The organism is Rhizobium sp. C1 (assembly GCF_021026335.1).
In the GTDB taxonomy this organism is placed as follows: Bacteria; Pseudomonadota; Alphaproteobacteria; order Rhizobiales; family Rhizobiaceae; genus Ensifer_A.
Genome location: NZ_JAJNCY010000009.1, coordinates 112608 through 169029, shown reverse-complemented (window position 1 = coordinate 169029; position 56422 = coordinate 112608). Strand labels below are relative to the sequence as shown.

General features: G+C 62.1%; 54 protein-coding genes (2 of these 54 only partly in view). 31 read left to right on the top strand and 23 right to left on the bottom strand.

What is annotated here, in order from left to right; all coding sequences use genetic code 11:
- The 7 genes from LQK83_RS18025 to LQK83_RS17995 all read left to right on the top strand — a co-directional run.
- A protein-coding gene (locus LQK83_RS18025) for a potassium transporter Kup (protein WP_230838779.1) crosses the window boundary here: on the top strand, positions 1-1532 show its 3' portion. It extends 370 nt beyond the left edge of the window; only the last 1532 of its 1902 coding nucleotides appear in the window; the start codon falls outside the window, past its left edge; its stop codon occupies positions 1530-1532.
- Positions 1533-1650: 118 nt separating this feature from the next.
- A complete protein-coding gene (locus LQK83_RS18020) occupies positions 1651-2826 on the top strand; it encodes a cell wall hydrolase (protein WP_442966793.1) in 1176 nt (391 codons plus the stop codon).
- Positions 2827-3083: 257 nt separating this feature from the next.
- Positions 3084-3416, top strand: a complete 333-nt coding sequence (locus LQK83_RS18015) for an AtpZ/AtpI family protein (protein WP_230838778.1) — start codon at positions 3084-3086, stop codon at positions 3414-3416.
- 82 nt (positions 3417-3498) lie between these two features.
- Positions 3499-4260, top strand: a complete 762-nt coding sequence (locus LQK83_RS18010; RefSeq protein ID WP_230838777.1) for a F0F1 ATP synthase subunit A — start codon at positions 3499-3501, stop codon at positions 4258-4260.
- An 81-nt stretch (positions 4261-4341) separates the two neighbouring features.
- Complete coding sequence (locus LQK83_RS18005) at positions 4342-4566, top strand: F0F1 ATP synthase subunit C (protein ID WP_109855594.1); 225 nt, start codon at positions 4342-4344, stop codon at positions 4564-4566.
- 88 nt (positions 4567-4654) lie between these two features.
- Positions 4655-5227 carry a F0F1 ATP synthase subunit B gene (locus LQK83_RS18000; RefSeq protein ID WP_230838776.1) on the top strand — a complete coding sequence of 191 codons (573 nt, stop codon included), beginning with the start codon at positions 4655-4657 and terminating at the stop codon, positions 5225-5227.
- Positions 5228-5240: 13 nt separating this feature from the next.
- Complete coding sequence (locus LQK83_RS17995) at positions 5241-5732, top strand: F0F1 ATP synthase subunit B (protein ID WP_230838775.1); 492 nt, start codon at positions 5241-5243, stop codon at positions 5730-5732.
- Between the two features lie 120 nt (positions 5733-5852).
- Here LQK83_RS17995 and LQK83_RS17990 read toward each other — a convergent pair whose 3' ends face one another.
- Both LQK83_RS17990 and LQK83_RS17985 read right to left on the bottom strand, forming a co-directional pair.
- The gene (locus LQK83_RS17990; RefSeq protein WP_230838802.1) at positions 5853-6533 is read right to left on the bottom strand and encodes a ribonuclease HII; all 681 of its coding nucleotides are present in this window, start codon (positions 6531-6533) and stop codon (positions 5853-5855) included.
- Positions 6534-6807: 274 nt separating this feature from the next.
- On the bottom strand, positions 6808-7965 hold the full coding sequence (locus tag LQK83_RS17985; RefSeq protein WP_230838774.1) for a PA0069 family radical SAM protein: 1158 nt from the start codon (positions 7963-7965) through the stop codon (positions 6808-6810).
- A 203-nt stretch (positions 7966-8168) separates the two neighbouring features.
- Here LQK83_RS17985 and LQK83_RS17980 point away from each other — a divergent pair, with 203 nt between their 5' ends.
- A complete protein-coding gene (locus LQK83_RS17980) occupies positions 8169-8687 on the top strand; it encodes a glycosyl transferase (protein ID WP_230838773.1) in 519 nt (172 codons plus the stop codon).
- 33 nt (positions 8688-8720) lie between these two features.
- On the opposite strand, the gene moaB is transcribed toward LQK83_RS17980, so the two are convergent.
- From moaB to LQK83_RS17960, 4 genes are all read right to left on the bottom strand, one after another.
- Positions 8721-9275 (bottom strand): molybdenum cofactor biosynthesis protein B, encoded by a 555-nt coding sequence (gene moaB, locus LQK83_RS17975; protein WP_230838772.1) that lies wholly within the window; start codon positions 9273-9275, stop codon positions 8721-8723.
- Positions 9276-9279: 4 nt separating this feature from the next.
- A complete protein-coding gene (locus LQK83_RS17970; protein WP_230838771.1) occupies positions 9280-10167 on the bottom strand; it encodes a 4-(cytidine 5'-diphospho)-2-C-methyl-D-erythritol kinase in 888 nt (295 codons plus the stop codon).
- Positions 10168-10194: 27 nt separating this feature from the next.
- A complete protein-coding gene (locus LQK83_RS17965; RefSeq protein ID WP_230838770.1) occupies positions 10195-12048 on the bottom strand; it encodes a tetratricopeptide repeat protein in 1854 nt (617 codons plus the stop codon).
- Between the two features lie 163 nt (positions 12049-12211).
- Positions 12212-13228 carry a polyprenyl synthetase family protein gene (locus LQK83_RS17960; RefSeq protein WP_230838769.1) on the bottom strand — a complete coding sequence of 339 codons (1017 nt, stop codon included), beginning with the start codon at positions 13226-13228 and terminating at the stop codon, positions 12212-12214.
- A 104-nt stretch (positions 13229-13332) separates the two neighbouring features.
- Here LQK83_RS17960 and LQK83_RS17955 point away from each other — a divergent pair, with 104 nt between their 5' ends.
- From LQK83_RS17955 to LQK83_RS17935, 5 genes are all read left to right on the top strand, one after another.
- Positions 13333-13566, top strand: a complete 234-nt coding sequence (locus LQK83_RS17955) for a putative signal transducing protein (protein WP_230838768.1) — start codon at positions 13333-13335, stop codon at positions 13564-13566.
- Complete coding sequence (locus tag LQK83_RS17950; protein WP_230838767.1) at positions 13563-14351, top strand: tRNA1(Val) (adenine(37)-N6)-methyltransferase; 789 nt, start codon at positions 13563-13565, stop codon at positions 14349-14351. Before LQK83_RS17955 ends, LQK83_RS17950 begins: the two co-directional genes overlap by 4 nt.
- Positions 14348-14569 (top strand): hypothetical protein, encoded by a 222-nt coding sequence (locus tag LQK83_RS17945; protein ID WP_230838766.1) that lies wholly within the window; start codon positions 14348-14350, stop codon positions 14567-14569. Before LQK83_RS17950 ends, LQK83_RS17945 begins: the two co-directional genes overlap by 4 nt.
- A gap of 190 nt (positions 14570-14759) precedes the next feature.
- The gene (locus LQK83_RS17940) at positions 14760-15626 is read left to right on the top strand and encodes a S49 family peptidase (protein ID WP_230838765.1); all 867 of its coding nucleotides are present in this window, start codon (positions 14760-14762) and stop codon (positions 15624-15626) included.
- Between the two features lie 21 nt (positions 15627-15647).
- Positions 15648-15839, top strand: coding sequence for a hypothetical protein (locus tag LQK83_RS17935; protein ID WP_230838764.1), 192 nt, complete (start codon positions 15648-15650; stop codon positions 15837-15839).
- A 13-nt stretch (positions 15840-15852) separates the two neighbouring features.
- Here LQK83_RS17935 and LQK83_RS17930 read toward each other — a convergent pair whose 3' ends face one another.
- Both LQK83_RS17930 and LQK83_RS17925 read right to left on the bottom strand, forming a co-directional pair.
- Positions 15853-17034: an MFS transporter gene (locus tag LQK83_RS17930; RefSeq protein ID WP_230838801.1), complete on the bottom strand. Its 1182-nt coding sequence runs from the start codon at positions 17032-17034 to the stop codon at positions 15853-15855.
- Between the two features lie 233 nt (positions 17035-17267).
- Positions 17268-17900 carry a hypothetical protein gene (locus tag LQK83_RS17925; protein WP_230838763.1) on the bottom strand — a complete coding sequence of 211 codons (633 nt, stop codon included), beginning with the start codon at positions 17898-17900 and terminating at the stop codon, positions 17268-17270.
- A 196-nt stretch (positions 17901-18096) separates the two neighbouring features.
- On the opposite strand from LQK83_RS17925, the gene LQK83_RS17920 reads away from it, so the two are divergent.
- The 4 genes from LQK83_RS17920 (at position 18097) to LQK83_RS17905 (ending at position 22926) form a co-directional block, all read left to right on the top strand.
- Entirely contained in the window at positions 18097-19029 is a 933-nt protein-coding gene (locus LQK83_RS17920) for a glycine--tRNA ligase subunit alpha (protein ID WP_230838800.1), read from the top strand.
- 98 nt (positions 19030-19127) lie between these two features.
- Complete coding sequence (locus LQK83_RS17915; RefSeq protein ID WP_230838762.1) at positions 19128-19676, top strand: LemA family protein; 549 nt, start codon at positions 19128-19130, stop codon at positions 19674-19676.
- A gap of 42 nt (positions 19677-19718) precedes the next feature.
- Positions 19719-20981, top strand: a complete 1263-nt coding sequence (locus LQK83_RS17910) for a 3-phosphoshikimate 1-carboxyvinyltransferase (RefSeq protein ID WP_230838761.1) — start codon at positions 19719-19721, stop codon at positions 20979-20981.
- A gap of 31 nt (positions 20982-21012) precedes the next feature.
- Positions 21013-22926 carry a DUF2207 domain-containing protein gene (locus tag LQK83_RS17905; protein ID WP_230838799.1) on the top strand — a complete coding sequence of 638 codons (1914 nt, stop codon included), beginning with the start codon at positions 21013-21015 and terminating at the stop codon, positions 22924-22926.
- A 245-nt stretch (positions 22927-23171) separates the two neighbouring features.
- Here LQK83_RS17905 and LQK83_RS17900 read toward each other — a convergent pair whose 3' ends face one another.
- Positions 23172-23819, bottom strand: a complete 648-nt coding sequence (locus tag LQK83_RS17900; protein ID WP_230838760.1) for a hypothetical protein — start codon at positions 23817-23819, stop codon at positions 23172-23174.
- Positions 23820-24044: 225 nt separating this feature from the next.
- Between LQK83_RS17900 and glyS the strand changes: the two genes are divergently transcribed.
- On the top strand, positions 24045-26159 hold the full coding sequence (glyS, locus tag LQK83_RS17895) for a glycine--tRNA ligase subunit beta (RefSeq protein ID WP_230838759.1): 2115 nt from the start codon (positions 24045-24047) through the stop codon (positions 26157-26159).
- Between the two features lie 220 nt (positions 26160-26379).
- Positions 26380-26865 carry a DUF523 domain-containing protein gene (locus LQK83_RS17890; RefSeq protein WP_230838758.1) on the top strand — a complete coding sequence of 162 codons (486 nt, stop codon included), beginning with the start codon at positions 26380-26382 and terminating at the stop codon, positions 26863-26865.
- A gap of 4 nt (positions 26866-26869) precedes the next feature.
- Here the strand turns inward: LQK83_RS17890 and LQK83_RS17885 are convergent, their stop codons facing one another.
- From LQK83_RS17885 to purD, 3 genes are all read right to left on the bottom strand, one after another.
- Positions 26870-28249 carry an MATE family efflux transporter gene (locus LQK83_RS17885; protein WP_230838757.1) on the bottom strand — a complete coding sequence of 460 codons (1380 nt, stop codon included), beginning with the start codon at positions 28247-28249 and terminating at the stop codon, positions 26870-26872.
- Positions 28250-28467: 218 nt separating this feature from the next.
- Positions 28468-28983 (bottom strand): plant virulence effector HPE1-like domain-containing protein, encoded by a 516-nt coding sequence (locus LQK83_RS17880; protein ID WP_230838756.1) that lies wholly within the window; start codon positions 28981-28983, stop codon positions 28468-28470.
- 181 nt (positions 28984-29164) lie between these two features.
- Entirely contained in the window at positions 29165-30445 is a 1281-nt protein-coding gene (purD, locus tag LQK83_RS17875) for a phosphoribosylamine--glycine ligase (protein WP_230838755.1), read from the bottom strand.
- A gap of 151 nt (positions 30446-30596) precedes the next feature.
- On the opposite strand from purD, the gene ubiA reads away from it, so the two are divergent.
- Positions 30597-31550 carry a 4-hydroxybenzoate octaprenyltransferase gene (gene ubiA / locus LQK83_RS17870; protein WP_230838754.1) on the top strand — a complete coding sequence of 318 codons (954 nt, stop codon included), beginning with the start codon at positions 30597-30599 and terminating at the stop codon, positions 31548-31550.
- Positions 31551-31654: 104 nt separating this feature from the next.
- Here the strand turns inward: ubiA and LQK83_RS17865 are convergent, their stop codons facing one another.
- Entirely contained in the window at positions 31655-32227 is a 573-nt protein-coding gene (locus tag LQK83_RS17865; RefSeq protein WP_442966792.1) for a DUF6101 family protein, read from the bottom strand.
- A 266-nt stretch (positions 32228-32493) separates the two neighbouring features.
- On the opposite strand from LQK83_RS17865, the gene LQK83_RS17860 reads away from it, so the two are divergent.
- From LQK83_RS17860 to modC, 4 genes are all read left to right on the top strand, one after another.
- On the top strand, positions 32494-34698 hold the full coding sequence (locus tag LQK83_RS17860) for a DUF1217 domain-containing protein (protein ID WP_230838753.1): 2205 nt from the start codon (positions 32494-32496) through the stop codon (positions 34696-34698).
- Positions 34699-34777: 79 nt separating this feature from the next.
- Positions 34778-35560: a molybdate ABC transporter substrate-binding protein gene (gene modA, locus LQK83_RS17855; protein WP_442966791.1), complete on the top strand. Its 783-nt coding sequence runs from the start codon at positions 34778-34780 to the stop codon at positions 35558-35560.
- Positions 35561-35581: 21 nt separating this feature from the next.
- Positions 35582-36280, top strand: a complete 699-nt coding sequence (gene modB / locus LQK83_RS17850; RefSeq protein ID WP_230838752.1) for a molybdate ABC transporter permease subunit — start codon at positions 35582-35584, stop codon at positions 36278-36280.
- Positions 36273-37367, top strand: coding sequence for a molybdenum ABC transporter ATP-binding protein (gene modC / locus LQK83_RS17845; RefSeq protein ID WP_230838751.1), 1095 nt, complete (start codon positions 36273-36275; stop codon positions 37365-37367). Before modB ends, modC begins: the two co-directional genes overlap by 8 nt.
- Here the strand turns inward: modC and LQK83_RS17840 are convergent.
- The 5 genes from LQK83_RS17840 to LQK83_RS17820 all read right to left on the bottom strand — a co-directional run bounded on the left by LQK83_RS17840 (position 37349) and on the right by LQK83_RS17820 (position 42119).
- Positions 37349-38521, bottom strand: coding sequence for a YbfB/YjiJ family MFS transporter (locus LQK83_RS17840; protein WP_230838750.1), 1173 nt, complete (start codon positions 38519-38521; stop codon positions 37349-37351). The two genes, modC and LQK83_RS17840, sit on opposite strands and share 19 nt — an antisense overlap.
- Positions 38522-38656: 135 nt before the next feature.
- A complete protein-coding gene (locus tag LQK83_RS17835) occupies positions 38657-39031 on the bottom strand; it encodes a winged helix-turn-helix domain-containing protein (RefSeq protein WP_230838749.1) in 375 nt (124 codons plus the stop codon).
- Complete coding sequence (locus LQK83_RS17830; RefSeq protein ID WP_230838748.1) at positions 39028-40443, bottom strand: FAD-binding oxidoreductase; 1416 nt, start codon at positions 40441-40443, stop codon at positions 39028-39030. The genes LQK83_RS17835 and LQK83_RS17830 overlap by 4 nt, the downstream gene beginning before the upstream one ends.
- A gap of 2 nt (positions 40444-40445) precedes the next feature.
- On the bottom strand, positions 40446-41423 hold the full coding sequence (locus tag LQK83_RS17825; RefSeq protein ID WP_230838747.1) for an L-threonylcarbamoyladenylate synthase: 978 nt from the start codon (positions 41421-41423) through the stop codon (positions 40446-40448).
- Between the two features lie 84 nt (positions 41424-41507).
- A complete protein-coding gene (locus tag LQK83_RS17820) occupies positions 41508-42119 on the bottom strand; it encodes a DUF6656 family protein (RefSeq protein WP_230838746.1) in 612 nt (203 codons plus the stop codon).
- A 242-nt stretch (positions 42120-42361) separates the two neighbouring features.
- Here LQK83_RS17820 and LQK83_RS17815 point away from each other — a divergent pair, with 242 nt between their 5' ends.
- Together LQK83_RS17815 and LQK83_RS17810 are read left to right on the top strand one after the other, a co-directional pair.
- Entirely contained in the window at positions 42362-44149 is a 1788-nt protein-coding gene (locus tag LQK83_RS17815; protein ID WP_230838745.1) for an acyl-CoA dehydrogenase, read from the top strand.
- A 22-nt stretch (positions 44150-44171) separates the two neighbouring features.
- Complete coding sequence (locus LQK83_RS17810) at positions 44172-44930, top strand: crotonase/enoyl-CoA hydratase family protein (RefSeq protein WP_230838744.1); 759 nt, start codon at positions 44172-44174, stop codon at positions 44928-44930.
- Positions 44931-44981: 51 nt separating this feature from the next.
- Here LQK83_RS17810 and LQK83_RS17805 read toward each other — a convergent pair whose 3' ends face one another.
- The 3 genes from LQK83_RS17805 to LQK83_RS17795 form a co-directional block, all read right to left on the bottom strand.
- A complete protein-coding gene (locus tag LQK83_RS17805; protein WP_230838743.1) occupies positions 44982-45563 on the bottom strand; it encodes an exopolysaccharide biosynthesis protein in 582 nt (193 codons plus the stop codon).
- An 89-nt stretch (positions 45564-45652) separates the two neighbouring features.
- Positions 45653-46903, bottom strand: a complete 1251-nt coding sequence (locus tag LQK83_RS17800) for a class I SAM-dependent RNA methyltransferase (protein WP_269065724.1) — start codon at positions 46901-46903, stop codon at positions 45653-45655.
- A gap of 5 nt (positions 46904-46908) precedes the next feature.
- Positions 46909-47658 carry a TlyA family RNA methyltransferase gene (locus LQK83_RS17795; protein WP_230838741.1) on the bottom strand — a complete coding sequence of 250 codons (750 nt, stop codon included), beginning with the start codon at positions 47656-47658 and terminating at the stop codon, positions 46909-46911.
- Between the two features lie 232 nt (positions 47659-47890).
- Here LQK83_RS17795 and LQK83_RS17790 point away from each other — a divergent pair, with 232 nt between their 5' ends.
- Both LQK83_RS17790 and LQK83_RS17785 read left to right on the top strand, forming a co-directional pair.
- The gene (locus LQK83_RS17790; protein ID WP_230838740.1) at positions 47891-49741 is read left to right on the top strand and encodes a methyl-accepting chemotaxis protein; all 1851 of its coding nucleotides are present in this window, start codon (positions 47891-47893) and stop codon (positions 49739-49741) included.
- A 76-nt stretch (positions 49742-49817) separates the two neighbouring features.
- Positions 49818-50846 (top strand): DUF4424 domain-containing protein, encoded by a 1029-nt coding sequence (locus LQK83_RS17785; protein WP_230838739.1) that lies wholly within the window; start codon positions 49818-49820, stop codon positions 50844-50846.
- A gap of 3 nt (positions 50847-50849) precedes the next feature.
- Here LQK83_RS17785 and dxs read toward each other — a convergent pair whose 3' ends face one another.
- Positions 50850-52763 (bottom strand): 1-deoxy-D-xylulose-5-phosphate synthase, encoded by a 1914-nt coding sequence (gene dxs, locus LQK83_RS17780; protein WP_230838738.1) that lies wholly within the window; start codon positions 52761-52763, stop codon positions 50850-50852.
- A 232-nt stretch (positions 52764-52995) separates the two neighbouring features.
- A complete protein-coding gene (locus LQK83_RS17775; protein WP_230838737.1) occupies positions 52996-53919 on the bottom strand; it encodes a pirin family protein in 924 nt (307 codons plus the stop codon).
- Between the two features lie 222 nt (positions 53920-54141).
- Here LQK83_RS17775 and LQK83_RS17770 point away from each other — a divergent pair, with 222 nt between their 5' ends.
- The 3 genes in view from LQK83_RS17770 to LQK83_RS17760 are tightly spaced (each overlapping or abutting the next) and all read left to right on the top strand, a layout consistent with a single transcriptional unit that may run on beyond the window.
- The gene (locus LQK83_RS17770) at positions 54142-54606 is read left to right on the top strand and encodes a MarR family winged helix-turn-helix transcriptional regulator (RefSeq protein ID WP_230838736.1); all 465 of its coding nucleotides are present in this window, start codon (positions 54142-54144) and stop codon (positions 54604-54606) included.
- A complete protein-coding gene (locus tag LQK83_RS17765) occupies positions 54599-55792 on the top strand; it encodes an HlyD family secretion protein (protein WP_230838735.1) in 1194 nt (397 codons plus the stop codon). The genes LQK83_RS17770 and LQK83_RS17765 overlap by 8 nt, the downstream gene beginning before the upstream one ends.
- Positions 55785-56422, top strand: partial view of a DHA2 family efflux MFS transporter permease subunit gene (locus LQK83_RS17760; RefSeq protein ID WP_230838734.1) — the start only. It continues 925 nt past the right edge of the window; only the first 638 of its 1563 coding nucleotides appear in the window; the start codon lies at positions 55785-55787; its stop codon lies beyond the right edge, outside the window. Before LQK83_RS17765 ends, LQK83_RS17760 begins: the two co-directional genes overlap by 8 nt.

Sequence of the window (56422 nt, the reverse complement as noted above, 5' to 3'; positions counted from 1 at the left end):
ATTCCATGATCACGCCGGCGCTATCGGTGCTCTCGGCTGTCGAAGGCCTGCAGCTCGTGACGCCGGAATTGAAGGAATTCGTCCTGCCTCTATCGCTGACGATCCTGATCGCGCTGTTTCTGGTCCAGTCGCGCGGGACCGGCGCAGTCTCGGCCTTTTTCGGTCCGATCACGGCGATCTGGTTCCTCGTCATGGGCGTCATCGGCATCGTTCACATCGCCGACGACCTGACGATTTTCACAGCTCTCAATCCCTATCATGCGGCAACCTTCCTGTTTCGCGAACAATGGCTCGGCGTCGTCGTTCTGGGTGCCGTGTTCCTGACGGTCACGGGCGCGGAAGCGCTTTATGCCGACCTTGGCCATTTCGGCCGCCGGCCAATCCAGCTCGCCTGGTTTGCACTCGTCTTCCCTGCGCTGATGCTCAACTATCTGGGCCAGGGCGCATTCATTTTGAAACATCCGGAAGCGGCCGAAAATCCGTTCTTCCTGATGTTCCCCTCCTGGGCGCTGTTGCCGGCGGTCATTCTGGCGACGGCTGCGACCATCATCGCCAGCCAGGCCGTGATCACGGGGGCCTTCTCGCTGGTGCGTCAGGCGATCCACCTGAACTTCCTGCCGCGCATGGAAATCCAGCATACATCCGAAACCCATACCGGCCAGATCTTCCTGCCGGGGGTCAATATCATCCTGATGATCGGCGTCGTGTTCCTGGTTCTCGGTTTCCGCAGTTCCGATGCGTTGGCCACCGCCTATGGCATTTCGGTCACCGGCGCGATGACGATCACCACGGTCATGGCTTTCGAATTCGTCCGCAAGCAATGGCACTGGAGCCTTGCAGCCGCCATTGCGGGCCTGCTGCCGCTTCTGCTTCTGGAGCTTGTCTTCCTGGGCGCGAACCTCTTCAAGATCCATGACGGCGGCTATGTCCCGATCCTGATTGCTGCCGGCATCGTCATCGTTATGTGGACCTGGCGCCGCGGCAGCCGCATCCTGGCGGAAAAGGCCAAGGCCAACAATATCCCGATCGACAAGTTCATCGAGATGGTGAGCCGCGAAAGCGAGCATGCGCCGGCTACCGTGCCCGGCACGGCCATCTTCCTGACGTCGGATCCGGGCTTCGCACCGGCAACGCTGCTGCACAACATCAAGCACAACCACGTGCTGCACAAGCAGAACATCATCCTGTCGGTGCGCACGGCCAACAAGCCCTATGTGCCGGACGATATCCGCTATTCGCTCTCCCATCTGTCCGACCGGTTCACCAGCCTCGAAGTCCGCTTCGGCTTCATGGAAATGCCGGACATCACCAAGACACTGGGGCGTATCCGCAAGGAGGGCATGAAGTTCGAGATCATGTCGACCTCGTTCTATCTCGGCCGACGGCAGCTGCTGGCAAGCCCGGATGGCGGCATGCCGCTCTGGCAGGACAAGCTCTTCATCGCGCTGGCCAACACCGCGACGCGCCCGTCCGACTATTTCCGTCTGCCGTCAAACCGCGTCGTCGAACTCGGATCGCAGGTCGTGATCTGACGTTGGCGAGGGCAATCGCTTCGGGGCCGCATTGCGCTCCGAGGCGGCGTTAACCAAGTATCAAGGTTAATAATGCATTTTCAACTGCATCGAAGACATGCAGTTTGGAGTTGCGTGCGTGCGTAGGAATGCGATTGCGCTGAGCGCTGGCGGCTTTGTGAACCGCAAGATGCTGACGATTGCCGCCATGGGCCTCGCTGCGCACATGGCGTTGCCCACGGAAACGGGACGCTCCGACATTGCGGCCTATCTCTCCGGCCTCAACAGCGGCGGAGCGAACATGCTGCTGACCCGGTCGCCCGCCGGCTCCATACAGCAGGCCAATGTCGTCTATAAGGATCCGATGCAGACGGGAAGCATTGCTGGCAGCGCCGGTCTCGCCCTTCCTGATGGCACCAAGGTCGCGCTCAGCAACGATAAGAAGAGTGCCGATGCGACGCCGGATGAGGCGCGCGTGACGCGCGGGCTTAAAAAGTCCCGCATTCTGGCGATTATTCCGGTAGCCCCGCCGAAAGCCTTCACGGCCGGCTCCATCCTCGATCGCACGAGCTTCAACTTCACGCCGCTCAGCAAGCTCGACAAGGAGCTCGCCTTCGTCAAGCCGAAGATCACCGGCAAGGAATTGCAGATTGCCGAGACCTTCTATGTGAAGAAGGCGCCGCAGGCTGTCGATGACAGCGTGCCGACCGAAATCGCCGGCCTCGTCAACAACAAGCGCGCCGATATTCTGGCGACCGCCTATGCCAATTCCGGCCCGGACTATGCGCGCGTCTCTCCCTTCGACTCAATCCTGAACCAGAATGCCGATGATGGCCGCTTCGTGCCGGAGATCGGCCCCAAGGATCATGCCTGGGCCGCGACCCCGTTGCCCCCGATTGTCTTCACCGCCGAAGAACAGGACTGCCTGACGCGCGGCATCTATTTCGAAGCCCGCGGGGAAGAGATCAAGGGTCAGGCCGCCGTCGCGCAGGTCATTCTCAACCGCGTGCGCAATCCGGCCTATCCCAAGACCATCTGCAACGTCGTCTACCAGAACGAAGACTGGAAGAACCGCTGCCAGTTCTCCTTCGCCTGCGACAACCTTCTTGACCGTATCCTGAACCGTGACAGCTGGAAGGTCGCCAAGGATGTCGCCATGGCAGTGACGGCCGGAAAGATCTGGCTGCCGGAAGTCGGTTCCGCCACGCATTACCACGCGACCTATGTGCATCCCGCCTGGGCGCGCACCATGATCCGCGTCGCCCGCATCGGCGATCACATCTTCTATCGCACCCGTTATGGCGGCTGGAGCTGAGCTCACGGGGGCTCGGCTGCGGCCTTTTGCCCCCCTTGTAGGGTCCGATTCAGAATAACTTTCGTCTCACATTTGCAACTATTTGATTTTCCATAAGAAACTCTTTGAGGCTTCATTCCCTGTCAGCCTTGACTAGACGGGTTCACAAAACTATGTTGCGCGCGAATTGAGGAACGGGCCATACTGGCGCCGCAAAACTGCCGTGAGGCGCGACCGGAGAGGGTTTCGCCGAACACGGACCGTGGAGGGCGCTTAAGATGGATGACGGGGAAAACGGTCTCGACAAGCGCTTGAACGATCTGGGCGAGCGCATCGCAGAGCGAAAGACGGCCGCTGACAGGGCAGGGGACAAGGCCAGGGGCGCGGATAAAAGCGCATATTCCCAGGCGATCAAGGTTTCCAGCGAGTTCATTGCGGGCGTCCTCGTGGGCGCGCTGATCGGTTATGTCGTCGATACGCTGGCGGGAACCGGGCCTTGGGGGATGATTGTCTTCCTCCTCCTCGGGTTCTGCGCAGCGGTTCTGAATGTAATGCGCGCGCTCGGCGTGGTGGCGACACCGCAGCCTCGGAAGCGCGACGACACGAAATGAACTGTCCGGGCGTAGCTCGCGGCATGATGATGAAAAGACGTGATCCCAAAACGGGTCGCGATAGAACGAAAGAGACTTGACTGTGTCTGCAGCTGACAAGGTTGATCCGATCCACCAGTTCCATCTGAAGGAACTCTTTCACATCGATTTCGGCGGGCTGAACCTCTCGTTCACCAATTCCTCGCTGTTCATGGTGCTGACGGTCCTGGCCGCCGCAGCCTTCCTTTATTTCACCACATCCAGCCGCTCCCTCGTTCCGGGTCGCGGTCAGTCTATGGCTGAAATGAGCTACGAGTTCGTCGCCAACATGCTGCGCGACGGCGCCGGCAGCCACGGGATGAAATTCTTCCCGCTGGTCTTCTCGCTGTTCATGTTCATTCTGGTTGCCAACCTTCTCGGCATGATTCCGTACTTCTTCACGGTCACCAGCCACATCATCGTTACTTTCGCGCTTGCCATTCTCGTGATTGGCCTTGTCGTGGTCTATGGCTTCTACAAGCATGGCTTCCACTTCCTGAACCTCTTCGTTCCGAGTGGTGTTCCGGGCGTTCTTCTGCCCCTCGTCGTCGCCATCGAAGTGATCTCGTTCCTGTCCCGCCCGATCAGCCTGTCGGTTCGTCTTTTCGCCAACATGCTGGCCGGACACATCACGCTGAAAGTGTTTGCGGGCTTCGTCTTCTCGCTCGGTTCGCTCGGCGCCATCGGCGTCGCCGGTGCTGTTCTGCCGCTTCTGATGGCAGTCGCGCTGACCGGTCTCGAATTCCTTGTTGCGTTCCTCCAGGCATACGTCTTTGCGGTACTGACCTGCATGTACCTCAATGACGCTTTGCATCCTGGGCACTAAGCAGCAAGCAAGGAAAAAAACGTTGACGCCAAATCGGCGTCAGTCTAAAGCCGCAACAAAACCATTTCCAAGGAGTAGAACATGGATCCTCAAGCAGCAAAGTACATCGGCGCTGGTATCGCTTGCCTCGGCATGGGCGGCGCTGGCATCGGCCTCGGCACCATCTTCGGCAACTACCTCGCTGGCGCACTGCGCAACCCGTCGGCTGCTGACGGCCAGTTCGGCCGCCTGATCTTCGGCTTCGCCGTTACGGAAGCTCTGGGCATCTTCTCGCTGCTCGTAGCACTGCTCGCCCTGTTCGGCTGATACCTCTTCGATCCAAAGAGGGCCACGGGCTTCGCGCGGCGAACATCGTGGCCCTTTTTTCATGACGTATCCGCACCTGGAGGTGACAATGTTCGTGACATCGGCTTTTGCCGCGTCAACGGAAGCTGCAGCCGGAACGCAGGTTCCTGCGGAAGCGGCCGGCCACGAAGGCGGTTTTCCGCCGTTCAACCCGCACTACTTCGGCTCCCAGATCCTCTGGCTGGCGATTACGTTCGGGATTTTCTACCTGATCATTTCCCGCGCGGTTGCGCCTCGCATCGGTGCGATCCTCGAAGATCGCCAGGACCGGATTGCGCGCGACCTCGACGAAGCGTCTCGCATGAAGGCTGAATCGGATGCAGCGGTTGCTGCCTTCGAAAAGGAACTCGCCGACGCCCGCGCAAAGGCCGGCAGCATCGCTGCTGAAGCCGCCGCTGTCGTCAAGGCCGAGGCCGAAAAGGAACGCGCTGCTGTTGAGGCCAGCCTGTCCCAGAAGCTTGCTGCTGCTGAACAGCACATCGCATCGATCAAGTCTGCGGCACTCGCAGAAGTCGGTTCGATTGCCGAAGAAACCGTAACCGAAATCGTCCGTCAGGTCGTTGGCGTCGAGCTGACGAGCGCGGAAGCCGCTGCCGCCGTCAAGTCGGCCGCAGGCAACTGAGGAGGGTTCTTCGATGAACGCAACAGATTGGGCAACTCTTTGGGCCTTTGTATCGCTGCTGCTCTTCCTGGGCCTGGTGGTTTACCTCAAGGTTCCGGGCACGATCGGCAAGGCGCTTGACAAGCGCGCTGACGACATCAAGGCACATCTGGCCGAAGCTGCTCGTCTTCGCGAAGAGGCACAGGCGCTGCTGGCCGAATACCAGCGCAAGCGCAAGGAAGCCGAAGCTGAAGCAGAGCACATCGTTGCTGCCGCCAAGCGCGAAGCCGCTGCTCTTGCCGAAGACGCCAAGCGCAAGACGGAGGACTATGTTGCCCGCCGCAACCAGCTGTCCGAGCAGAAGATCAAGCAGGCCGAAGCCGATGCGATCAATGCCGTTCGCTCAGCTGCCGTGGATATCGCGATTGCTGCTGCTCAGAAGGTTGCTGCCGAAAAGGCAACCGGCGCCACCGGCGATGCGCTCTTCCAGAACGCGATCGAACAGGTTCGCACCCGTTTGAACTGATCAATCAGTTCGATGAGAATGGCAAAGGCCGGCCTAGTGCCGGCCTTTTGCGTTTACGCAGTCCGGACGCAAAACCGGTTACGCACTTTTGCCGGACGCGCTCTAGGACGGGCGCCCGGCTCAGTCGGCGATGCCCGCGTTCGCAGCGCTGTCATCTTGCCGCAGGGGCCGGAAACTCCAACGGTGCAGCATGCATCCGCCAGCCCTGGTAATCGCCGCGCGGTGTTCTGCCGTCGCATAGCCTGCATGACGCTCGAAGCCGTAGGCCGGAAAGACCAGACCGGCGCGCGCCATCATCCGGTCGCGGGTGACCTTGGCGATGATCGACGCCGCGGCAATCGACAGCGATCGCGCATCGCCCTTGATCACGGCCTTGCCGCGGCAATGCAGGCCGGTTGGCACATCGCGGCCGTCGATCAGTGCATAATCCGGCTGGACGGTCAGCAGAAGAAGCGCGCGGCGCATGGCGTCGAGGCTGGCCTTGCGGATATCGATCCGGTCGATCGTCGGCGCGCTGGATGAGGCGATAGCGACCGTGGCGGTGGCCATGATCTCATCGAACAGATATTCGCGTTGCGCCAGGCTCAGTTGTTTCGAATCGTTGAGGCCTTTCGGCGTGGACTTGTCATGGAAGATGACGGCGGCTGCGACAACGGGCCCGGCCAGCGGCCCGCGCCCGGCTTCATCGGCCCCGGCTACGCATTGAAAGCCGTCACGCCGTGCCATTTCCTCGAAGGCAAAATCGGGGCCCTCCGGAAGGGCGAAAAGAGTGGGGGAATCGGCGGGCAGGCGTTTGATCATGCGGCGATTTTGGCATGCCGCGCCGATTCCCCGCAAGTCCCCGGCAGATAGGCGGTCCGCCGGGGTGTTGTCACGATGCGGGGTCCATCGCGACGACTGGAGGTTTTCAAGCAATTCCAGCGAAAGTGGGAACCGGTTTCGCGTCCGGAATTGCGGCAGGCAAAGAGCAATTCCAGCGAAAGTGGGAACCGGTTTCGCGTCCGGAATTGCGGCGGGCAAAGAGCAATTCCAGCGAAAGTGGGAGCCGGCTTCGCGTCCGGAATTGCGTCAAATGTCAAAGGAGCGACAGCTGGACGCCCGCGCCAGATGGCGGGACAAACAAATCGTCGCGCAAGGGCAGGCGCTGCTGGTCGAGGCCGAGCCGCTTGCAGGCCATCTGGAAGCGGCGATGGATCTGCCAGGCATAAGGACCGGCGCCCTTCATCCTCTTGCCGAATTCCGCGTCATAATCCTTGCCGTCGCGCATGGAGCGTATGAGCGACATGACATGGCGATAGCGGTCCGGATAGTTCCGCAGCAGCCAGTCGCGAAAGAGCGGGCTGACCTCGAAAGGCAGACGCAGCAGCACGTAATTCGCTTCCCGGGCGCCTGCGGTTTTGACGCTATCCAGAACCCGCTCGATCTCGTGGTCGGTGAGACCCGGAATGATCGGCGCCATCATCGCACCGACCGGAATACCGGCTTCCGAGAGTTCCTTGATCGCCTCAAGACGCTTGGCCGGTGTTGCCGCGCGGGGCTCCATGGCCCGCGCCAGTGCCCGGTCCAGTGTCGTCACCGAGAGAGCGACCTTGGCGAGACCTTCCTTCGCCATGCGGCTCAGAATATCGATGTCGCGTGTCACCAGCGCCGATTTCGTCACGATGGTCACGGGATGGTGCGCCGCTTCCAGCACTTCGAGAACCTGACGCATGATCCGCCATTCCTTCTCGATGGGCTGATAGGGGTCCGTATTGGTGCCGATGGCGATGGGCCGTGGCTTGTAGCCGGGCTTGGAAAGCTCGCGCTCCAGCAGCTTGGCGATATCAGGCTTCGCGAACAGCTTGGCCTCGAAATCGAGGCCGGCCGAAAGCCCCATATAGGAATGCGAAGGCCGCGCGAAACAATAGATGCAGCCATGCTCGCAGCCGCGATAGGGGTTGATAGAACGGTCGAAGGGAATGTCCGGCGACTCGTTGCGCGTCAGCGCCGTGCGCGGCTTTTCCACTTGCACTTCAGTGTTGAACGGCGGCAATTCTTCGGGAATATCCCAGCCATCGTCTGTCCGGGTCCGCTCCAGCGCCTCGAACCGGCCGGCCATGTTGAGAGCGGCGGCGCGGCCACGCCGCCGGTTGACGTCGATGCGCGCGCCTGAGGCCGTTGCCAGTGCTTCGGCCATGTCTGCCCTGTGCGAGGGCGCAAAGGCACCCTCGGCAAAATCGGTTCGAATTGCCATCGGAAACTCCCTCCGCATCGGTCCGAAAATCGCATTCGATTGTCGGCAGGCACGATGCGTATTCTAAACTGCAACGAGACTCGCTCGCCGGTTCAATGACTATATTCCTATCGCGGAAATGAGAACAAGACAAGAACAAACTTGCAATCATCCCTCGTGACAGAAATGTGGCATTTCATGCTGCAATGCGTTAAATCGATTTCATGCTGACGATCATCATGGAATGCAGAGATCAGGAGACTGAGGCGGCGCATACGCTGAATGCGCTGGTGTCGGGTGCGGTCGAAGGCTTGGTTTCCGATGTTCTCATTCTGGATCGGGGCTCCAGCGACGGCATTCAGAAGCTCGCCGAAGCCGCTGGCTGTCGTTATTACGGCGCCTGGGAAATCAAGGATGTGCTGGAGGCCGCGCGCGGCGACTGGCTGTTTCTCATCGAGCCCGGTGCAAGGCCGCAACCCGGGTGGATCGAGGAGATCTTCGAATACGCGTCGGTGACGCGAGATCCCGCCCGTTTTTCCGATTCCCGCACCTTCAGGAAGCCGCTGTTTCAGCGGATCGGCCGTAAGCGCCGTGCGCTGGAAAACGGGGTCATCCTGACCAAGCGTCAGGCCATGACACTCGCCCGCAGCGGCTTCAATCTGGAAAAGCTTGCGGCGGGGTTGAAGAAACGCGTGCTGCGTTCCGAGATCATCCCTGCCTGGGTGACGGCGCGCGAGATCTAGCGCACGGCGCTCTGACTGGCCGATTGAGCGGTGTCAGCTCGCAGGTTGACCGCGTTTCAGATGCTCATCCAGCCGCGGCATGATTTCCACGAAATTGCATGGCAGGTGGCGATAGTCGAGCTGGCCTTTCAGAATGCCGTCCCAGGCGTCCTTGCAGGCGCCGGGCGAGCCGGGCAGCACGAAGATGAAGGTCGCATTGGCAACGCCGCCCGTGGCGCGTGATTGGATCGTCGACGTGCCGATCTTGTCATAGGAAATGCGGTGGAAGACTTCCGAGAAGCCGTCCATCTTCTTCTCGAACAGCGGCTCCAGCGCTTCCGGTGTGACATCGCGCCCGGTAAAGCCCGTTCCGCCGGTGGTGATGACGACGTCGATATCGTCCTGCTTCGTCCAGGCTTCGACGCGTGCGCGGATCAGCGCCTTGTCGTCGGTGACGATGGCCCGGTCGACGAGCGTGTGGCCGGCGTCCAGAATGCGCGCCTGCAGCGTGTCGCCGGATTTGTCGTCGGCAAGTGTCCGCGTATCCGAGACGGTCAGGATCGCAATGCCCACGGGGATGAAGGGGCGCGTCGCGTCAAGTCCGGGCATGGCCTCAATCTCCTGTTCCCACCGTGCGTGTCTGCATGAAGAACCATTGCGGGCGCGCCGCAGTCAGCTTCTCAAGGCTTTCGCTGGCCTGCGCTTCCGTTTCGTAAAGTGCAAAGCAGCTTGCACCCGAACCGGACATCCTGACAAGGGCGGCACCCGTGTCCTTCATGAGGCCCGACAGCTCGGCGATCCTGCTCTGCAGCTGCCGCGCCGGCGGCTCGAGATCGTTGCGCAGGCTGCCAAGCCAGGCGAGCCAGTCGACCGGGCTCGTCAGAACGGGCAGGGCGGAGATAGGTGGATTGTGCTTTTCGGTTAGCCGCTGAAAGACCTGCGGCGTTGAAACCGGCTGCAGCGGGTTGGCAATGATGCAATGGAAGGACGGCATCCCGGGCAGCAAGGCGATGTTCTCACCCACGCCGCTTGCCATCAGCGGCTTGCCCACCATGCACATCGGAATATCAGCGCCGAGCCGGATAGCCAGCCGGTCCAGCGCGGCGGCAGCGGGGGCCGCATGCCAGTGGCGTAGCAGGGCCCGCAGCGTGGCCGCAGCATCCGCCGAGCCGCCGCCTATGCCGGAGGCAACGGGCAAGTTCTTTTCGAGATGGATGGTGACGGGCGGTGCGCTCAAACCCTCTTCGGCCAAAGCCTCGCGCAGCGCGTCGCGCGCCCTCAGGACCAGGTTGCCGTCCGATCCTCCGGCTTGCCGCGAAAGTCCCTGCGAGAAGCGGCCGGACATGGAGAAACCGTCCTCTGCCGCTGCCTCCACAGTCACCACATCGCCGGCGTTGGAAAAGGTCACGACGGTTTCAAGCAGGTGATAGCCATCCTCGCGCTGCCCGGTCACGTGCAGCGCAAGATTAATCTTCGCCGGGGCGATTTCAGTAAGAGCCATGGCGAAATGTCCTGCTCGGTTGCCCGGTCAGGACTTCTTGCCCGGCGCATCGGACGCCGGCGCCTGAATGGCCTTTTCGGCATCGGCCTCGGCCGGTGTCTTGCCGTTCAGGTCGGGCAGTCCATCCTTCAGCTTGGCCTTGATCTTGGCTTCCAGATCGGGCTCCGGCTTGGCCACCAGGGCGCGGTTCCACTGGAACGTCGCCTCGAGCTTGCGGCCAACCCGCCACAGCGCATCGCCATAGTGATCGTTGATAGTCGCGTCGCCTTCCTTCAGCTGCACGGCACGCTGAAGCTCGCGCACGGCATCCTCATACTTGCCGGTGCGGTAATAGGCCCAGCCGAGCGAATCGACGATATAGCCGTCGTCCGGACGAATATCGACGGCCTTCTTGATCATGGCCATGCCTTCGTCGAGATGCGTGTTCATGTCGATCCAGGAATAGCCGAGATAGTTCAAGACCTGAGGCTGGTCGGGGAAAAGTTCCAGCGCCTTCTTGAAGTTCGGCTCGGCGTCGGCCCACTTCTTCAGTCGCTCATAGGCGATGCCGCGCTGATAGAAGATCGCCCATTGGCCGCGTGTGGGGTTGGGACCGATGGCCTTCACCGCGTCGTCATAGGTCGATGCCATCGCCGCATAGTTTTCCTTGTCGGCGTAGACGCTGCCCAGAGCAAGGTAAGAGCGGAAATCTGACGGGTCTTCCGCAATCAGCTTCTTGAGATGCTGAACAGCTTCCTCATGCTTGCCCGTCTGGCCGAGGTCCAGACCCATCTGCAGTTCCGAGACACGGTGCATCGGCGAAGCCGGATCCACCTTGCTATAATAGTCGATCGCCTTTTCCGGCTTGCCGGCGCCATCGGCGACGCTGCCGAGGAGAATCATCACATCGGCGCTATCGGGCGAAAGCGCCAGCGCTGCGTTCAGGTAAAAAGCCACGATTTCCTGCGCATTGTCGCGCATGCCGGCATTGCCGCTGACCGACTGGTTGAGCGCGCTGCCGATGGAAAAGAGCACGGCGCTTGCGCCATCGGCGGGCGATGCCACCTGCTGCTTGATCGGCTGACCCTTTTCGATCATGTCGCGTACGGTTTGAAAGGGCGCATAGCGGCCCGTCAGTTCTTCGCCGGAGGCCAGCGCGTCGAGCGCCTTCTGCTTGTCGCCGGACTGCGACTCGACACCGGCCAGTGCAATGACGGAACGCACGAAGACATCCTGCGCCGCAGCGCCGCCTTCCTTGTCGGTGATCGCGTTGGTCAGATACTTGCGGGCGTTCTCCTTGTCGCCCGCCAGCGCCGACATCACGCCGGCATGATAGTTCTTGAAGATCTTGAACCACTCGGGCCCGTTCAGATTGACGATGGAGTCCAGCGCTTCCTTCTTCTTGCCCGCGCCGAAATCGGCCCAGGCGACGAGAAGACTGTTCATCATGCGGTCGAGATCGTTCGGCCCCTTGTAGACGAGCAATTTGCGCGCCTTGGAAAACTGCTTCTGCCGGATCGCGTCGATGCCCAGCGACAGCGTGGTGACGCGCTCGACGGCGGGATCCTTCTTGAGCGTCTGGGCAAGCTTGACGCCATCGTCGAAGTCGCCGTTCAGGAACAGATTGATCATCAACCGCTCCTGAATCTGCAGATTGTTCGGCTCGAAATCGAGCGCCACGCGATAGAGCTCGATCGCGTGCTTGTAGTCGCCATCGCTATCGGCGGTGAACGCGGCCAGATAGGCGCCTGCGAAACTGTCGACCGATTCCGGATCGAATTTCACTTCGACCTCGGCCTTGGCGGGCGTCTCCGCCGGCTTGGCCCATGCGCCGCCCGCGCCGGCAAGAAGTGCCGCAAGCGCTGCGCTGCAAAGAAGAGCCGAAAGTGACAATTTCCGCATGAAGAAACCTTTCAACAACGTCCACGGACGCGGACATCAGACGGCCGCGTCGCCGTCGGTATGATTCGGACCGAGCATGGCTTTTTTGAAGCAGCGCCGCAACAAAATCCGTCCCCCCGCCGTTCGCGGCTCCGTAGTTTACGGATCGCGGGCGGCAGGCGACTCAGCTGACGCGTTCGATGCAGAAATCGATCACCTCGAGCAGTGCATCCTTGAGCGGTGTTTCCGGCAGCGGTGCCAATGCATCGCGCGCAATGGTGCCGTAATGGCGCGCACGCGTGATGGTGTCGGCAAGGCTGCCATATTTCTTGATGAGGCCAAAAGCGATCGCCAGGTTCTCGTCGCTCGACTGGCCTTCCTCGATGGCTTTCTTCCAGAAGGCGCGCTCCTCCGCCGACCCGCGGCGGTAGGCGAGAATGACCGGCAGCGTGATCTTGCCTTCGCGGAAGTCGTCGCCGGTGTTCTTGCCCAGCTCGGCGCTCGAGCCGCCGTAATCCAGCACGTCGTCGACCAGCTGGAAGGCAAGGCCAAGGTTCATGCCGTAGGACTTCAGCGCATTGCGCATCGCCTTGCTTTCGCCAGCCACAATCGGGCCGACTTCCGCGGCCGCAGCAAACAGCGCGGCCGTCTTGGCCCGGATGACGGCGAGATAGTCGTCCTCCGTCGTTTCCATGTTCTTGGCGGCGGAAAGCTGCATGACCTCGCCCTCGGCAATTACGGTCGCAGCGGTCGCCAGCACGTCCAGCGCATCCATCGACCCGGCATCGACCATCATCTTGAAGGCCTGGCCGAGCAGGAAGTCGCCGACGAGAACACTCGCCTGGTTGCCCCAGATCATCCGTGCGGTCGACTTGCCGCGCCGCATGGCGCTTTCGTCCACGACATCGTCGTGGAGAAGTGTTGCCGTGTGCATGAACTCGACCGAGGCGGCCAGCCGGATATGGTTCTCGCCGACATAGCCGCAGAGTTCCGCAGCCGCCAGCGTCAGCATGGGGCGCAGCCGCTTGCCGCCCGAGGAAATCAGATGATTGGCGACTTCCGGGATCATCTCGACGTCGGAGCCGGCCTTGGAAAGGATCAGCTGGTTGACGCGCTGCATTCCGCTCTTGGTCAGGTCGACGAGCGGCTTGACCGATGCCTGTTTGTTTTTGTTTTCTTCAAGCGGTATGACGACGCCCAATGAAAGCACTCCTGCTATTATGTCGCTCGACAATAGCGAAGGGGCCAAAGGCGCGGCAAGAGGCGATTTGCCTCGCCTAGCAGTTTTTAAGGAGAATAAGGAACATGGAAGAGCTTGTCCGGACGAATGATCCGGTCCTGATCTCCTTTCTGGAAAGCCTGATGCGGGATGCGGGAATCATTTGCATGGTCGCCGACCACACGATGAGCGTGCTGGACGGCTCGATCGGCGCCATTCCTCGCCGCGTCCTGGTGGACAGCGACCGCATCGATGAAGCCCGCGCCATCGTGACCGATGCCGGTCTCGCCGCGGAACTCAGGTACAGGAACCCGACGTGACTGCCGAAACCGTCGACGCCTTTCATTTCGGCGGTTTCCATGTCGTTCAGCCGGCGACTGGCGGCCATCGTTCCGGCGTGGACGCCATGTTGCTTGCCGCCATGGTGCCCGACAGGGGCGCGCAGAAGGTCGCCGATCTCGGGGCCGGGGCAGGTGCGGCCGGTCTGGCCGTCGCCTCGCGCCTTGCCGAAGTCGACGTCGCACTCATTGAGCGCGCGCCGGAAATGGCCCAATTCGCCCGAAAATCCATTGCCCTGCCGCAAAACGCGCATCTGGCCGCCCGCGTGTCTGTCGTTGAGGCCGATGTCACGCTGAAGGGCAGGGCAAGGCTCGCTGCCGGCCTGGACGACGAGGTTTTCGATCACGTCATCATGAACCCGCCCTTCAATGCGGCGGCCGATCGTCGGGCGCCGGATGCGCTGAGGGCGGATGCCCATGCCATGACCGAGGGCCTTTTCGAAAGCTGGATCCGCACCGCCGGCGCAATCCTCAAGCCGGGCGGAGAACTGTCGCTGATCGCCCGACCCGAATCCGTTGCCGAAATCATCGCCGCCTGCGGCCGCCGTTTCGGCGGGCTGGAGATCACGCTGGTTCATCCGCGCGCCGGCGAGCCGGCCATTCGGATGCTCGTTTCGGCTGTGAAAGGCTCACGCGCGCGCCTTGTCTTCCGTGCACCTTTTGTTATTCATTTAGGGGAGGCGCATAAATTCGCGCCCGATATTGATGACCTGAATAACGGCCGCGCCGGCTATCGGCGTTTAATTTCAAAAGGTTTTAAAAAATGAACACTGTTACCCGAATTTCCAGCGCCCTTTTTGCAACCGTCGCCATCCTGTCCGGCAGCGCCTTGATCGCCGAGGCGAAGCCGCAGTCTCGTTGCGTCGTAATCGATTCCGACAGCGCCAATGAAGACTGGTGCATGGTTGAGGCCGGCAAGAACGGCGAACCCTGCTATTGCATCTACAATGACGGGTCCGAATCGCGCGGCAAGATCAGAAACTGATCGCGGAGAAACCCGGTCCGGCTTTAAAGCCTTGCTCGGCTCTCGAGACTCGCGCGGCGGGACCGTCGCGTGAGTGGTTCAATCAAGGCCCGCAAAGATGCGGGCGGACACTGATTTTTAAGCCCTTCCATTGTGTTTTGATGGCTGATGCCTACATCTCCTGTCAGCACCCGCAATTGAAGGCTCATCCATGAAAGACCTGTTTCGCCGCTACCTCCCTGCCCGCTTTCGGAAAGAGGAGACGGTCATACCGGTTGTCCGGCTGCAGGGGACGATCATGGCGGGCGGCAGCCAGTTTCGCCCCGCGCTCAATCTTGCCAGCGTTGCGCCCGCGCTCGAAAAGGCCTTCGCCTCGAAGAAATCCTCCGCCGTTGCCATTCAGATCAATTCACCCGGCGGTTCGCCGGTCCAGTCGCGGCTGATCTATCGCCGTATTCGCGATCTCGCCGCCGAGCACAACAAGAAGGTCTATGTTTTCGCCGAGGACGTAGCCGCTTCGGGCGGCTACATGATCGCGCTGGCCGGCGACGTGATCTTTGCGGATGAAACCTCCATCGTCGGCTCCATCGGCGTCGTATCCGGCGGTTTCGGCTTTCCGGAACTGCTGAAGAAGATCGGCGTCGAACGCCGCGTCTACACCGCCGGCGAGAACAAGGCGATCCTCGACCCCTTTCAGCCGGAAAAGGAAGGCGACATCGAATATCTGAAGACGTTGCAGCTCGAAATCCATCAGGTCTTCATTGATATGGTGAAGCAGCGTCGAGTAGGCAAGCTTGCCGACGATCCGGCGATCTTTTCAGGCCTGTTCTGGACAGGCATCAAGGCGCGGGAACTCGGCCTCATTGATGGTCTGGGCCATGCCCGCGAGGTTCTGCGCCGCGACTTCGGCGACAAGGTAAAGCTCGAACTCGTTTCCGGCCAGCGCTCGCTCTTCGGGCGCCGCATGCCGGGCGTCAGCGTCGGCAGCGATATCGGAGCGGCAGCCGGGGAGGGCGCGATTGCCACCCTTGCGCAAACGGCGGAAGACAAGGCATTATGGGGTCGTTTCGGGCTTTGATCGCCCTTTCGTGAGGACAGGATGCCCCAGACGCTTTTCCTGCTGATTGTTGCGGCAGGCGTTTACATCTTCTTCAGGCGTTTCGTTGCCGATGCCCGCAAGGCCACGGAGAACGCCAACGCGCGCCGTCGCGAGGTCGAGAACGGCGCGCACGGGACCCTGGTGAAGGATCCCGTGACGGGGGAGTATCGTCTCAAGAAGGACGATACCTGATCCTCTCTTCCGGTCAGGCTGCCCCGTGCCGCACATCCGGCAGGAAGATCGCCAGCAGGCCGATCGCTGGCAGAACCGAGCAGACCTGATAGACGAAGCCGATCGACGTATGGTCGGCCAGCACACCGAGCAGTGCTGCGCCAATCCCGCCCATGCCGAAGGCAAATCCGAAGAACAGACCCGCGATCGTGCCCGGCTTGCCCGGAACCAGTTCCTGCGCGTAGACGACTATGGCAGGAAAGGCTGAGGCCAGGATGAAGCCGATCGGTATCGTCAGGATGACGGTCCAGGTGAGGTTGGCAAACGGCAGCAGCAGCGTGAACGGTAGCACGCCGAGGATGGAGAACCAGATGACGCGGCGACGCCCGATCCTGTCCCCTATCGGCCCGCCCGCAATCGTTCCGGCCGCGACCGCGCCCAGATAGACGAAAAGCAGCAGCTGCGCCGTCGAGGTCGAGATCTTGAACGTCTGCATCGTGTAGAAGATGTAGTAGCTCGACAGGCTCGCCATGTAGAGAAACTTCGAAAAGATCAGGGCGCAGAGAATGACGATCGAGCGGATCAGTACGCTGCGGCTGACGGGCGATTCATGCGCCACCGCTGCCTTGCCCTTGGCCGCGCGGCGCTCGTCGCGATACCAGAAGCCGACGCGCGTCAGGATCGCCATGCCGGCTAGCGCGAAAATGCCGAAATAGCTGATCGCATGCTGGCCATAGGGCACGACAAGAAGCATGGCCAACAGCGGGCCGATGGCCGAGCCGAAATTGCCGCCGACCTGGAATAGCGACTGCGCAAAACCATGCCGTCCGCCTGACGCCATCCTCGCCACGCGAGACGATTCCGGATGGAACACTGACGACCCGACACCGATCGCGGCCACGCCGATCAAGAGGTGGTGATAGGAGGTCGCATAGGCCATGAGCAGCAGGCCGATCAACGTGCAGCCCATGCCGAATGCCAGGCTGAACGGCTTCGGATGCTTGTCGGTATAGAAGCCGACCCCCGGCTGGAGAATGGAGGCCGTGAGCTGCCAGGTGAAGGTGAGGAGGCCGACATCCGCATAGGACAGCTGGAACTTGTCTTTGAGGATCGGATAGACCGACGGCACGACCGATTGCATCAGGTCGTTCAACATATGCGACACGCTGATCATGATCAGGATCGCCATGGCGGGGCCGGTCGCGGCCTTGGCCATGCTGGTGGAGGGGCTTGCAGTTGCAGTGGACGCTTGCAACGGCGTCGCGTTCTCTGTGACGGCGCTCAACGGATGTTTCCTTCGGGATCGTTCATGGCGGGCTTCGGCCCGTTTGAGCGCGGACTATGCGCCGCTCTTGAGAAATCGCAAGAACCTTTACGAGCGAATTGGTACGACATCCTTATCATGAAGAAATCTTAATCGATTTTAGCCGAGATCGTGCTCTTCGTGCCTCAGTCGCCCGAGCCGTTGCCGCCCTCTCCGTCTGGCCAGCCCAACTGGATTTCGCTGACATGCGGGTTCAGCTTGGCGAGCATGGCGTCTGACGAGGCAACGCTCTTTTCGCCGGAAAGCGCGGCCGGCACTTCCTTGCCCTCGGGCGGATTGAAGCGGATCGTCACCACGCAGCCGCCATCAAGGGAGGAAAGCTTGCCGCCCTTGAGGTCCGTGACATAGCCGCCATAGTCCCATTCGAAGCCGCTGATCTCGAACTTGCCGCCATTGGCCTTGGCCACATCGGCAAGTGACGATCCAAGCTTGAGGCCCGCAATCGTCCAGTGCGAAGCACCTGCGGCCGGGCCGATGGCCGAGAGCTTCGTCATCCCTTCATCGAAGAAGGACACCAGGAGCTTGCGCGATGGGTCTTTCGGAAAGATCGCAAGCCCCTTCGCCGTCGCGCCTTCCGCGCCGGTGATCTCCTCGATGGCCGTTTCGCCCTTGTAGCGCGCCGCTATCGTCTTGGCCGTATCGCCGACCTTCACGATGTTGCTGCACGACAGTTCTTCCCCCGGCTTGGCGTCGCTTGCGGCCTGCGCCGATGCAACGACGAGAACGGTGAAGGCGAATGCAAGAGAAACCCGGCGCATGATAACCTCTGGCTTGGAGTGTCCGAATAAGTCTATCCAAGCGGAGAACGGATGCAACGATGCTTTTGCTCGCGCCCGTGTCGCCGAAGCGATGGAGCCCTTCTGCTTGACCCTGTCGGCGATAATATGCCAAACGACAGGCACGATTTCCCCAAGGCTTATGGCTGAGAACATGACCACGACCCTCGCTCCCCACATGGACCCGAAGCGCTCCTTTCAGGCGCTGATCCTGACGCTGCACAACTACTGGGCCGACAAGGGTTGCGCCGTCCTCCAGCCTTACGACATGGAAGTGGGCGCCGGTACGTTCCACCCGGCAACGACACTGCGCGCGCTCGGCCCCAAGCCCTGGAAGGCCGCCTATGTTCAACCCTCGCGCCGCCCCTCCGACGGCCGCTATGGTGAAAACCCCAACCGCTTGCAGCACTATTACCAATATCAGGTCATTCTGAAGCCGAACCCGTCCAACCTGCAGGAGCTCTATCTCGGCTCGCTCGAAGCCATCGGCCTCGACCCGCTGATCCACGATATCCGCTTCGTCGAGGACGACTGGGAAAGCCCGACGCTCGGCGCCTGGGGGCTCGGCTGGGAATGCTGGTGCGACGGCATGGAAGTCTCGCAGTTCACATATTTCCAGCAGGTCTGCGGCATCGAATGCTCGCCTGTGGCAGGCGAGCTGACCTATGGTCTTGAACGCCTCGCCATGTATGTGCAGGGCGTCGACAATGTCTATGACCTGAACTTCAACGGCCGCGAAGGCGACGAGAAGATCAGCTATGGCGACGTCTTCCTGCAGGCCGAACAGGAATATTCCCGCCACAATTTCGAATTCGCCGACACCGAAATGCTGCACCGGCACTTCATGGACGCCGAAAAGGAATGCCAGGCGCTTCTCGCCGCCGGCGCCCCCGGCGACAACGATAACCTGCGCCTCCACAAATGCGTCTTCCCGGCCTATGATCAATGCATCAAGGCCTCCCACGTCTTCAACCTGCTGGATGCCCGCGGCGTGATCTCGGTCACCGAACGCCAGTCCTACATCCTGCGCGTCCGCACGCTGGCGAAAGCCTGCGGCGAGGCCTTCCTGCTGACCGATGCGGGCGGGGTGAACTGGAAGGATGTGGCGTAAAGTTCACGCGCGCCACGATTCACCTTCCCGATAAATCCCGGATGACTTTCCCACCCGCCACGGCTAATCTCCCTGCGACAGTTGGGAGAGGGAAGCCCATGTATGCATTGATTATTATCGTCGCGATCGCGGCCTATGCCGTCATCGTCTATAACGGCCTCGTGCGCTCGCGCCAGATGGCGGAAGAGGCGTGGTCGGGCATCGATGTGCAACTCAAGCGCCGCGCTGACCTCATCCCCAACCTCATCGAGACGGTGAAGGGCTATGCGGCCCATGAGAAGTCGACGCTGGAAGAGGTGGTTGCGCTGCGCAACAAGGCACAGGCCGTGCCGCAGGGCGATGTCGCCGGCCGCGCCGTCGCGGAAGGCATGCTCTCCCAGGCGCTCGGCCGCGTGATTGCTCTCGCCGAAGCCTATCCGGACCTCAAGGCCAACCAGAATTTCGCGGAGCTCCAGAAATCGCTGGAAACCATCGAAGGCGAAGTGCAGATGGCGCGCCGCTACTATAATGGCGCCGCCCGCGAGCTGAACGTCAAGGTTGAGAGCGTGCCGTCCAACTTCGTCGCCAAGGCCTTCGGTTTCGCCAAGATGGCCTATTTCGAAATCACCAACGAGGCCGACAGGGCTGTTCCTCAGGTCAAGTTCTGATAAAGGGCGGGAGAGATTTCTTCCCGCCGAGACTGATAAGACATGAACAAAGATACGCTCACCGTCATCCCGCCGGACCATGCGCTGACCGGCCGCGTGATGCCGCCCGGCTCCAAGTCGATCACCAACCGCGCGCTCCTGCTCGCGGGCCTCGCCAAGGGCACGAGCCGGCTGACCGGCGCGCTGAAAAGCGACGACACGCTCTATATGGCCGAAGCCTTGCGGGCTATGGGCGTTACCGTCGAGGAGCCCGACGCGACGACCTTCGTCGTCACCAGCTCCGGCACGTTCAAGGAGCCGCAAAAGCCGCTCTTCCTCGGCAATGCCGGCACGGCGACGCGCTTCCTGACGGCAGCCGTTGCCATGTTCAACGGCCGCTTCGTCGTCGATGGCGACGAGCATATGCGCAAGCGCCCCATCGCGCCGCTGGTTGCCTCGCTTGCCTCGCTCGGCGTTGAGATCGAGGCCCCGACCGGCTGCCCGCCGGTGACGGTCGATGCAAAGGGTGGCTTCACCGCCAACCGCGTCGTCATCGATGCCGGCCTTTCCTCGCAATATGTCTCGGCACTGCTCATGGCCGCCGCCTGCGGGAAGGAGCCCTTCACGGTCGAGCTTGCCGGCGCGGCGATCGGCGCGCGCGGCTATATCACCCTAACGACCGCTTGCATGACCGCTTTCGGTGCCGATGTTCGCGAGGAGGGCAACGCCCGCTGGGTCATCGCGCCGACCGGCTATCGCGCTGCCGATTACCTCATCGAGCCCGATGCCTCCGCCGCCACCTATCTCTGGGGCGCGGAAGTGTTGACGAAGGGCAAGATCGACCTTGGCGTCGCCGCAACCGAATTTTCCCAGCCTGATGCGCGATCCTACGACATGATCGCGGCCTTTCCGCATATGCCGGCCGAAATCGATGGCAGCCAGATGCAGGATGCGATTCCCACGCTCGCCGTACTCGCCGCCTATAACGAAACGCCCGTGCGCTTCACCGGGATCGAGAACCTGCGCGTCAAGGAATGCGACCGCATCCGCGCGCTCTCGCTCGGGCTGAACAATATCCGCGCCGGCCTCGCCCGCGAAGAGGGCGACGACCTGATCGTCACCGGCGATCCGGCACTGGCCGGCCAGACCGTTTCGGCGCTCATCGACACCTTCGCTGACCACCGCATCGCCATGAGCTTCGCGCTCGCCGGTCTCAAGACATCGGGCATCGCGATCGAGAACCCGTCCTGCGTTGCCAAGACCTATCCGAACTACTGGGATGCGCTGGGCTCGCTCGGCGTGACATTCGAGCGCAAGGCGGGATAGACCGTATCAGGGGGAAGGCATGCAAAGGTTCATGACGAAGCTGACCATCGGTCTCGTGCTTCTGTTCCTGTCGTTCCTTCCCGCCTCCGCCGCTGAAGTTATCCGCAGCTTCCACGCCGACGTGACGCTCGACAAGAGCGGCCTCGTCACGGTCAAGGAACAGATCGAGGTGAATGCCGAGGGCTATGAGATCAGACACGGCATCTTCCGCGATTTCCCGCTGACGTTCCGAAAAGCGGACGGCTCAATCGGCGAGGTCGATTTCTCCCTCAAGGCGGTGCGCCGCGATGGACGCGATGAGCCGCACTCGACCGAATATATCGACAACGGCATCCGCATCTATGCCGGCGACAAGGACACTTATGTCAGCTCCGGCCGCCATATTTACGAACTCGTCTATGAGACGAACCGGCAGGTGCGCTATGGCGCGGATGCCGATCTCTTCGCCTGGAACATCACCGGCAATTTCTGGAAGTTTCCTATTCTCAGTGCGGATGCCGTTATCCATCTGCCCGATGGCGTGAGGGCGACGAGTCTCAAGGTCTATACCGGGGCTGCCGGCGCGACGGGCAGCGATGCGACGATCCGCGCCAGCGGCTCGACTGTGAACGTGCAGGCCACGCGCAACCTCAATCCCAATGACGGCATGACCGCCTGGATCACCTTGCCGAAGGGCGCCATCGATGCGCCCACCGCCAGCCAGGAACGCTGGTGGTGGCTGAAGGATCATCGCAACGCCTTCATCGCGCTCATCGGCCTCGCGTTGGTCTGGGGCTGGTATGGCTGGTCGTGGTTGAAGGTGGGGCGCGATCCGCCGCGCGGGATCATCGTGCCACGCTGGGATGCGCCGGACGGCATTTCGCCGGCGCTGGTGAACTATATCGACAACAAGGGCTTCGGCGATGGCGGCTGGAAGGCCTTCTCGGCCGCTGCCCTCAATCTCGCCGTCGCCGGGCGGCTGAAGCTCGAAGACCTGAAGACCTCCATCATCCTCACGGATACGAAGCGTGGAGGCCCCGATAAGCTGCCGCCCGGCGAAGGGGCGCTGATGGCCCGCGTCGTCTCTGCAGGCGGAACGCTCAGGCTCGACAAGTCCAATGGTACCGCCGTGCAGGCGGCGGGTGCGGCCTTTGTCGATGCCATCACCAAGGAAAATCGCGGCAAATATTATAACGCCAATATCGGCTACGTCGTCCTGGGCGTCATCCTCTCCATCGTCAGCTTCGTCGCCCTTATCGCCTTCGGCCGTTTCTCATCCGATGATATCGCGCTGCTCGTTGTCCCGGTCATCCTGGCGGCCGTTCTCGGCGTCTTCGCCGGTGTGCTCGGCAAGGGCTTCCAGCCGGGCGTCTCGGCGGGGCGCAAGATCTTCTATATCGTCGTTCTCGGTTTCATCGGTCTCGTCGCTTTCACAGCCCTCGGCTCGATCGTCTCTTTGATGTTCGAGGAACTACTGTCCCACGGCGAGCTGCCTGTCATCATCGGCCTGTGCGGCATCATCATTGCCAACATCCTCGCCTTCTTCATCATGGGCGCGCCGACGGTTCTCGGCGCAAAGACGATGGATGGCATAGACGGTCTGCGCCAATATCTGACGCTGGCCGAAAAGGACCGGATGAACATGGCCGGCGCGCCTGAGATGTCGCCGCAGCATTTCGAAAAGCTTCTGCCCTATGCCGTGGCACTGGGCGTTGAAAAGCCGTGGACCGAAACCTTCGACAAATGGCTCGCGGCGGCCAAGATCGATGACTACCAGCCCGGCTGGTATTCCGGCTCCGACTATGGCGGCTTTGCAGGCTCCGTCGGTGGCTTCTCCCACTCCATGGCCTCGACCATCCAGTCGACACTGCCTGCACCGGCACCCTCAAGCTCGTCTTCCGGCGGCTTCAGCGGCGGCGGCTCCTCCGGTGGCGGTGGCGGCGGTGGCGGGGGCGGGGGCTGGTAGGCTGCGCGGTTTCAACATTGTCTTTTGCGGCGCGCCGCCCTCATCCGACCCTTCGGGCCACCTTCTCCCCGACGGGGAGAAGCGGGATTGCGCCGCAGCCTCTCGGACCTCCTCGCCCCTTCGGGGAGAGGTCCGCCGAGCGATAGCGGAGGCGGGGTGAGGGGGTGTCTCCACCTGACGCGCAATAAAAAAGCCCGCCGCTCCGGGGTCGAAAGCGGCGGGCAATTGATACACGGATACTCGTTTTACTGCACGGTCTTCTTCGGGGCCGGAGCGGTGGTGCCAGTGGCCTTTTTGGTCGGGCCGGCCGCGGCGATTTCCTTGGCGAGACCGGCAGCGCCGCCCGGATGCGCGGCAATGGCCTTGGCCAGCGTCGGGTCGGTCTTGGCGAGCTTGGCGTCAACGGCGGCGATCGTCGTGGCGGTCAGCGGCTTGTTCGCGGCCTTCTCCAGCGCGGCGTAAACGTCCGCCGCCGTCTTGGCATTCGCGCCGCCGGCGAGATAGGAGTTGAGCGCATCGGCATAGCCATGCGTGACGAGGCCGATGGCGGAATTCGGAGCGGCCTTCTGCAGCGCTTCGGGCGAGGCATGCAGGAAGCCGTTCAGCTTGCCGAGATCGGACGCGCCGCTCTTGTTGGCCGACTTGTCCTTGCTCATCTCATGGTTCATTTCGGATTTCGACGAGGCCTTGTCCATCGTCGCGCCGCCCGGCGTGACGGATTTTCCGCCTGCGCTGTCGCTGGTTCCGTGGCTGGCGCTGTTGCCCGCGCCATTGCCGGCGCCGTTTCCGCCGCCATTGCCGTTGCCGTTACCGGCAGCAAAGGCGGGCGCTGCAACCATGCTGCCGACAATGAGAGCGATGGCAGAGACGCGGGAGAATTTGTTGGTGTGCATCTGATCTCCTTCCGGCGGCCGTCTTGGCAGCCTCTATTCCTGAGCACTAACGAAGCGGAATGTGAAATCCGCTCATGTCCGAATTGCGGTTCGAAAGGGAAATCTTCGGGGCCATTCGCGGGCAGTTGACGGCCGATTTTGGCCGCTTTGCAGGTGACAAGGCGGCCATGGCTTGCTAAGTCCCGCGCACTGAAAAACAACCGTTAAAGATTGTGCGCCAAGACCATGCCGGACCTTCTGCTTGAACTTCGCTCCGAGGAAATCCCCGCCCGCATGCAGAGAAAAGCTGCCGGCGACCTGAAGAAGCTGGTGACCGATGCGCTGGTCGAGGCGGGCCTGACCTATGAAGGCGCACGCGAATACTGGACGCCGCGCCGCCTGACGCTCGACATTCGCGGCCTGACGGCCCGTTCCGCCGACACGCGCGAGGAAAAGAAGGGCCCCCGCACGGATGCGCCCGCGCAGGCCATCGAAGGCTTCCTGCGCTCGGCTGGCCTCACCTCCGTCGATCAGGCCGAAAAGGTGACCGATCCCAAGAAGGGCGAGTTCTACGTCGCGGTCATCCAGAAGCCCGGCCGCGCGGCGGAAGAGATCATCGCCGATGTCATGCCTGGCATCATCCGCAATTTCCCCTGGCCGAAGTCCATGCGCTCCGGCGCTGCCTCGGCCAAGCCGGGCGCGCTGCGCTGGGTCCGCCCGCTGCAATCCATCGTCTGCATGTTCGGTCCCGAACATGACGAAACGGTCGTCATCCCGTTCGTTGTCGATGACATCGTCGCCGGCAATGTCACCTATGGCCACCGCTTCCACGCGCCGGGCCCGATCACGGTTCGCCGCTTCGACGATTATGCCGCCAGCCTCGAAAAGGCCAAGGTCGTGCTCGACGCCGAGCGCCGCAAGCAGATCATCCTGCAGGACGCCCAGAACCTTGCCTTCGCCTCCGGCCTCGAACTGGTCGAGGACGAAGGCCTGCTGGACGAGGTCTCCGGCCTTGTCGAATATCCGCATGTGCTGATGGGCACGTTCGAGGAGGAATTCCTCGAAATCCCCGCCGAAATCATCCGCCTCACCATCAAGACGAACCAGAAGTGTTTCGTCTGCCGTCCTCAGGGCGGCGAGGGGCTGGCCAACCGCTTCATCCTGGTCTCCAACATCGCCGCCAAGGATGACGGCAAGGAAATCATGCACGGCAACGGCAAGGTCGTCCGCGCTAGACTTTCGGACGCCGCGCATTTCTACAAGCGCGACCAGCGCGACATGCCCGACCTCGGCGATTTGAAGGAAAGTGCCGCCAAATTCGGTCTCGACCTCAAGAAGCCGCTGGATCAGCGCATGGCCAAGCTCGACCATCTGGGCGTGACATTCCATGCCAAGCTCGGCTCGCAGGGCGAACGCGTCACGCGCATCCGCGCGCTCGCCGCCGAACTCGCAAAGATCACCGGCGCTGACCCGGCGAAGGTCGACCGCGCCGTCGTCCTCTCCAAGGCCGACCTGCGCACCGAAGCAGTCGGCGAATTCCCCGAGCTGCAGGGCCTCATGGGCCGCAAATATGCGCTCCTGCAGGGCGAAGACGCTGACGTCGCCGCCGCGATCGAAGAACACTACAAGCCCCTCGGCCCGTCCGATAGTCTGCCCACCAATCCGGTCGCCGTCACGGTCGCACTCGCCGACAAGCTCGACACGCTGGTTGGCTTCTGGGCGATCGACGAGAAGCCGACGGGCTCGAAGGATCCCTACGCGCTGCGCCGTGCGGCGCTGGGGGTGATCCGGGTGTTGCTGGAGAAGGGTGTGCGGCTGAAGCTGCTTTCGGTGGCCAAGGATGCCGACCTCCTCTCTTTCTTCCACGACCGCCTGAAGGTCTATCTCCGCGATCTCGGCGCGCGGCACGACATCATCGATGCCGTGCTGACGCCCGATGCGGATGATCTCCTGATGGTGGCCCGCCGCGCCGAGGCGCTGACGGCCTTCATCACTTCGGAGGACGGCGGGAACCTGCTCGCCGGCGCCAAGCGCGCCACACAGCTGCTCGCGGCGGAAGAGAAGAAGGGCACCACGATTGCAACGTCCGTGGACGATGCGCTCTTCACCGAAGAAGCCGAAAAGGCGCTCTATGCGGCCGTAGCCCTTTCCCGCCAGGAAGCCGACGAGGCCGTCAAGCGCGAGGACTTCCGCGACGCCATGGCAGCGCTTTCCAAGCTTCGCGGCCCGGTCGACCGCTTCTTCAACGACGTGCTGGTGAATGACGAGGACGCCGCCATCCGCGCCAACCGGCTTGCGCTGCTCGCCCTCATCCGCGAGGCGACAGGGACGGTGGCGGATTTCTCGAAGATTTCGGGGTGAGGCCCGACCCCCTCTCTTGCAAAATCTATGACTTAGCCTTTGGCTAAGGTCATGATTTTGCTTTCTCCCCCACCAGGGGGGAGATGGGGTGTGTGCCAGACCCTCTTGCTCCAATCTCCCCCTTGGTGGGGGAGAAAGCGATTTCAACATCTTAGCTTCAGCTAAGTGTTAGAAATCGCAAGAGAGGGGGAATTCCCCTGTTGCACCAGAGGAGCATTGATTGAAAATCCTCATCAGCGCCTGCCTCCACGGCCAGCCCGTCCGTTACGACGGTCAGGCGAAAACCCTTGACCATCCCCTTGTCGCCCGCTGGCGCGAAGAAGGCCGCCTTGTCGCCATCTGTCCGGAACTTGCCGGCGGCTTCGATACCCCGCGCCTGCCGGCCGAAATCGAGTGGGGTATGACCGGCGCCGATGTTCTGGCCGGTCGCGCCCGTGTTCTCGAAAGCGGCGGCAGAGATGTGACTGCCGCCTATCTCGATGGCGCGAAGGCAGCACTCGATCTCGCACGCCAGACCGGCTGCGTGGCCGCCCTTCTCATCGATGGCAGCCCCTCCTGCGGGTCGCGGGCGATCTATGACGGCACGTTTTCCGGCGTGAAACATGTAGGCGAGGGCGTGACGGCGGCCCTGTTTGCCGCCGCCGGCCTGCCGGTGTTTTCGCATCTGGAGGTGGAGGCGCTGGCGGAGTTTCTCCGCGAGGCGTGATGCGTCACGCCTTCCCGTAAAACATCCCCAGCCGCGCGCCCGTCTTGCCCGCCGCCTGCCGCAGCGCCAGCGCGACGATCACCAGCATCACCAGATCGCCCGCCGGCGAGGCAAGCCAGATGCCCTTTTCGCCGACCGCGAAGGGCAGCGCCAGAATGAGCGGAACCGAGAGCAGATAGGGCTTGGTCAGGCTCAAGAGCCCCGCCATCCGCGCCTGCCCGAGCGCCTGGAAATAGCCGGCCAGCACGTTCATCGGCGCATAGATGACATAGGTCGCCATCGCGTAGGGCAGAAGCCGCGCCACTTCGGCAATGACGGCGGGATTGTCAACAAAGATGCGGCCGACTGCGCCCGGAAACAAGACCAGAACGCCCTCCAGCACCGCAGCATAGATAAGCGCAGCACAGAGCGCGAAGATCGCCGTGCGGTCGGAGCGGGCATAGAGCCCGGCACCGTAATTGTTGCCGGCAATGCTCTGTGCGGCGAGGTTCAGGCCGAGCAGCGGCAGGAAGGCGAAGCTCATGATGCGCACGACGATGCCATAGGCGGCGATCGTGTCGGCATAGTTCGCCCCCGCCCAGGACTGCACGCTGGCGATGATCGCGGTCGAGGCAAGCGCGATGCCGACAAAGGAGAGCGATGGCGGCAGGCCGAGCCGGATGATTTCGCCCCAATGCGCCGCGGTCCGGAATCCTTCCGGCGCGACAAACGTCAGCGGCAGCCGTCCACGCAAGCGGATCACGAGCACAACCGCGAGCGCGAGCGCCTGCGCCGCAATCGTCCCCGCCGCCGAACCGGCGGTGCCATAGCCGAGACGCCCGATCAGGATGTAGTTGAACAGGATGTTGAGAAGCGTCGCGGCCACCGCCAGCATCGCCATCAGCCCCGCCTTGCCTTCCGAGCGCAGCGTATCGCCCTGCAGCGACAGGAAGAAGGTGATGGGTGCGGCATAGATGGTGATCGCCATGAAGCGCCAGCCCTGTTCGGCAAGGCCGGCATCATGGTTGGCCGCGAGCAGAATCGCCCGCCAGCCGAGGAGCGCGAAGAGCACGGTGAGCATCAGCCAGAAGCCGAGCGCCAGAAAATGCGCGGACAGGAAGACCGATTGCGCGCGTTCCCGTTCGCCGGCACCCAGCGCGCGGGCAACCTGGCTCGCCATGCCCGCACCGGCCATGGTGGTCAGCGCGATCATCAGCATGGAGATCGGGAAGGTCAGCGTCACGGCGGTCAGCGCATCGGCGCCTGCATAGACGCCAAGGAAGAAGGCATCGACCACGGAAAAAAGTCCGTTGACGACCATCACAAGGATCATCGGCAGCGCGGTGCGCACGAACAGCGCGCCGATGGGTGCATGAAGAAAGGGATTGGAATTCGGGTTTTGCATGACAGCAAGCTCGCTTTGTCACCCGGTGTCCAGTGGTGCCCGCATTGCCACAAGTCGGGTGGTTTCGAACTTGTTTGCTTCTGTCGATCTTGCTTCACCGGATTGCGGGCGGCAGGCGCAAGACGCCTGTGCTTTAGATAGGCTCGCGCAGATGAGCTGTCAAACGTAAAAGGCCGCCTCCTCGGCGGCCTTGCCATCAATGTGTCTGCGGGCTTTTTTCAGCGCAGGCGCAGCGTCAACTGGCTGGGGTCGAAACTGGCAGTCTCCGTGCTCAGCGCCGCCGTGGTGGCTTCGCGGTCAATGCCGGGGAGGGGGCGAGCGCCGCGCTCGTCGGGGGGCAGGATCGAGGCGGACTTCATGTCGATGGCCTGCAGCTGCGCCTGGCGCGCTGCCTGCTTGGCCTCGTGCGCCTTCTTTTCGATAGCCGCCATTTCTTCGATGAGCTGTGCCTGCGTCTTAGACGTTGTCGTCACCGGCGAGCCGCCGAGAAACTTGTCGACACGCACGACCTGCGGCTTGCCGTTCTCGTCGACGATCTCCATGGAGGCGACGCCGTTCAGTTGGGGAACCTGATAGTTGCGCTTGCGGGCCTGCGCCGACTGACAATCCTCGCAGGACACCGTCATGATGCTTCCGTCGCCGTCAATCTGGCCGGTCTTCACCTTTTCGATCGACGCTGCACAGGCAGGAAAGGCTGCCGAAGCCATCAGGGTCGCGAACAGAAATGCGCGCATACTCAGAACTCCCTCAAGACATGCCGCGCAAAGCTTTGCCCCGGTTTTGCGGCAGCGGCATGCGAAAAACACGCACCTGAGGCACAGACGCGAGACCAAGGCTCGCACCCGTCTTCAGGTTATGAAGGAACTGTAGCAGCCCAAGCTTTACAACCGGTCAGCAGAAAGAGTTAACGCGGGATTAATTTTCGCCCTGGTTTTCACGGGCAACCGCGCGCCAGCCGATATCGTGGCGCATGAAACCGTTCGGCCAGTCGACCTGATCGGCCATGGCATAGGCGCGCGCCTGCGCTTCCGTCACGTTTTGTCCGAACGCCGTGACATTGAGTACGCGACCGCCGGTGGCGACAAGCGCGCCGTCCTTCAGCGCCGTGCCGGCATGGAAGATGCGCTGCGTCTCGGTCGGCTGCGGCAGCGCGGCAATCGGCGTGTTCTTCTCATATGACCCTGGATAGCCCTTCGAAGCCATCACGACAGTCAGCGCTGTCTCGTCGCGCCATTCCGCGCTGGCGTCTTGCAGCCGGCCTTCTGCCGTGGCGAGCAGCAGGTCCAGCAGATCCGACTTCAGCCGCATCATCAGTACCTGGCATTCCGGATCGCCGAAGCGGACATTGTATTCGATGAGCTCAGGACCCTTGGCGGTGATCATGAGGCCGGCAAAGAAGACGCCGGAGAAGGGGTGTCCGTCGGCCGCCATGCCACGCATCGTCGGCTCGATGATCTCCTTCATCGTCCGCTCGACGATCTCGGGCGTCATCACCGGGGCAGGGGAATAGGCGCCCATGCCGCCCGTGTTCGGACCGGTGTCGCCGTCGCCGACGCGCTTGTGGTCCTGAGCGGAGGCCAGCGCCAGCAGCGTCGTGCCGTCGCAGAGGCAGAAGAAGGAGGCCTCTTCACCATCGAGATAGGCCTCGACCACGACTTCCGCGCCTGCTTCACCAAATGCGCCCTCGAAACAATCATCAATGGCGGCGCATGCCTCGTCCACGGTCATGGCGACCGTCACGCCCTTGCCGGCAGCCAGTCCGTCCGCCTTCACCACAATGGGAGCGCCCTCAGCCCGCACATAGGCCTTGGCTTTCGGCGCATTGTTGAAGCGCTGATAGGCGCCGGTCGGGATATTGTATTTGGCGCAGAGATCCTTGGTGAAGCCCTTCGAGCCCTCAAGCTGTGCGGCAGCGGCAGAGGGACCGAAGACGGCAATGCCTTCGGCGCGCAGCGCGTCGGACAGTCCTGCGACCAGCGGCGCTTCCGGCCCGACGACGACGAAGGGGATCGACTTTTCGCGGCAGAATGAAATGACGGCGGCGTGATCATCGACATTCAGCGTCACGCAGGTCGCGCATTCGGCAATGCCCGGATTGCCGGGGGCGGCGTAAAGGGTCGTCAGCTTCGGCGATTGCGCGATCTTCCATGCCAGCGCATGCTCGCGTCCACCAGAACCGATCAAGAGCACGTTCATTTGAGCCTCCGTCGCCAAAACCCTTTGGCGCAGCCGTTAAGGGCGGCGGCGGGCAACGTCAAGGGCCGGTGTCAGATCGATGGTGTGCTTTTCCGGGCAAACGGGGCCGGATGTCTTGACGCCCGCCCGCGCCGCTGCCAACAAAAGCATCATGACCAAGATCGACCAGACAGAATCCCGCGTTGCCGATGCCACCCCCGACAATTGGGTTTATCGCTGGCTGCCGCCCGCGGCCGTGCCTTACGCGCAGCTCGCGCGGCTGGATCGGCCCATCGGCTGGCAGCTTCTCATGTGGCCGTGCTTCTGGTCGGCCGGGATGGCGGCGAATGTGCAGGCGGCTTCCGGTGGCTTCCGGCTCTGGCCGTTCCTTGCCCATCTCTTTCTATTCTTCGTCGGTGCCGTCGTCATGCGCGGCGCCGGCTGCACGTATAACGATCTCATTGATCACGAGATTGATGCCCAGGTGGCGCGGACGCGATCCCGTCCGCTGCCCTCCGGCCGTGCCACCCGTGGGCAGGCCAAGATATTCATGGTCGCGCAGGCGCTTGTCGGCCTCGTGATCCTGCTTCAGTTCAACACATTCTCGATCGTGCTCGGGATCGCCTCTCTGGCCGTTGTCGCGCTTTACCCCTTCGCCAAGCGCTTCACCGACTGGCCGCAGTTCTTCTTGGGGCTGGCCTTTTCATGGGGTGCGCTGATGGGCTGGGCCGCGGTCTTCGCAAACGTCTCGCTTGCCGCCGTCGTCATGTATATCGCGGCGGTGGCCTGGACGATCGGCTATGACTCGATCTATGCGCATCAGGACCGCGAGGATGATGCGCTGATTGGCGTTCGCTCCACCGCCCGCCTGTTCGGTGAGAACACCGCCAACTGGCTGATCGCGCTTTATGGTCTCACGCTGGCGCTTCTGGCTGCTGCCTATGCCTTGGCGCATCTCGGCGCGGTGGCATATCTGGGGCTTCTGGCGGCAGGCATCGCCTTTGTCTGGCAGATCAAGGTTCTGGATATCGATGATACGGCGCAATGCCTGAAACTCTTCCGTTTCAATCATATTGTCGGCGCCATCATCTTCGCCGGTCTGCTTCTGGCTATTCCGTTTGACTGATCGGCAAGAAGAAGGGCCGGACAAGAAAAAGGGCCGACCTTCAGGGGTAAAAGGCCGGCCCGACAGAGTGACTGGAGTCCTCTTTGAATGCTTCTTAGGTGTGTTTAGTTCCGGGCGATGATTTCCCGGCCTTCGATTTTCATGGTCACGCCCAGCTGGCCGATCGAACGGCGCACCAGGAAACGCGGGCGACGGTCGGCAAAGTAGGAGTGCCGGCGGCGCGGTGCGGAATTCTTGTTGGCGATGTTGGTGAGGTGCTCTTCGAGCGGCCGGGCAACGCCATCGGCTTCCACCATCAGCATCGGAATATTGTAGGCATCCGACCAGGAGCGCCAGTCGGCGGCGATATCGCAGAGATCGTGGGCGACGAGCAGCGGAATGCTGAGTTCGGGGTCGTCGTGATGCAGTTCCAGCGTGACGGTCACGCGGCCGTCGCCATGATCGATGGCACGGGCTGCAACGCCGCGGAAAGTGCGGGCCGGAAGCGCGAAGGAAATCGGCAGGCCGCTGGTCGGAAGAAGTTTTTTCAGCACTGCGCCACGCTCGTCGAGCGTGATCGAGACATCGCCAGCAGTCGTATGTCCAGAATAGGACACCTGCTGGGGCAAGTGTTTCGGATCGAGCCGAAAGGTTGCTCCGGCCCAGACCGGACCCATTGCTACGTTGCGCATGTTCATTTCACCCTGTTTTCCTTGAGAGCCTGGGGCTCTTCTTTCGGGGCTTTTGCCCTCTTGGTAGGGTGAATTTAGTGGCGCGATCTTCCATCCGGCTTAATATTCGCGGTTAAGAAATCTTTGCATTCCCAGATGGTTATCGAAGTCGAACCCGACACGGTTGAGGGAGTGTGAACGGGAAGGCTCGCCTTGTTCATGTGATGTTAAAGGTTTGGGCAAGGTTTCTGCGCTAGTCTGAGACTTCCAGAATTGCGCGCGGAAATCGCCCCATGGTCTCGACCTTTCTCAGCTATGACCTGATCGCCAGGGATATGACCAAGTCCTTGAACCGCGTCGCGTCGGAAGGGCAGACCAAGCGCGAGACCGATTATTTCAACGCCAATATCAGCAAGGTCACGACCGTTGATGGCTTTATGGGCGACTATCGCCTGTATTCCTATGCCATGAAGGCCTTCGGGCTCGATGATATGACCTATGCCAAGGCCTTTATGAAAAAGGTCTTGTCCAGCGACCTGACCGATCCGCAGAGTTTCGCCAACCGCCTGTCCGACCAGAAGTATCGCGATTTCGCCAATGCCTTCCAGTTCGGCAAGTCGACGGCCGCGGCCCAGACCTCGGCACAGAAGGATTCCACGGTTCAGGCCTACAAGGATCAGATTGTCCAGGAAGAAGCGGCCGTTACCACCGATACAGCCTATTACAAACAGGCGATCGGAAGCGTGAAGACGGTCGACGGCTTTATGAACAATAGCAAGCTCTACAGCTATGCGATGCAGTCCGTTGGTCTCGACCCCGACACCTATTCGCGGGATTTCATCAAGAAGGTGCTGACCAGCGACGTCAACGACAGCAACAGCTACGTCAACAAGCTGCCGACCGATACCGATGCGCGCTACATGCTGAAGCAGAAGGCGCTGGCGCTGCGCAACGCGTTCAATTTCAACACCGCGGGCGGACTGGATAGCGGAACGTCCGCGCAGAGCGCATCGCAGATCGACAAGATCACGCAGAATTACATCCTGAACGTCCCGAGCCATGTCACCCCGGCCGCGGCGCAACTCAACAACAGCTATCTGTCCGATCAGATGGGGAACGTGACCAAGGTCAGTGATATTACCGGCAATGATCGGTTGTTCTCGTTGGTCAAGACCGCACTCGGTCTTCCTTCCTCGATGATGGGGTCGACATTCCAGAATATCGTCACCAGCGATACGTCGACGAACAACAATTACGCCTACCAGCAGGGCGGTTCGGCCTGGACCGCCGTCGCCAAGATGTTCAATTTCGACACCAACGGCAATGTGAAGGCCGGCGATAAGGCCATGTCGAGCGATAATCTCAAGGCGCTGCAGAACCGTTATCTGGGCAATTATTCCAAGGAAGACGACGCCAACGACGCGGCGATATACACCTATTACGGCGCGCATGTCGGACAGGTGAACAAGGTCGATGACCTGATCAACAATACCGCGCTTTACAATTTTGCCCTGCGTTCCGTGGGCTTGTCGGCTCAGGATGAGATGCCGAGCAAGATCAAGATGGTTCTTGAAAGTGACGTCAATGATCCGAAAAGCTATGTGAACCAGCTGTCCGACAAGCGCTATGTCGCCCTGGCCAAGGAGTATAACTTCGGCAAGGATGGCAAGGCCGTCGCGCCGCGGCTCGCCCAGTCACAGGCGGAAATCTCGCTGATGGCGCAGAATTACGTCAAGATGCAAACGCGTTACGGCAACACGGCAGCCAAGACGCAGGCGACTGACGACATGAATTATTACACCAAGACCATTCAGGGCGTCGATACGGTCGACGGGCTGCTGTCCGACAGCAAGCTGGTGAAGGTCATGGTCGGCTCCTATGGTTTCGATCCGGCCAAGGTCACCAAGGATTTCCTGAAGAAGGTCTTTTCTTCCGATCTTTCTGATCCCAAGAGCTTCGCCAATACGCAACCGGACCAGCGCTGGGCCCAGATGGCCGGTGCCTTCAACTTCGACAACAATACGGGCAAAATCTCCTCTACCCCGCAGGCAGGCGCCATGGATCGTCGCGCGCGCATCGCAACGGTCGACAACTATTATCAGCAGACGCTGGAAACCGAGGCCGGCGACGACAATCCCGGAACGCGTCTGGCGCTCTATTTCCAGCGCATGGCCCCCACCATCACCTCGGCCTATGATATTCTCGCCGATCAGGCGCTCCTGCAGTTCTTCAAGACCAGCAACAACCTGCCGGACGGTTTCTCCAAGCTGCCGATCGATACACAGGCCGACAAGGTCAAGACGCTGATGAACCTCAAGGACCTGTCCGATCCCGACAAGGTCAAGACCATGGTCAAGAGGTTCACAGCCCTTTACGATGTCCAGAATGGCGGCACGAGCGGCGGTGCTTCGGCGCTGTCGATTCTCTCGTCTTCCGGCAGCGGCGCCTCCTTAAGCGCCAACACGCTGTTCACACTTTCCCAGCTCAAGCTCGGCTGACCGGTAATCGCCCATTGCCCGGTTGCGTTCCCGTGGAACTCGTTATATCCAATCAGACATAACGATATGGGAGACATTCATGCATCGTCGCAGCTTCGCCGCAGGCCTGATGGCCGTATCCATTCTCGCGCTTTCCGTTTTCCATGCTGCCGGGGCCGCCGCCGGAGAGGTCAGGGTCTTTGCCGCTGCCAGTCTGAAGAACGCACTCGACGGGATTGCGAAGGACTGGAAAGCCGAGACGGGCAACGATGTCGTTCTGACCTATGCCGCGAGCTCGGCGCTCGCCAAGCAGGTTGAGGCTGGTGCGCCCGCTGATCTCTTCATCTCCGCCGATCTGAAATGGATGGATTATCTGGCCAAGGCGGACCTCATCAAAAAGGACAGCCGCGAAAACCTGCTGGGCAACGCGCTGGTTCTGGTCGGACCGAAGGATGCGGCCAAGACTTATGAAATCACCAAGGGCTTTGACCTCGCAGGCGCGCTGTCCGGCGGACGTCTCGCCGTCGGCGCGGTCGAAAGCGTGCCCGCCGGCATCTATGCCAAGCAATCGCTGATCAGTCTCGGCGCATGGGACGCCGTCAAGGACAAGCTCGCGGAGGCTGAAAATGTCCGCGCCGCGCTTCTGCTTGTTTCGCGCGGCGAGGCTCCGCTCGGCATCGTTTATATGACCGACAGCAAGGCGGATGCGGGCGTCAAGGTTGTCGGTACCTTCCCGGAAAACGCGCACGACCCGATCATCTATCCCGTCGCCGAACTGAAAAACGCACCGGCACTGGCGGCCGAGTTCCAGAAATATCTTCGTTCCAAGAAGGCGGACGCCAGCTTCACAGGGCAGGGCTTTACGGTATTGTCCGCGAAGTGATGGCGGACAAGCGGCAGCGGAATGATACTTTCTGACGAAGACTGGGTGGCGCTGGCGATTAGCCTCAAGGTGGCCGTGGTCGCAAGCGCCGCCAGCCTGCCCTTCGGGATTGCGGTCGCGTGGCTGCTCGCGCGCAAATCCTTTCCCGGCAAGAGCGTGCTCAACGGTCTCGTCCACCTGCCGCTGATCCTGCCGCCGGTGGTCACGGGCTATATTCTGCTCATTCTTTTCGGCCGCAAGGGCGTGATCGGCAGTGTGCTCGACCAGGTCTTCGGCATCGTTCTTTCGTTCCGCTGGACGGGCGCGGCGCTCGCCGCCGCGGTCATGGGCTTTCCGCTCATGGTGCGGGCGATCCGGCTTTCCATCGAAAGCCTCGACCGGGGACTGGAATCCGCCGCCTCCACCTTGGGTGCCAGCCGTTTCGATGTGTTCCGCACCGTCACCCTGCCACTCATCATGCCCGGCATCATCACGGGAACCATTCTCGCCTTCGCCAAGGCCATGGGCGAATTCGGCGCCACCATCACCTTCGTATCCGCAATCCCCGGCGAAACCAAAACGCTCGCCGCCGCCATCTACGGCTACACGCAGGTGCCGGGCGGCGACGCGGGCGCGATGCGGCTCACGCTGATCTCGGTCGTGGTGTCGCTGGCCGCGCTGCTGGCCTCTGAGCTGCTGGCGCGCCGGGTGCAGGTCCGCACGGAGGGCCGCGATGCTTGAAATCGATATCCGTCATCGGCAAGGGGATTTCCGAATCGAGTCCGCCTTCACGACCGGCGAAGGCCTCACCGCATTGGTCGGCCCCTCAGGCTCGGGCAAGACGACGCTCGCCAACATCGCCGCTGGTCTGACCCGGCCTGAAGCAGGCCACATCACCTTCAGCGGCGAGACATGGTTCGACAGTGAGCGGAATATTTTCCTCTCCGCTGACCGCCGCCGCATCGGCTATGTGTTTCAGGAAGGGCGTCTCTTCCCGCATATGACCGTGCGGCAGAACCTGCATTATGCCCGCCACTTCCGGCCGACAAGGACGGACGAGGCTGCCGATGCCAGACTGATCGATCTTCTCGGCATCGGCCATCTGCTTGACCGCCGCCCGGCCGGTCTTTCCGGCGGCGAGAAAAGCCGCGTCGCCATCGGCCGCGCGCTCTTCTCCGCGCCGGCGCTCCTCATCATGGACGAACCGCTCTCCGCGCTTGATCCGGCGCGCAAGGCGGAAATCCTGCCGCATCTCGAATATGTCCGCGACGAGACCGGCATCCCGATCCTCTATGTCAGCCACGCGATGGAAGAAGTGGCGCGCCTCGCCAACCGTGTCGTCTCGATTTCGGGCGGCCGCGTGGTGGCGGAAGGCGAGCCGGGTGCTGTGCTCGGCGGCGCGCGCCCGATGCCGGACGACATGGAGCCCGCGACCTTCATCAGCGCCAGGATCAGCCATCATCTCGAGGGCGAAGGCCTGACCGTGGCCAATAGCAGGGCAGGAACGCTCTACCTCAGGCGCGGCGCGGCGGAGCCCGGCGACTGGGTCCGCGTGTTTATCGCCGCGCAGGACATCATCCTCGGCATTGGCGAGCCGGGCAACCTATCGGCGCTCAACCGTCTGGAGGGCAGCGTTTCGAGCGTGACCGAACGGGCCGGCAGTATCTGGGTGACGGTCGATTGCTCGGGCGAGGTCGTGCTGGCGCAGGTCACGCGCCATTCGGCGGCGCGCATGCGGCTGACGAAGGGGCAACCGGTGAGCCTGCTGTTCAAGTCCGTGTCCATCGACACCCAAGGACTATTTCGTCGTCACGAAGCCCGGCCATAGGCCCAGAGCAACACGATGCCGGTAGCCATCGTCACGGCCGCCATGACCATGCCGATGTCGTAGCTCCCCGTCACGGAAGCGATCCGGCCGACGATGGCGGGCGCGGCGATCTGCGCCACGCCGTAAGACAAGGTGAGCCGCGCCATGGCACCGGATGGGTTTTCCTTGTTGCGCTTGCCAGCGAGCGCCAGCGTCAGCGCCACAATCCCCATGAAGGTTCCTCCGAAAAGCAGCGCCCCGCCAATGGCCGCGATGGCGCTATGGCTGACGACCGGCAGCACGATCCCCACGATCTGCAACGCATAGGCCAGGATCAGCGTCGACACGTCGCCGATCCGCCGCGCCAGCCGGTCCCAGGCGAGCGTTGCCGGGATGGCGGCCAGGCCGACGACGATCCAGATGAACGGCCCGAGATGCGAGAGTTGCGGCACCTTGGCCGCGGCCGCAACGACGAAGGTTGCGCTGACAACGAAGCCGACGCCGGCGCAGAAATAGGAGAGGTTGAGCAGCCACGCGCCGGGATGTGGGACCTTCGCGGCACCCGCTGACTGGGTAGCAGCCGCACTATCCGGCGCCGGCATCCAGAACCAGGCGGGAATCAGGAGCACCAGCGTGACCGCGCCGAAGACATGCCATTGCCCGGCCCAGTCAAGCCAGCCGTTCGTCGCCATCACCAGCGCGCCGGAAAGAATAATGCCGATGGCGAGGCCGATGAAATGCAGCCCCAGCTCTGGTCGCCGCCCGTGGCGCACCAGAAAGGCGAGAACCATGCCCGAGGCCAGCAACATGCCCGAGGCCCCGCCGACGCCGGCAATATACCGCAGAACGAGCCAGACCCAGGTCTCGCTCGTCAGTCCCATGCCTGCCGTGCCGATGACACTGGCGATCAGCCCGACGCGGTAGACAAGATAGCGCCGCCGCGCATCCGAAAAGGTCGAGGCCAGCAGCGCCCCGGTCATGTAGCCGGCATAGTTGACGGTCGCGAGCAGCCCGCCAACAAAGGGCGACATCCCCGTCTGCGCCTGCATCAGCGGCAGCATCGGCGTATAGGCAAACCGCGCAATCCCCACCGTCAACAACATTGCCGCCATGCCGGCGGCCATGACCTGCCAGGGCTTGATCGTTTCTCTAGAGGCGAGGGCGATATTCGACATGGGGTTTCCGGCGTTGCTGCATGATAATGTCAGCAAGACCTAACACGTTCCCTAGTTGGGGATTATTGAACTTTTGGACAGAGACTTGTGCCTGGGGGGCGCCGTTGGAACGAAACGGTGCCCCGTCCCACCAGTCTACTCAGCCTCACCCTTCTTCACCACCGGCACTCCCAGCGCCGCCTCGATCCACTCCAGGTCGCCACCCATGGCCTTCTCCGCGCGTTTCTCCATGCTGCGAAATCGCGCCAGCAGCTCCTCGCCAAACGGCGTCAGCGTCGCCCCGCCGCCCTGCTTGCCGCCCTGGGCCTTCAGGACGACCGGCTCGCGGAACATGCCGTTCAACTCGTCGATCAGCAGCCACGCCCGGCGGTAGGACATGTTCATGGCTGCACCCGCAGAGCGGATCGAGCCATGCGTCTTGATCAGCTCCATGAGCTGCGCCTTGCCAGGCCCGAGCGGATGGTCGCCGGGCAGGGTGAGGCGCAGCTTGAAACCGACTTTTGCGCTCATTGCAGCACCTTGCCGGGGTTCATGATGCCCGCGGGGTCGAAGGCGGCCTTGATCCTGTGCATCAGGTCCATCTCGATCGGGCTGCGGATGCTGGCAAGTTCGTCGCGCTTCAGCTGGCCGATGCCGTGCTCGGCCGAAATCGAGCCGCCGTGCTTGAGCACGATGCCGTGGACGATGACGTTCACCTCGCGCCAGCGCGCGAGATAGGCCGCCTTGTCCGCGCCGACGGGTTGGGAAATGTTGTAATGGATATTGCCGTCGCCGAGATGCCCGAAGGCGCAGATGCGGGCGCCGGGAACGGCGGCCATGACCGCCTTTTCCGCCTCCGCCATGAAATCCGGCACTTGCGAGACAGGCACCGACACGTCATGCTTGATCGACCCGCCCTCCGGCTTCTGTGCATCCGACATGCTCTCGCGCATGTGCCAGATCGCCTTGCGCTGGGCCTCCGAGGCGGCGATGACCGCGTCGTCGATCAGCCCGCGCTCATAAGCCGTTTCGAGAAGCGAATTCACCATGCTCTCGGCCGTCTCTTCCGCATCCGAGGTCGAAATGTCGATCAGCGCATACCACGGATGAGCGGTCGTCAGCGGATCGCGCACATTCGGAATATGTTTCGTCGTGAATTCAACGCCGATGCGCGGCATCAGCTCGAACCCGGTCAGCGCCGTGCCGCACAGACCTGCGGCGAATTCGAAAAGCTTCAACGCATCGGCAGGGCTTTTCAGGCCGACAAAGGCCACCTGATGGCCGCGCGGGCGCGGGAAAAGCTTCAGAACCGCGCCGGTAATGACGCCGAGCGTGCCTTCCGCGCCAATAAAGAGATCGCGCAGGTCATAGCCCGTATTGTCCTTCTTGAGCCGCCGCATCCCATCCCAGATCTCGCCGGTCGGCAGCACGACTTCTAGCCCGAGGCAAAGCTGGCGCATGTTGCCATAGGCGAGAACGGCCGTGCCCCCGGCATTGGTGGAAAGGTTGCCCGCCACCCGGCACGAGCCCTCCGAGCCCAGCGACAGCGGAAACAGCCGGTCCACCGCCTCGGCGGCCTTGTGTACCTCCTCCAGAATAACGCCGCCATCGACCGCGATCACATTGGCGACCGGATCGACATCGCGAATGCGGTTGAGCCGCGCCAGCGACAGGACGACATCCTGGCCTTCCGCGCGCGGCACCCCGCCGCCGACAAGCCCCGTGCCACCGCTGACCGGCACGATGGGCGTCTTCGTCTCGCTGGCAAGCTTCAGGATCGCGGCCACCTCTTCCGTCGAGCCGGGGCGCAGAACAAGCGGCGTCACGCCGCGATAAAGCCCGCGGCCTTCGGTCAGATAGGGCTCCACATCGGCGGACGCAGTGAGGGCGTTTCCAGTTCCGACGATGGCGCTGAAACGGTCGATCAGCTCAGGGGATGGCATTCTCATTTTCCTCGCGGGGCAGCGGCACGCATCAGGCGATCATTGATCGCTTCGCCCAATCCTGTCATGGGCACGGGCGCAATCGCAATCGAAAAAGCACCCGTCCGGTCGGCGGCACGCAGCGTCGAAAACAGATTGGCGGCGGCCTCGCGCAGATTGCCGGAGGCGCTGAGATCGAACCTCGCAACCGCCTTGTCCGAATCGAGAACCGTCTGGCCGCCGAAATTGATCAGCGCTTCGCCGAGGGACACGCGGTTGGCATTGAGCCTCACCTTGGCGTCCGGCGCATAATGCGAGGCGAGCATGCCCGGCGCCTCGATGGCCGCCGTCTGGCTGACATCGCGCAGCACCCGCCCGCCAATGACGCTCTCGATATCCTCGACCGAAAGCCCGCCGGGACGAAGCAGATGAACCCCGCTCTCGTCCGATTTCACGATGGTAGACTCGACGCCCACCTTGGTCGGGCCGCCATCCAGAATGACCCGCAGCTTCTGCCCCAGATCGTCCTCGACATCGATAGCCGAGGTCGGGCTGATGCGACCGGAGGTGTTGGCGCTGGGAGCGGCGAGCGGCTTGCCGAAGCGCGCGATCAGCTTGCCCGCAAAGCCTGCCGGAACGCGCAGGCCCACGGTCGAAAGCCCGGCCGTTGCCAGCGGATGAATGGCGCTGCCGGGTTTCAGCGGCACGACCAGCGTCAGCGGCCCGGGCCAGAAGGCGAGCGCCAGCTTGCGCGATACCGCATCGAACTCGCCATACTCTTCGGCCATGGCAAGATCCGAGACATGGCAGATCAGCGGATTGAAGCGCGGCCGGCCCTTTTTCTCGTAAATGCTGGAAATGGCATAGGGGCTGGTCGCATCGGCGGCGAGTCCGTAAACGGTCTCGGTGGGGATCGCCACGGGTTCCTCGCGGCCAAGCGCCGCCAGGGCCGCGTCCATCGCGGCGTCCGATTGTGTTTCGATGTTATAGAGTGTTGCCATGCGCACCTTCCGTGCGTCTCACTACACGGCCCACCGGCTGGTATGCAATGGACGAGTTGGCCTGCAGTGGCAGGCGCGGCAATCTCAGCGGATCGCACGAATGACGGCGCGCAGCTGCTCGTTGCGCGCACCGAGCATCAGCACGTTCTTCATTGCCTGCTTCGGATCATGTGTGCGGAAGAGAACGCCATTGCCGCGCACGGCGGTGTTGACGGTCAGCTTCGGCTTCTCTCCCGTCGTGTCGGATGTCATGGCGACCGCGAAATACATCCGCCCCTGGCGCGGACTGACATGTTCGAAAAAGCTTTCCGAAGTGCCGATCTCGGCCAGGAAATTGGCGATATAGAAGCCCCAGGTGACATCGTCATATTCGGCGAACTTCGTCTTCGATGCCGTCACATGGCAATAGCCGAGATGCGGTGTCGCGGGCAGCGTGCGATGAAAGATCAGCTTGGGAAACTGGATGGCGCGGTGGAAGCTGTTCAGCCGGTCATGCGTGGTTTCGCCGGCCCGCTCGAGACGCCGCCCGGTGATGGCTGCGACCTCCTGATAGGTGAGATAGCGCTTTTCTTCCTCGACCCATGTGTCTTCGGGCCGGGCGATGCGCCCCGTGCGCAGGAATTCGGAATGCACGGCCACGGGGAGCTGTGGCTTCTTTTTCAGCTTGCTGCTGTCGAAATACCTCAGAACCGGCATGTTTAATAATTCCGCCAAGCCACCTACCTGAATTCTGCCGCAACAAGGTTAACCTTTTATTGACCGTGCATTGCCCAGGACTGGAGAAAATGGTGGCTCACCCACGCATGGTCGCGACCTGTGCAGTGCGGAAAACGGTCTTGACTTTGACGTTTACGTAAAAATAAACTAGCGGTCGGATGGATTGACAAACACGCGCTCTACCCTCGTGAATGGGCGCGAAGCGTGTCGGGAGGACATGGATGTACAAGGCGCCTGTTGAGGAAATTTCTTTCACGCTGAAGCATGTTGCAGGCTTTGGCGAAGCAATGGAGCAGGGGCTGCTTGGCGATCTGAGCGAAGACCTGCTGGATGCAATCCTGACGGAAGCCGGCCGCTTTGCCGAAGAGGAAATCGCCCCGCTGGCCGATATCGGTGACAAGCAGGGCGCGCGCCACGTCGATGGCGGCGTGAAGACGCCGGAAGGCTGGGCCGATCTTTACCGGCGCTGGGCAGAGGGCGGCTGGAATGCGCTCGCATGCCCGGAGGAGTTCGGCGGTCAGCACCTGCCGCAGTCGCTCCATATGGCGACCTTCGAAATGTGGAACGCCTGTTCGCTCGGCTTCGCCCTCGGCCCGATGCTGACGATCGGCGCAATCGAGGCGCTCAACGCCCATGCCTCCGAGGCGCTGAAGGAAAAATACCTGCCGAAGATGGTCTCCGGCGAATGGATGGGGTCGATGAACCTCACCGAACCCGGCCACGGCACCGATCTCGGCGGCATGAAGACCCGCGCCGAGCGCCGTCCCGATGGCACCTATCGCATCTTCGGCCAGAAGATCTTCATCACCTATGGCGAACACGATTTCACCGACAACATCATTCATCTCGTGCTGGCGCGCCTTCCCGATGCGCCGAAGGGCTCGAAGGGCATCTCGCTGTTCCTCGTGCCGAAGTTCTTCGTGAACGACGATGGCTCTCTCGGCGGCCGCAACGACCTGCATTGCCACTCCATCGAGCACAAGCTCGGCATCCATGGGTCCCCCACCTGCACCATGATCTATGGCGACGGCAAATTCGGTGACGAGGCCGGCGCGGTCGGCTGGCTGGTCGGAGAAGAGAACCAGGGCCTTGCCGCCATGTTCACCATGATGAACAACGAACGCCTCGGCGTCGGCATGCAGGGCGTTGGCGTCTCCGAAGCCGCGACGCAGAAGGCGACGGCCTATGCCCGCGAACGCCTGCAGGGCCGCGCGCCCGGCTGGAAGGGCGAGGGCATGAGCCCGATCATCGAACATCCCGATATCGCCCGCACGCTGCTGACCATGAAGGCGCTGACTCAAGGGTCGCGCGCCATGACCTATGCCTGCGCCTTCGCCATCGACATGGCCACGCGGCTGGAAGATCCGGAAGCCAAGCGCCACTGGCAGGAGCGCGCCAATCTGCTGACGCCGATTGCCAAGTCCTTCCCGACCGACGCCGGCGTCGAGATCGCTTCGCACGGCATTCAGGTCCATGGCGGCATGGGCTTCGTCGAGGAAACGGGTGCGGCCCGCTATTACCGCGACGTCCGCATCACGCCGATCTATGAAGGCACGAACGGCGTTCAGGCCGGCGACCTTGTCGGCCGCAAGCTGACGCAGTCCGGCGGCAATCATGTGCGCGGCTTCATCGCAGAACTGAAGGAAATTTCCGCACAGGTGCGCGCCTCCAATCTCGACGGTTTCGGCAAGACGGCCGACAAGCTCGACGCCTCCATCGCCGATCTGGAAGAAGCCTCCGAATGGCTGCTCGCGGCGCTCGCAGCCGGCAAGGCCGCGGAAGCCGCAGCCGGTGCCACCGCCTATCAGCGGCTCTGGGGTCTTACGCTGGTCGGCAGCTATCTCGCCAAGGGCGGCCTCGTCGATGCCGGCGATGGTCAGCAACCGGGCCGCATCGCGCTCTGCCGCTTTGCCGCTGAAAACCTGATCTCCGAGACCGGTTCGCTCAAGGATCGCATCATCAACGGCGCGGATGCGCTGGCCGCCGCGCGCATGTTGCTGGCGTCCTGACAATATCCGGGAGGAGGAACCCATGACCGACCATATCCTGATCGAACGTCCGGAGACGCATGAAGGCGTTATCGTCATCCGCATGAACCGCCCGGACAAGAAGAACGCGCTGACGCGGGCGATGTATGAAGCCATGGCCAATACGCTGGTCGAGGCTAACAAGGACGACAGCGTACGTGCGGTCGTCATCTTCGGCGTGCCCGGCAGCTTCTCCTCCGGCAATGACCTCGCCGACTTCATGGCCATCGCCATGGATCCGCAGGCCGGCCGCGACGTCAACCGCTTCATCTTCGAACTGGCGCGCTTCGAAAAGCCGCTTCTTTCCGGCGTCGATGGTCTTGCCATCGGCATCGGCACGACGATGAACCTGCATTGCGACATGACCTTCGCCACCGCGCGCACTGAATTCCGTACGCCCTTCGTCGATCTGGCGCTGGTGCCGGAAGCCGCCTCGTCGCTGATTGGCCCGCGCGTGATGGGCCATCAACGAGCCTTCGCCATGTTTGCCGCCGGTATCGGCTTTTCCGCCGAGGATGCACGCGAGGCCGGTCTTGTCTGGAAGATCGTCGGCGAGGAAGAGCTCGAGGCGGAAACGCTCAAGGCCGCCGATCATCTCGCCTCGCGCCCGCCCAAGGCTCTGGCACTGGCTCGCAAGCTTCTCAAGGGCTCGGTCGGCGAAGTCGAGGCGCGCATGAGCGAGGAAATGGTCCATTTCGGCAACCAGCTGAAATCGCAGGAAGCCATGCAGGCCTTTCAGGCGTTCATGAGCCGGAAGAAGTGACGGAAATGGCGGGGGTGCGCTAGCGTCCCAAGGATCCAGCCCGAAAAGCGTCTATGCCAGCAAAACCCGCTCGACAAAATAGAACGCGGCCTTGACCATGCCATAGATCACGCCACCCGCGATCACCATCGAGACGACGAAGGCGACGAGGCCCGCAAGCGTCCAGACACCGTCGCGGCCGAGGATGCCGAACGAGAAGATGCAGATCGTCAGCGCCGGCAGCATGTTGCCGAGCGGAACGGGCAGAAGCAGCACGACGGCCAAGATCAGGCAGAGCAGGCCGACGACATATTCGAACGGTGGCTCGGTAAGGAACGAGAGCCGCATCTTCAAAAGACGCTCGGCCCAGGTCAGCCATGGATGCGCCTTGTTGATGATGGTGGCAAAATCGGCTCGCGCCATGGAACGGTCGGCAATGAGCGCGGGAAGCCAGGGCTTCATGCCGAAGGTCAGCTGCGCCGCCAGAAACACCAGCGGTGCGCCGAGGATCGCAGAGGTTCCAGGCGGCGTCGGCATGACATTGGGGAAGGCGAAGACCAGCATCAATGCGCCGATGGCGCGGTCGCCCAGCGTATCGAGCAGGTGGCGGATCGAAATGCGCTCGTTGGACGTATCGTCGGCGATCTTGCGCAAGATCCGTGAGGTTCTCACCCGCCGCTTTTTCGGCGCTGTTTCTTTCAAGATACCTGCCGCCTGATCGACCATCGAAACACAAATCCTGACTATTTCTTCGGCCGCTCCAATGCAGCCACGACTTCCACATGCGGCGACCAGAGAAACTGATCGATCGGCGTGACGGCAACCACGCGATAACCCCCCGCGACCAGGATCGAAAGGTCCCGCGCGAGCGTCAGGGGATTGCAGCTTACTGCGGCAATTTTACGAACTGTTGAACGCGCCAGTTCTTTTGACTGGGTTTCGGCCCCCGCGCGCGGCGGATCGAAGACCACGGCATCGAAATTCTTCAGCTCGCTCGCCATCATCGGGCGGCGGAACAGATCGCGCCGCTCGGCGGTCACAGGCTTCAGCCCCTGACGTTTGCGCGCCGCCTGCTCCAGCGCCGTCATCGCCCGCTGATCGCCCTCGACCGCATGCACCTTCGATTTTTCAGCAAGCCTCAGCGCAAATGTACCCGACCCGGCGAAAAGATCGGCGACTGCCTTGGCCTTGCCAACAATCTCGACGACCAGTGCCGCCATGACCTCCTCGGCCTCCACCGTTGCCTGCGTGAAGCCGCCCGCCGGCGGGCTCGCTTCCGTCGTCCCGAAGCGGATGATGGGCTTGGCCGGCTCGATCAGGATTTCGCCGTCAAGGCTGACGCGGGCAATGCCGCGTAGCTTCAGGATGATTTCGATGGCCGCCTGCCGCTGCTTGTCCGAGAGCTTCGGCAGACCGTCTGCGGCAATGTCGAGCCCGGTCAGCGTTTCGAGAACCCCAAGGCGGAACGGTTCGGCATTCGGCGCCAGTGCCCGGCCGACAATGCGGATGTCATCGAGCCGCGCCACGATGGAGGGCTTCAGCACGGGACATTCCGAAATATTGACGATGTGATGGCTGCCGGCCTGATTGAAGCCGAGCAGCAATTCCTTCTCCGTTTTGCGTGCGGCAAAGATTGCCCGCCGGCGCTCGCCGGGATTTGCAGCGACCAGCGCGCCGACCTCGACATCAATGCCCTTCGAGCGCAGCGCGTTGACGACGAGGCCGCGCTTGAACTCGGCATAAAGCGCTGGGTTCACATGCTGCAGCGAACAGCCGCCACAGGCGCCGTTCTCGCCATCCGGCCCGAAATGCCGACAGACCGGTGCGATGCGGTCGGGCGAGGGCTCGGTGATCGCCATGATCGTGCCCTGCGATTTTTCGACAGCCACCTTGAGCCGGTCGCCGGGATGGGCGAAGGGCACGTAAACCGGGCCGTTTGCGGTTTCGGCAATACCGTCGCCTTCCGCGCCGAGCCGCGTGATATCGAGTGTCATTGCGCTCACGCCTTGCGACCTCCAAGCAGATATTCGTGGTTACCGTCGCCTCCGGAAATGGGAGAGGCGGTGATGCCGATGGGTGTCCAGCCGGGCTGTGTCGCCAGCCATTCGGCCATGTCGGCGGCAATGCGCTCGCCGGCGGAGGCGTCCTTCAGGATACCGCCCTTTCCGATCGCCTCGCGGCCCGCCTCGAATTGCGGCTTGACCAGCAGCACACAGAAGGCGCCGGGCGCCGCCAGCGACAGGGCAGGCGGCAGCGCAAGCTTCAGCGAGATGAAGGAAACATCCGAAACCACCGCGCTGAGGGGGCGGCCTCCGACATGCGTCGCGTCGAGCTCGCGCGCGTTCAGCCCTTCCAGATTGGTGATGCGCGCATGGCCGGCGAGGCTTTGGTGCAGCTGGTCATGTCCGACATCGACTGCGGTGACGTGGCGCGCGCCGCGCTCGAGAAGGACCTGCGTGAAGCCGCCCGTCGAGGCGCCGATGTCCAGACAGTCGAGGCCGTCGGGCGAGAACCCGAAATGGTCGAGCCCCGCAATCAGCTTCAGCGCCGCGCGCGAGACATAGGCCTGCGCCGGATCGTCGATCTCGATGGCTGCAGAGGCGGAAACCGCCTGCCCCGGCTTCGTGACCGGCTTGCCGTCGATCCGCACCGTGCCGCGCGCAATCGCGTCGCGGGCGCGCGACCGGGTCGCAAAATGGCCCTGCGCGACGAGCATCTGGTCGAGCCGCTGTTGATCATGTGTTGTCATGCCGCCGTCTTGGCCTGCGCTTTTGAACAACGCAAGGAAATTCGAAAACTGCCAACGGGGTGTGGTCCCGGACCTCGTGAGGCAGCTCATGTTAGAAATCACTATAAATCATTGAAAACGAATGGAATTTGACAAATATCAATTTCCTATTTTAACATACCTTAACGGATTTCTGGATAGTGTGGCTCATGTAAAGGCTTCGCCCCAAGCGCGGAGCGGCTGGAGCTTGCCCATGTTGTCCACACTTCGCGCGCTTCCCTTGACGGCGCAAATCCTGTTGAGCGTCTCGGCCGTGCTGATCGCCGGCGAAACAATCAAGGTCGTGACCGACATTGCAGGCGACAAGCGGCGCATCGAGACGAATGGCGAGCTGCGCGGCAATGCGGCTCTGGACATGCTCGAGGCAGTCCATGTCCAGGCTATGCTCAATCGCGGCCAGATCGAGGATGGCGACCCGGCGGTGGAAACGCTCAACGGCACGATGGCGCAGTTTTCCAAATCGAATGCCGGCATCGGCATCTGGATCGTCATGGGCGACAAGGTCCTGAACTTCCAGAAGCAGCAGGGCGGACGCCAGCTGCCGGCGCATGACGATTTCGACAAGCAGGTCCTGTCCTCGAAGGAGCGCGCCGCAACCGTCGCCAACGGCACGACACTGCGCCTCTCGCGGCCGGTTATTCTGGGACAGGGGAGTGCGGCGGATGAACGCTGCGCCACCTGTCATACCGGCATGATGGACATCCAGCCGGGCGAAACCATGGGCGTCTACAGCGCCGCCGTCGATCTGGCTCCCGAATTTGCCGCCTGGAAACAGCGCCTCAACGAGCGTGTCCTGACCGGCCTCGGCACGCTGGCTGTGACGCTCGTTCTCATCTTCGGTCTTCTGCGCCTGACGACCCTTCGGCCCCTCCGCCGGCTTGCCGCGCTCACCAGCCGGCTTGCAGCCGGTGATCTCTCCATCTCCACCGGAATGGCCCGGCGCAAGGACGAGATCGGCGCGCTGGCCCGCTCGCTCGATGTCTTCCGCGATGCCTCCGCCGCCAACAAGCGGCTGGAAAAGGAGGCGGAAGAACACCGCCTGACCGCCGAGGCAGACCGGCTGGCGGCCCAGGAAAAGGCCGAAGCCGATGCCGCCGAGCGACTGCGTGTTGCTACATCCGGTCTCGCCGGCGGCCTGAAACGTCTCGCCTCCGGCGACCTCTCCGTCAGCCTCGACAGCCGCTTCGCACCCGAATTCGAGGAACTTCGAAAGGACTTCAACGAATCCGTCCGTCAACTGGGCGAAACACTGGTCGCCATCCGCGATGCCGCCGGCTCCATCGATCAGGGCAGCAACGAAATCGCCTCGGGCGTCGGCGAATTGTCGAAGCGCACCGAAAGCCAGGCGGCCTCGCTCGACGAGACGACGGAAGCGCTGGCTCAGATCACCCAGCATGTCGCCTCTTCCGCCAAGCGGGTGGCCGAAGCGCGCACCGTGGCAGCACAGGCCAATGACAGCGCCCGCAAGTCCGGCACCGTGGTGGCCAATGCCGAAGAGGCAATGGGCCGCATCGAGGAATCCTCCGCCAAGATCGCCAATATCATCAGCGTCATTGACGAAATCGCCTTCCAGACCAACCTTCTGGCGCTGAATGCCGGCGTCGAGGCCGCCCGTGCCGGTGATGCGGGCAAGGGCTTTGCGGTCGTGGCTCAGGAAGTGCGCGCACTCGCCGGACGCTCGGCCGATGCGGCGCGCGAGATCAAGGCGCTGATCGAGAATTCATCCCGTGAGGTCGCCGGCGGCGTCGCCCATGTCCGCGATACGGGCGACGCGCTCAACACGATCAGCGGCCACATCGTGGCGATCAACGAGCTGATGGACGCCATTACAAGGGCAAGCGGCGAGCAATCGACCAGCCTCGACGCCGTTAACCGCGCGCTCGGCACGCTCGATCACGTCACCCAGCAGAACGTCTCCATGGTGGAGCGCACCGATGCCGCCACGACCGGTCTCGCCAACGAGGCCTCGCATCTGCGCGACATGGTCGGCCGCTTCAAGCTTTCCGACGGGCAGTGGGTGGACCGCCGCCGCAACGCCGCCTGATCTCCTGTCCGGCTCTCTTGCCGGAAAGCCCTGGCCGTGTTTATCGTCTCCTGGGGACTTGAGGGGACAGACGGACATGACGAAGACGGTGCAAACGCTTTGTGCTCTGGCGACACTTTGCCTTGGCGGTGTGGCCGCTCCGGCCTATGCCAATGACTCGACGGCGCAGATGAAGACCGGCGGTCTCGAATTCGTCCAGACCGACGATATCGAGATGGCCGAAGAGAAGCTTTACGTGTCTCCGGAAAAGGTGACGGTCGAATATCGCTTCCACAACAAGGCAACCAGAGACATCGAGGCGCTGGTCGCCTTTCCGATGCCGAACCTGGAAAGCGGCCTCGAAGTGAACGTGGCGATCGACTACGACGCTGGCGACAACTTCCTCGGCTTCACCGTCAACCAGGACGGCAAGGACATCAAGCCGGAACTGCAGCAAAAGGCGCTGGTCCACGGTGTCGACCTGACGGACCGGCTGAAGGCGCTCAACATCCCGCTCGTTCCCAATTCGAAAGCCTCGACCGAAGCGCTTGAAAAGCTGCCGGCCGACAAGCTGGCCGAACTGGTGACGCTTGGTCTCGCGCGCGTCGATCAGTGGGACGACGGCAAGGGCATGAAGGAGCATCCGACGTCGAACTGGACGCTGAATGCGGTCTACTGGTGGAAGACCGTCTATCCCGCCGGCAAGGACGTGATCGTCAAGCACAGCTACAAGACCAGTGTCGGCGGTACGGTCGACCTGACCTATCTCGATGAAAACGGCCAGCCGAAGGGCGAGCAGTGGAACGACTATGTCAAGCGCTATTGCCTCGACGACAACATGGTCAAGGTCGCGCAGAAGAGCTGGAAGTCCAACCAGGCCGGCAACGGCCCGCTCTATGTCGAGAACTGGATTTCCTACATCCTCATGACTGGCAACAACTGGGCCGGTCCCATCGGCAAGTTCACGCTGACGGTCGACAAGGGCAAGCCCGAAAACCTCATCAGCCTCTGCGGCGACGGGATCAAGAAGACCGGGTCGACCATGTTCGAGATGCAGAAGACGGAGTTCTATCCGGAGCGGGATCTGGAAATTCTGCTGCTGGTGCCGGCGAATTTTCAGCAGTGAGCCTCAAGCCCGCTGCGTCAGATGCGCCGTGCCCAGCGCCTCGAACACCGTCCTGACGATCCCGGCGCGATCCAGCCCGGCCTTGGCATACATGGCTTCGGGCTTCGCCTGATCCATCCACACATCCGGCAGAACCATCGGGCGGACCTTCAACCCGCCGTCTATCAACCCTTCACGGGCGAGGAATTGCAGGACATGGCTGGCGAAGCCGCCGATGGAGCCTTCCTCGATCGTCACCAGCACCTCATGCTCGCGCGCCAGGCGACGGATCATGTCCTCGTCGAGCGGCTTGGCAAAGCGCGCGTCAGCGACCGTGGTTGAGAGGCCGGCAGCCTCCAGATCTTCCGCCGCCAGCAGACAGTCTGCCAGACGCGTACCGAAGGAGAGGAGGGCCACCTTGGTGCCTTCCTTGACGATGCGGCCCTTGCCGATTGCAAGAATCTCACCGCGCTCCGGCATCTCGACGCCGACGCCTTCGCCGCGCGGATAGCGGAACGAGATCGGGCCTTCGTCATAGGAAACGGCGGTGCGGACCATATGCTTCAGCTCAGCTTCGTCGCTGGCTGCCATGACGACGAAGCCCGGCAGCATGGCGAGATAGCCGGTGTCGAACGAGCCCGCATGGGTCGGTCCGTCGGCGCCGACGAAGCCGGCGCGGTCGATGGGAAACCGCACGGGCAGCTTCTGGATCGCCACGTCATGTACGACCTGGTCATAGGCGCGCTGCAGGAATGTCGAATAGAGCGCCGCAAAGGGCTTCATGCCGTCGCAGGCAAGACCCGCCGCAAAGGTGACCGCATGCTGCTCGGCAATGCCGACATCGAAGGTGCGGGCTGGGAAGGCGTCTGCAAACTTGTCGACGCCGGTGCCCGACGGCATGGCGGCCGTGATGGCGACGATTTTCTCGTCAAGCGCGCCTTCCTGCACCAGCGTTTCGCCGAAGACGGCGGTGTAGCTCGGTGCATTCGGCTTCACCTTGGCCTGCGCGCCGGTGATGACGTCGAACTTGTTGACGCCATGATACTTGTCGGCAGCCTCTTCCGCCGGAGCATAACCCTTGCCCTTCTGGGTCACGACATGGATCAGCACCGGACCCTGCTGGTTGTCGCGCACATTGCGCAGGACAGGCAGGAGATGCTCGAAGGAATGGCCGTCGATGGGGCCGATATGGTAGAAGCCGAGCTCCTCGAACATCGTGCCGCCGGTCACGTAACCGCGCGCATGCTCCACAGCTCTGGTAATCGCCCGGTCTACCGTCTTGCCGAGATAGGCCGTCAGCTTCTTGCCGAATTCGCGCATACCCATATAGGTCCGGCCCGAGGCGAGGCGCGCGAGATAGGCGCTCATGGCACCCGTCGGCGGGGCAATCGACATGTCGTTGTCGTTGAGGATGACGATGAGCCGCGCGTCCAGCGCCCCGGCATTGTTGAGCGCCTCGAAGGCCATGCCCGCCGACATCGCGCCGTCGCCGATGACGGCAATCACGCGTCGATCGCTGCCCTGCAGGTCGGCAGCCACCGCCATGCCGAGGCCAGCTGAAATCGAAGTCGAGGAGTGGCCGGCGCCAAAGGGATCGTATTCGCTCTCGCCGCGCTTGGTAAAACCGGAAAGCCCGTCTTCCTGGCGCAGCGTACGGATACGCTCGCGCCGGCCGGTCAGGATCTTGTGCGGATAACACTGGTGGCCGACATCGAAGATGATGCGGTCGTTCGGCGTGTTGAAAACCTTGTGGAGCGCAATCGTCAGCTCGACGACGCCGAGACCGGCACCCAGATGCCCGCCCGTCTTCGACACGGCGTCGATCATCTCCGCGCGCAGCTCGGATGCCAGCTGCGGCAGATCACGGTCCTCGACCTGTTTCAGGTCCGCCGGAATATGGACGGTGTCGAGCAGAGGGGTGGAGGGTACGCTCGTCAATGGATCTCGGCCTTCTACTGCAATCCGGTCAGACCCGCATGGTTGCGCGTTGGACGGAACTGCACTCACAAAAAATATTCAAAGCAGGCTGGCCGACAGGACGTCGCCGCGCATGCTCGCTGATACCTGCTTTTGTCCCCTGTCAGGCAATTCTTTGCCTATAAAGCATCGTGTTCCGCGTTGAAAGCGGCAAGACGATGACATGCGAAACTCGTCTTAGTAATAATTCATTTCATCCCTGTGGCAAAGGCACGAACTCTTCCTCATCGCCCGGCACGATATCGAAACGTCCCGTTTTCCACTCCTCCTTCGCCTGTTCGATCCGCTCCTTGGACGACGAGACGAAATTCCACCAGATATAGCGTTGCGACTTGAGCGCATCGCCGCCGAAGAACATGACATGCGCACCAAGCGGCCCGGCCTCGAACAGGATGGCGTCGCGCGGGCTGAGCACAAGCAGCTGGTCGGCTTCGAACGTGGTTCCGGCGACCGTGACCGTGCCGGCAAGAATATAGGCCGCACGCTCTTCCCACTTGGGCGCCAGCGAAAAGCGTGCGCCGGGATCGAGCTTGATGTCCAGATAGAGGGTCCCGGTCGGCACCTTGACCGGCGAGGTCATGCCCTCATAGGCCCCGATCACCAGGCGGCCGTGAAGACCGGCTTGAGAGAACTCCGGCATCACGGCGGCTTCCGTATGCGCAAAGCTTGGGTCGATTTCCTCCAGCTGGTCCGGCAGGGCGAGCCAGGTCTGCAGGCCGGAAATCGATTGCGGATGGCCACGCAGCTTTTCCGGTGACCGCTCGGAATGGACGATGCCGCGTCCCGCCGTCATTAGGTTGATGTCACCCGGCTGGATGACCATGTCGTTGCCCAGGCTGTCCTTGTGGGTGATCTGACCGTCGAAAAGATAGGTCACCGTCGAAAGGCCGATATGCGGATGAGGCCGCACGTCGAGCGCCGCATCCGCCTTGAGAACGGCAGGCCCCATCCGGTCGAAGAAGATGAAGGGGCCGACCAGCCGGCGCTTGGCCGAGGGCAGGGCGCGCCGCACCTCCAGCCCGCCGATGTCGCTGGTGCGTGGCACGATCAGCAGCTCGACGGCATCGCAGGCGCTGGCATCGCCGGGTTCTGGATCCTGTCCGGGAAAGAAGGACATCGGCTTTCCTTTCGTCAGTTTGAGAATTGCTAAAATAGTCGCTCTCACATCAAGCGCAATCGCTTGCGCGCAATTCGGTAACCATCTCGCTCGAATTCGCGTTCTGAGCCATTTCGACACAGCTGATTTTTGTCATGCCGGCGTCACAACCTCTTGCGAAAGCGCAAAAGAAATTATATATGCTGCCTTATTATAAGTAAGCTTATCTTTTCGAGCGAAGCAATGCCGAAGGAAGACCAGACAATCGGGATCTTGCTGCACGACGTAGCGCGACTGATGCGCAAACGTTTCGAGCAGCGCGCTCGACCTGTCGGGTTGACGCGCTCGCAGTGGCAGACGCTGCTTCTGCTTTCCAAGAACGAGGGCCTTCATCAGAAGGCGCTGGCCGAAATGCAGGAAGTTGAGCCGATCACGCTCATGCGGTTGATCGACAAGCTGTCTGAGCGCGGCCTCGTCGAGCGTCGCAAGCACGAGACCGATCGCCGGATCTGGCTGCTTTATATGACGGATCGGGGTCGTGAACTTCTCTCCGGCATGCGTGAGCTGGGCGAGGAAACGCGAAATGAATCCCTGGAAGGCATTCCCGACGAAGAACGGGTGCGTCTGTTCCAAATGCTTGAAACCATGAAAACAAACCTTGTTGAAGGCTGCCGTCAGGCAGCGGAAGTTGAGAAGAGACATGTCTGAGCCAGTAAAGATCCGTCAGGGTGAAGATGCTGCAACTGCCAAGCTGGAGCGCCCGGCCAATACGTCCGAAGCCAAGACCTCGGTCATTCCGCCCGAGACGCCGGTTACAACGCCTTCAAAGGGTAAGCGATCCCGCGTCCGCACCATCCTTTTCGCAGCGCTTCCCATCGTGCTGGTGATCGGTGGCTATTACTACGTCACCGGCGGCCAGCTTGTTTCGGTGGACAACGCCTATGTTCAGGCGCGTATCGCCGGTATCTCCACCGATGTCGCCGGCACGGTGAAGTCGATCGAGGTTCACGACAATGAGAAGGTGACGGCGGGCCAGGTTCTCTACAAGCTTGACCCGGCGAGCTTTCAGATTGCCCTCGACGGTGACAAGGCCAAGGTCGATGCCGCCCGCAATGATCTCCTGACACTTAAGGCAACATACGCTCAGGATCAGGCGCAGATCGTGCAGGCGCAGGCTGACCTTCCTTTCTATGAAGATGCTTACGAGCGCGCCCAGAAGCTCGTCTCGTCGGCGACCGCTTCCAAGGCGACGCTCGATCAGGCCAGCCACGATCTCGAAGCCGCCAAGCAGAAGGTGGATGTCGCCAAGGCTGAAGCCGCCGCGACGCTTGCCAAGCTGAACGGCAATGTCGATCTGCCACTCGATCAGTTCCCCGAATACATGCAGGCTCAGGCCGCCGTCGAGGATGCTCAGCGCCAGCTGGATCACACGGTTGTCAAGGCTCCGTTCGACGGCGTGGCCACCAACGTAAACGCCATTCAGATCGGCACCTACCTGCAGCCCGCCCAGACCGCTTTCTCGCTTGTCTCGACGAAGGATATGTGGATCGAGGCGAATCCGAAGGAAACGGAGCTGACCTATGTGAAGCCCGGCCAGCCGGTGACGATCTCGGTCGATGCCTATCCGGGCGTCACCTGGAAGGGTGAGGTCGCCAGCGTCAGCCCGGCTTCTGCGTCGAGTTTCTCGCTTCTGCCGGCCCAGAACTCCTCCGGCAACTGGGTGAAGGTCGTCCAGCGCATTCCGCTGCGCGTCAAGGTCAACGCCGAGGACGGCAAGCCGCAGCTGCGCGCCGGCATGAGCACGGAAGTCGATATCGACACCAATCATGCCCGTGGCCTGCCGCAATTCGTGGAAAACCTGCTGGGCAGAAACACGGCCTACGCTCATGAGTAACGCGGCAACATCCTCGGCCGGGTTTACGCCCGTTGCCAACCGCGGCGCCATTGCGGCCTGCGTGATCCTCTCGGTGATCATGCAGGCGCTGGACACCACGATCGCAAACGTAGCGCTGCCCTATATCCAGGGCAGCGTCTCGGCCAGCGCCGACCAGATCAACTGGGTTTTGACCTCCTACATCGTCGCCGCCGCCATCATGACGCCGCCGTCGGGATTTCTGGCGGCCAAATTTGGCCGCAAGCGTATCCTGTCGATCGGCATTGTCGGGTTCGTGGTCTCCTCGGTTCTGTGCGGTCTCGCTCAGTCGATCACCCAGATCGTCGCCTTCCGCCTCATGCAGGGCTTTTTTGGTGCAGCGCTAGTTCCGCTTTCGCAGAGCATCCTGCTCGATATCTATTCGGCGGAAGAACGCGGCCGCGCGATGGCCATGTTCGGTGTGTCGGTCATGGTCGGCCCGATCCTCGGCCCCGTCATCGGCGGCTGGCTGACGGACAATCTGAGCTGGCGCTGGGTGTTCTACATCAACGTCCCGATCGGTATCCTCGCCGTCATGGGCATTGCCACCTTCGTGAAGGAAACCGAGATCAACGCGAAAGCCAAGCTGGACTGGTTTGGTTTCGGCGCGCT

Bases quoted from the DNA above. Each gene is read 5' to 3' on its own strand.
- LQK83_RS18005 (WP_109855594.1), top strand. From the start codon at position 4,342: ATGGATCCTCAAGCAGCAAAGTACATCGGCGCTGGTATCGCTTGCCTC.
- ubiA (WP_230838754.1), top strand. From the start codon at position 30,597: ATGACCAAGATCGACCAGACAGAATCCCGCGTTGCCGATGCCACCCCC.
- LQK83_RS17915 (WP_230838762.1), top strand. From the start codon at position 19,128: ATGTATGCATTGATTATTATCGTCGCGATCGCGGCCTATGCCGTCATC.
- LQK83_RS17935 (WP_230838764.1), top strand. From the start codon at position 15,648: ATGCCCCAGACGCTTTTCCTGCTGATTGTTGCGGCAGGCGTTTACATC.
- LQK83_RS17965 (WP_230838770.1), bottom strand. From the start codon at position 12,048: ATGCGGAAATTGTCACTTTCGGCTCTTCTTTGCAGCGCAGCGCTTGCG.
- LQK83_RS17835 (WP_230838749.1), bottom strand. From the start codon at position 39,031: ATGAGCGCAAAAGTCGGTTTCAAGCTGCGCCTCACCCTGCCCGGCGAC.
- LQK83_RS17955 (WP_230838768.1), top strand. From the start codon at position 13,333: ATGGAAGAGCTTGTCCGGACGAATGATCCGGTCCTGATCTCCTTTCTG.
- LQK83_RS17910 (WP_230838761.1), top strand. From the start codon at position 19,719: ATGAACAAAGATACGCTCACCGTCATCCCGCCGGACCATGCGCTGACC.
- LQK83_RS17940 (WP_230838765.1), top strand. From the start codon at position 14,760: ATGAAAGACCTGTTTCGCCGCTACCTCCCTGCCCGCTTTCGGAAAGAG.
- LQK83_RS17990 (WP_230838802.1), bottom strand. From the start codon at position 6,533: ATGATCAAACGCCTGCCCGCCGATTCCCCCACTCTTTTCGCCCTTCCG.
- modA (WP_442966791.1), top strand. From the start codon at position 34,778: ATGCATCGTCGCAGCTTCGCCGCAGGCCTGATGGCCGTATCCATTCTC.
- LQK83_RS17970 (WP_230838771.1), bottom strand. From the start codon at position 10,167: ATGGCTCTTACTGAAATCGCCCCGGCGAAGATTAATCTTGCGCTGCAC.
- LQK83_RS17825 (WP_230838747.1), bottom strand. From the start codon at position 41,423: ATGGCAACACTCTATAACATCGAAACACAATCGGACGCCGCGATGGAC.
- LQK83_RS17995 (WP_230838775.1), top strand. From the start codon at position 5,241: ATGAACGCAACAGATTGGGCAACTCTTTGGGCCTTTGTATCGCTGCTG.
- LQK83_RS17800 (WP_269065724.1), bottom strand. From the start codon at position 46,903: ATGACACTCGATATCACGCGGCTCGGCGCGGAAGGCGACGGTATTGCC.
- LQK83_RS17920 (WP_230838800.1), top strand. From the start codon at position 18,097: ATGGACCCGAAGCGCTCCTTTCAGGCGCTGATCCTGACGCTGCACAAC.
- glyS (WP_230838759.1), top strand. From the start codon at position 24,045: ATGCCGGACCTTCTGCTTGAACTTCGCTCCGAGGAAATCCCCGCCCGC.
- LQK83_RS18000 (WP_230838776.1), top strand. From the start codon at position 4,655: ATGTTCGTGACATCGGCTTTTGCCGCGTCAACGGAAGCTGCAGCCGGA.
- LQK83_RS17815 (WP_230838745.1), top strand. From the start codon at position 42,362: ATGTACAAGGCGCCTGTTGAGGAAATTTCTTTCACGCTGAAGCATGTT.
- LQK83_RS17820 (WP_230838746.1), bottom strand. From the start codon at position 42,119: ATGCCGGTTCTGAGGTATTTCGACAGCAGCAAGCTGAAAAAGAAGCCA.
- LQK83_RS17880 (WP_230838756.1), bottom strand. From the start codon at position 28,983: ATGCGCGCATTTCTGTTCGCGACCCTGATGGCTTCGGCAGCCTTTCCT.
- LQK83_RS17840 (WP_230838750.1), bottom strand. From the start codon at position 38,521: ATGTCGAATATCGCCCTCGCCTCTAGAGAAACGATCAAGCCCTGGCAG.
- LQK83_RS17925 (WP_230838763.1), bottom strand. From the start codon at position 17,900: ATGCGCCGGGTTTCTCTTGCATTCGCCTTCACCGTTCTCGTCGTTGCA.
- moaB (WP_230838772.1), bottom strand. From the start codon at position 9,275: ATGCCCGGACTTGACGCGACGCGCCCCTTCATCCCCGTGGGCATTGCG.
- LQK83_RS17810 (WP_230838744.1), top strand. From the start codon at position 44,172: ATGACCGACCATATCCTGATCGAACGTCCGGAGACGCATGAAGGCGTT.
- LQK83_RS17790 (WP_230838740.1), top strand. From the start codon at position 47,891: ATGTTGTCCACACTTCGCGCGCTTCCCTTGACGGCGCAAATCCTGTTG.
- LQK83_RS17765 (WP_230838735.1), top strand. From the start codon at position 54,599: ATGTCTGAGCCAGTAAAGATCCGTCAGGGTGAAGATGCTGCAACTGCC.
- LQK83_RS18015 (WP_230838778.1), top strand. From the start codon at position 3,084: ATGGATGACGGGGAAAACGGTCTCGACAAGCGCTTGAACGATCTGGGC.
- LQK83_RS17775 (WP_230838737.1), bottom strand. From the start codon at position 53,919: ATGTCCTTCTTTCCCGGACAGGATCCAGAACCCGGCGATGCCAGCGCC.
- LQK83_RS17980 (WP_230838773.1), top strand. From the start codon at position 8,169: ATGCTGACGATCATCATGGAATGCAGAGATCAGGAGACTGAGGCGGCG.
- LQK83_RS17945 (WP_230838766.1), top strand. From the start codon at position 14,348: ATGAACACTGTTACCCGAATTTCCAGCGCCCTTTTTGCAACCGTCGCC.
- LQK83_RS17885 (WP_230838757.1), bottom strand. From the start codon at position 28,249: ATGCAAAACCCGAATTCCAATCCCTTTCTTCATGCACCCATCGGCGCG.
- LQK83_RS17900 (WP_230838760.1), bottom strand. From the start codon at position 23,819: ATGCACACCAACAAATTCTCCCGCGTCTCTGCCATCGCTCTCATTGTC.
- LQK83_RS17795 (WP_230838741.1), bottom strand. From the start codon at position 47,658: ATGACAACACATGATCAACAGCGGCTCGACCAGATGCTCGTCGCGCAG.
- LQK83_RS17865 (WP_442966792.1), bottom strand. From the start codon at position 32,227: ATGAACATGCGCAACGTAGCAATGGGTCCGGTCTGGGCCGGAGCAACC.
- LQK83_RS17905 (WP_230838799.1), top strand. From the start codon at position 21,013: ATGACGAAGCTGACCATCGGTCTCGTGCTTCTGTTCCTGTCGTTCCTT.
- LQK83_RS17930 (WP_230838801.1), bottom strand. From the start codon at position 17,034: ATGGCCAAGGCCGCGACCGGCCCCGCCATGGCGATCCTGATCATGATC.
- LQK83_RS17770 (WP_230838736.1), top strand. From the start codon at position 54,142: ATGCCGAAGGAAGACCAGACAATCGGGATCTTGCTGCACGACGTAGCG.
- purD (WP_230838755.1), bottom strand. From the start codon at position 30,445: ATGAACGTGCTCTTGATCGGTTCTGGTGGACGCGAGCATGCGCTGGCA.
- modC (WP_230838751.1), top strand. From the start codon at position 36,273: ATGCTTGAAATCGATATCCGTCATCGGCAAGGGGATTTCCGAATCGAG.
- LQK83_RS17785 (WP_230838739.1), top strand. From the start codon at position 49,818: ATGACGAAGACGGTGCAAACGCTTTGTGCTCTGGCGACACTTTGCCTT.
- LQK83_RS17985 (WP_230838774.1), bottom strand. From the start codon at position 7,965: ATGGCAATTCGAACCGATTTTGCCGAGGGTGCCTTTGCGCCCTCGCAC.
- LQK83_RS17830 (WP_230838748.1), bottom strand. From the start codon at position 40,443: ATGCCATCCCCTGAGCTGATCGACCGTTTCAGCGCCATCGTCGGAACT.
- modB (WP_230838752.1), top strand. From the start codon at position 35,582: ATGATACTTTCTGACGAAGACTGGGTGGCGCTGGCGATTAGCCTCAAG.
- LQK83_RS17860 (WP_230838753.1), top strand. From the start codon at position 32,494: ATGGTCTCGACCTTTCTCAGCTATGACCTGATCGCCAGGGATATGACC.